Annotated in this window: 48 protein-coding genes and 5 tRNA genes (2 of these 53 running past the window's edge); 23 read left to right on the forward strand and 30 right to left on the reverse strand. The window is 65.3% G+C overall.

Annotated features, from left to right (window positions below):
* Both AvAM_RS19095 and AvAM_RS19100 read right to left on the reverse strand, forming a co-directional pair.
* Nucleotides 1-110 carry the beginning of an ABC transporter substrate-binding protein gene (locus tag AvAM_RS19095; RefSeq protein WP_137748522.1) on the reverse strand. It extends 1,111 nt beyond the left edge of the window, so 110 of the gene's 1,221 nt are visible here — the first part of the coding sequence; the start codon lies at nt 108-110; its stop codon lies off the left edge, out of view.
* 30 nt (nt 111-140) lie between these two features.
* Nucleotides 141-1,373 carry an amidohydrolase family protein gene (locus AvAM_RS19100; RefSeq protein WP_137748664.1) on the reverse strand — a complete coding sequence of 411 codons (1,233 nt, stop codon included), beginning with the start codon at nt 1,371-1,373 and terminating at the stop codon, nt 141-143.
* Nucleotides 1,374-1,599: 226 nt separating this feature from the next.
* On the opposite strand from AvAM_RS19100, the gene AvAM_RS19105 reads away from it, so the two are divergent.
* Nucleotides 1,600-2,559 carry a LysR substrate-binding domain-containing protein gene (locus tag AvAM_RS19105; RefSeq protein WP_137748523.1) on the forward strand — a complete coding sequence of 320 codons (960 nt, stop codon included), beginning with the start codon at nt 1,600-1,602 and terminating at the stop codon, nt 2,557-2,559.
* Nucleotides 2,560-2,617: 58 nt separating this feature from the next.
* Here AvAM_RS19105 and AvAM_RS19110 read toward each other — a convergent pair whose 3' ends face one another.
* From AvAM_RS19110 to AvAM_RS19140, 7 genes are all read right to left on the reverse strand, one after another.
* On the reverse strand, nt 2,618-4,171 hold the full coding sequence (locus AvAM_RS19110; RefSeq protein WP_137748524.1) for a malonyl-CoA synthase: 1,554 nt from the start codon (nt 4,169-4,171) through the stop codon (nt 2,618-2,620).
* 57 nt (nt 4,172-4,228) lie between these two features.
* Nucleotides 4,229-5,032 carry an enoyl-CoA hydratase/isomerase family protein gene (locus AvAM_RS19115; RefSeq protein WP_137748525.1) on the reverse strand — a complete coding sequence of 268 codons (804 nt, stop codon included), beginning with the start codon at nt 5,030-5,032 and terminating at the stop codon, nt 4,229-4,231.
* Nucleotides 5,033-5,040: 8 nt separating this feature from the next.
* A complete protein-coding gene (locus AvAM_RS19120; RefSeq protein WP_137748526.1) occupies nt 5,041-6,042 on the reverse strand; it encodes a tripartite tricarboxylate transporter substrate binding protein in 1,002 nt (333 codons plus the stop codon).
* Between the two features lie 173 nt (nt 6,043-6,215).
* The gene (locus AvAM_RS19125; protein WP_137748665.1) at nt 6,216-7,700 is read right to left on the reverse strand and encodes a malonyl-CoA decarboxylase; all 1,485 of its coding nucleotides are present in this window, start codon (nt 7,698-7,700) and stop codon (nt 6,216-6,218) included.
* Nucleotides 7,700-8,368, reverse strand: a complete 669-nt coding sequence (locus AvAM_RS19130; protein ID WP_063461815.1) for a GntR family transcriptional regulator — start codon at nt 8,366-8,368, stop codon at nt 7,700-7,702. The genes AvAM_RS19125 and AvAM_RS19130 overlap by 1 nt, the downstream gene beginning before the upstream one ends.
* A gap of 712 nt (nt 8,369-9,080) precedes the next feature.
* Nucleotides 9,081-9,470: a hypothetical protein gene (locus tag AvAM_RS19135; RefSeq protein ID WP_137748527.1), complete on the reverse strand. Its 390-nt coding sequence runs from the start codon at nt 9,468-9,470 to the stop codon at nt 9,081-9,083.
* 370 nt (nt 9,471-9,840) lie between these two features.
* Nucleotides 9,841-10,758, reverse strand: coding sequence for a LysR family transcriptional regulator (locus AvAM_RS19140; RefSeq protein WP_137748528.1), 918 nt, complete (start codon nt 10,756-10,758; stop codon nt 9,841-9,843).
* A 123-nt stretch (nt 10,759-10,881) separates the two neighbouring features.
* Between AvAM_RS19140 and AvAM_RS19145 the strand changes: the two genes are divergently transcribed.
* The gene (locus AvAM_RS19145) at nt 10,882-11,799 is read left to right on the forward strand and encodes a DMT family transporter (protein WP_137748529.1); all 918 of its coding nucleotides are present in this window, start codon (nt 10,882-10,884) and stop codon (nt 11,797-11,799) included.
* A gap of 15 nt (nt 11,800-11,814) precedes the next feature.
* Here AvAM_RS19145 and AvAM_RS19150 read toward each other — a convergent pair whose 3' ends face one another.
* Complete coding sequence (locus AvAM_RS19150; protein WP_137748530.1) at nt 11,815-13,311, reverse strand: M20 family peptidase; 1,497 nt, start codon at nt 13,309-13,311, stop codon at nt 11,815-11,817.
* 141 nt (nt 13,312-13,452) lie between these two features.
* On the opposite strand from AvAM_RS19150, the gene AvAM_RS19155 reads away from it, so the two are divergent.
* Entirely contained in the window at nt 13,453-14,373 is a 921-nt protein-coding gene (locus AvAM_RS19155; protein WP_137748531.1) for a LysR family transcriptional regulator, read from the forward strand.
* Nucleotides 14,374-14,391: 18 nt separating this feature from the next.
* Here the strand turns inward: AvAM_RS19155 and AvAM_RS19160 are convergent, their stop codons facing one another.
* Entirely contained in the window at nt 14,392-15,444 is a 1,053-nt protein-coding gene (locus AvAM_RS19160) for a serine hydrolase (RefSeq protein WP_171012334.1), read from the reverse strand.
* Between the two features lie 7 nt (nt 15,445-15,451).
* Complete coding sequence (gene lgt, locus AvAM_RS19165) at nt 15,452-16,291, reverse strand: prolipoprotein diacylglyceryl transferase (protein ID WP_137748533.1); 840 nt, start codon at nt 16,289-16,291, stop codon at nt 15,452-15,454.
* A gap of 162 nt (nt 16,292-16,453) precedes the next feature.
* Between lgt and bfr the strand changes: the two genes are divergently transcribed.
* Nucleotides 16,454-16,933, forward strand: a complete 480-nt coding sequence (gene bfr / locus AvAM_RS19170; RefSeq protein ID WP_137748534.1) for a bacterioferritin — start codon at nt 16,454-16,456, stop codon at nt 16,931-16,933.
* Between the two features lie 162 nt (nt 16,934-17,095).
* On the opposite strand, the gene ilvD (AvAM_RS19175) is transcribed toward bfr, so the two are convergent.
* Entirely contained in the window at nt 17,096-18,955 is a 1,860-nt protein-coding gene (gene ilvD / locus AvAM_RS19175) for a dihydroxy-acid dehydratase (RefSeq protein WP_137748535.1), read from the reverse strand.
* A gap of 247 nt (nt 18,956-19,202) precedes the next feature.
* Here ilvD (AvAM_RS19175) and ilvD (AvAM_RS19180) point away from each other — a divergent pair, with 247 nt between their 5' ends.
* Nucleotides 19,203-20,906, forward strand: coding sequence for a dihydroxy-acid dehydratase (gene ilvD, locus AvAM_RS19180; protein ID WP_137748536.1), 1,704 nt, complete (start codon nt 19,203-19,205; stop codon nt 20,904-20,906).
* A gap of 202 nt (nt 20,907-21,108) precedes the next feature.
* On the opposite strand, the gene AvAM_RS19185 is transcribed toward ilvD (AvAM_RS19180), so the two are convergent.
* A complete protein-coding gene (locus AvAM_RS19185; RefSeq protein WP_124512892.1) occupies nt 21,109-21,351 on the reverse strand; it encodes a TIGR04438 family Trp-rich protein in 243 nt (80 codons plus the stop codon).
* 115 nt (nt 21,352-21,466) lie between these two features.
* On the opposite strand from AvAM_RS19185, the gene AvAM_RS19190 reads away from it, so the two are divergent.
* A complete protein-coding gene (locus AvAM_RS19190; RefSeq protein WP_137748537.1) occupies nt 21,467-21,772 on the forward strand; it encodes a c-type cytochrome in 306 nt (101 codons plus the stop codon).
* A 262-nt stretch (nt 21,773-22,034) separates the two neighbouring features.
* Here AvAM_RS19190 and acs read toward each other — a convergent pair whose 3' ends face one another.
* The gene (gene acs / locus AvAM_RS19195; protein ID WP_137748538.1) at nt 22,035-24,029 is read right to left on the reverse strand and encodes an acetate--CoA ligase; all 1,995 of its coding nucleotides are present in this window, start codon (nt 24,027-24,029) and stop codon (nt 22,035-22,037) included.
* A gap of 187 nt (nt 24,030-24,216) precedes the next feature.
* On the opposite strand from acs, the gene AvAM_RS19200 reads away from it, so the two are divergent.
* The 6 genes from AvAM_RS19200 (at nt 24,217) to AvAM_RS19225 (ending at nt 29,641) form a co-directional block, all read left to right on the forward strand.
* Entirely contained in the window at nt 24,217-24,825 is a 609-nt protein-coding gene (locus AvAM_RS19200; RefSeq protein WP_137748539.1) for a TIGR00645 family protein, read from the forward strand.
* Nucleotides 24,826-25,143: 318 nt separating this feature from the next.
* On the forward strand, nt 25,144-26,028 hold the full coding sequence (locus AvAM_RS19205; RefSeq protein WP_137748540.1) for an intradiol ring-cleavage dioxygenase: 885 nt from the start codon (nt 25,144-25,146) through the stop codon (nt 26,026-26,028).
* 56 nt (nt 26,029-26,084) lie between these two features.
* A complete protein-coding gene (locus AvAM_RS19210; RefSeq protein WP_137748541.1) occupies nt 26,085-26,372 on the forward strand; it encodes a hypothetical protein in 288 nt (95 codons plus the stop codon).
* A 31-nt stretch (nt 26,373-26,403) separates the two neighbouring features.
* Nucleotides 26,404-27,963 carry an ATP-binding protein gene (locus AvAM_RS19215; RefSeq protein ID WP_137748542.1) on the forward strand — a complete coding sequence of 520 codons (1,560 nt, stop codon included), beginning with the start codon at nt 26,404-26,406 and terminating at the stop codon, nt 27,961-27,963.
* Nucleotides 27,960-28,658: a response regulator gene (locus AvAM_RS19220; protein WP_137748543.1), complete on the forward strand. Its 699-nt coding sequence runs from the start codon at nt 27,960-27,962 to the stop codon at nt 28,656-28,658. Before AvAM_RS19215 ends, AvAM_RS19220 begins: the two co-directional genes overlap by 4 nt.
* Before the next feature lie 164 nt (nt 28,659-28,822).
* Nucleotides 28,823-29,641, forward strand: coding sequence for a Crp/Fnr family transcriptional regulator (locus tag AvAM_RS19225; protein ID WP_137748544.1), 819 nt, complete (start codon nt 28,823-28,825; stop codon nt 29,639-29,641).
* A 174-nt stretch (nt 29,642-29,815) separates the two neighbouring features.
* Here AvAM_RS19225 and fumC read toward each other — a convergent pair whose 3' ends face one another.
* Nucleotides 29,816-31,225, reverse strand: coding sequence for a class II fumarate hydratase (fumC, locus tag AvAM_RS19230; RefSeq protein ID WP_137748545.1), 1,410 nt, complete (start codon nt 31,223-31,225; stop codon nt 29,816-29,818).
* Nucleotides 31,226-31,407: 182 nt separating this feature from the next.
* Between fumC and AvAM_RS19235 the strand changes: the two genes are divergently transcribed.
* A complete protein-coding gene (locus AvAM_RS19235; protein ID WP_137748546.1) occupies nt 31,408-32,964 on the forward strand; it encodes a fumarate hydratase in 1,557 nt (518 codons plus the stop codon).
* 168 nt (nt 32,965-33,132) lie between these two features.
* Nucleotides 33,133-34,011 carry a glutamate racemase gene (gene murI, locus AvAM_RS19240; RefSeq protein WP_137748547.1) on the forward strand — a complete coding sequence of 293 codons (879 nt, stop codon included), beginning with the start codon at nt 33,133-33,135 and terminating at the stop codon, nt 34,009-34,011.
* Between the two features lie 88 nt (nt 34,012-34,099).
* Here the strand turns inward: murI and AvAM_RS19245 are convergent, their stop codons facing one another.
* The 13 genes from AvAM_RS19245 to AvAM_RS19310 form a co-directional block, all read right to left on the reverse strand.
* The gene (locus tag AvAM_RS19245; protein WP_137748548.1) at nt 34,100-34,624 is read right to left on the reverse strand and encodes a M48 family metallopeptidase; all 525 of its coding nucleotides are present in this window, start codon (nt 34,622-34,624) and stop codon (nt 34,100-34,102) included.
* A 142-nt stretch (nt 34,625-34,766) separates the two neighbouring features.
* Nucleotides 34,767-35,396 carry a DUF6806 family protein gene (locus AvAM_RS19250; RefSeq protein WP_137748549.1) on the reverse strand — a complete coding sequence of 210 codons (630 nt, stop codon included), beginning with the start codon at nt 35,394-35,396 and terminating at the stop codon, nt 34,767-34,769.
* A gap of 284 nt (nt 35,397-35,680) precedes the next feature.
* Nucleotides 35,681-35,773: transfer RNA gene (locus AvAM_RS19260), tRNA-Leu, on the reverse strand.
* Between the two features lie 154 nt (nt 35,774-35,927).
* Nucleotides 35,928-36,003, reverse strand: a tRNA-Gly gene (locus AvAM_RS19265).
* A gap of 180 nt (nt 36,004-36,183) precedes the next feature.
* Nucleotides 36,184-36,257: transfer RNA gene (locus AvAM_RS19270), tRNA-Cys, on the reverse strand.
* 58 nt (nt 36,258-36,315) lie between these two features.
* Nucleotides 36,316-36,391, reverse strand: a tRNA-Gly gene (locus AvAM_RS19275).
* Between the two features lie 86 nt (nt 36,392-36,477).
* Complete coding sequence (gene lon / locus AvAM_RS19280; protein WP_137748550.1) at nt 36,478-38,910, reverse strand: endopeptidase La; 2,433 nt, start codon at nt 38,908-38,910, stop codon at nt 36,478-36,480.
* A 287-nt stretch (nt 38,911-39,197) separates the two neighbouring features.
* Nucleotides 39,198-40,463 (reverse strand): ATP-dependent Clp protease ATP-binding subunit ClpX, encoded by a 1,266-nt coding sequence (gene clpX, locus AvAM_RS19285; protein WP_124512862.1) that lies wholly within the window; start codon nt 40,461-40,463, stop codon nt 39,198-39,200.
* Nucleotides 40,464-40,565: 102 nt separating this feature from the next.
* Complete coding sequence (gene clpP, locus AvAM_RS19290) at nt 40,566-41,174, reverse strand: ATP-dependent Clp endopeptidase proteolytic subunit ClpP (RefSeq protein WP_063461792.1); 609 nt, start codon at nt 41,172-41,174, stop codon at nt 40,566-40,568.
* Between the two features lie 132 nt (nt 41,175-41,306).
* On the reverse strand, nt 41,307-42,623 hold the full coding sequence (gene tig, locus AvAM_RS19295; protein WP_137748551.1) for a trigger factor: 1,317 nt from the start codon (nt 42,621-42,623) through the stop codon (nt 41,307-41,309).
* A 75-nt stretch (nt 42,624-42,698) separates the two neighbouring features.
* Nucleotides 42,699-42,785 (reverse strand) — tRNA-Leu (locus AvAM_RS19300).
* A 94-nt stretch (nt 42,786-42,879) separates the two neighbouring features.
* Nucleotides 42,880-46,062, reverse strand: a complete 3,183-nt coding sequence (locus AvAM_RS19305; protein ID WP_137748552.1) for an efflux RND transporter permease subunit — start codon at nt 46,060-46,062, stop codon at nt 42,880-42,882.
* A 9-nt stretch (nt 46,063-46,071) separates the two neighbouring features.
* Nucleotides 46,072-47,247 (reverse strand): efflux RND transporter periplasmic adaptor subunit, encoded by a 1,176-nt coding sequence (locus AvAM_RS19310; protein WP_137748553.1) that lies wholly within the window; start codon nt 47,245-47,247, stop codon nt 46,072-46,074.
* A gap of 288 nt (nt 47,248-47,535) precedes the next feature.
* Between AvAM_RS19310 and hpnC the strand changes: the two genes are divergently transcribed.
* The 9 genes from hpnC to AvAM_RS19355 all read left to right on the forward strand — a co-directional run bounded on the left by hpnC (nt 47,536) and on the right by AvAM_RS19355 (nt 57,433).
* Nucleotides 47,536-48,405 carry a squalene synthase HpnC gene (gene hpnC / locus AvAM_RS19315; RefSeq protein ID WP_137748666.1) on the forward strand — a complete coding sequence of 290 codons (870 nt, stop codon included), beginning with the start codon at nt 47,536-47,538 and terminating at the stop codon, nt 48,403-48,405.
* 321 nt (nt 48,406-48,726) lie between these two features.
* On the forward strand, nt 48,727-49,467 hold the full coding sequence (locus AvAM_RS19320) for a hypothetical protein (RefSeq protein ID WP_137748554.1): 741 nt from the start codon (nt 48,727-48,729) through the stop codon (nt 49,465-49,467).
* A gap of 13 nt (nt 49,468-49,480) precedes the next feature.
* On the forward strand, nt 49,481-50,881 hold the full coding sequence (locus tag AvAM_RS19325) for an L-serine ammonia-lyase (RefSeq protein ID WP_137748555.1): 1,401 nt from the start codon (nt 49,481-49,483) through the stop codon (nt 50,879-50,881).
* Between the two features lie 152 nt (nt 50,882-51,033).
* Entirely contained in the window at nt 51,034-51,930 is an 897-nt protein-coding gene (locus AvAM_RS19330) for an amino acid ABC transporter substrate-binding protein (protein ID WP_249368231.1), read from the forward strand.
* A gap of 189 nt (nt 51,931-52,119) precedes the next feature.
* Nucleotides 52,120-52,575 (forward strand): TRAP transporter small permease subunit, encoded by a 456-nt coding sequence (locus AvAM_RS19335; RefSeq protein WP_249368232.1) that lies wholly within the window; start codon nt 52,120-52,122, stop codon nt 52,573-52,575.
* Complete coding sequence (locus AvAM_RS19340; protein ID WP_137748557.1) at nt 52,572-54,074, forward strand: TRAP transporter large permease subunit; 1,503 nt, start codon at nt 52,572-52,574, stop codon at nt 54,072-54,074. Before AvAM_RS19335 ends, AvAM_RS19340 begins: the two co-directional genes overlap by 4 nt.
* A 37-nt stretch (nt 54,075-54,111) precedes the next feature.
* Nucleotides 54,112-54,954: a presqualene diphosphate synthase HpnD gene (gene hpnD, locus AvAM_RS19345; RefSeq protein WP_137748558.1), complete on the forward strand. Its 843-nt coding sequence runs from the start codon at nt 54,112-54,114 to the stop codon at nt 54,952-54,954.
* A 16-nt stretch (nt 54,955-54,970) separates the two neighbouring features.
* Nucleotides 54,971-56,287: a hydroxysqualene dehydroxylase HpnE gene (gene hpnE / locus AvAM_RS19350; RefSeq protein WP_137748559.1), complete on the forward strand. Its 1,317-nt coding sequence runs from the start codon at nt 54,971-54,973 to the stop codon at nt 56,285-56,287.
* A gap of 120 nt (nt 56,288-56,407) precedes the next feature.
* Nucleotides 56,408-57,433 (forward strand): tripartite tricarboxylate transporter substrate binding protein, encoded by a 1,026-nt coding sequence (locus AvAM_RS19355; RefSeq protein ID WP_137748560.1) that lies wholly within the window; start codon nt 56,408-56,410, stop codon nt 57,431-57,433.
* 19 nt (nt 57,434-57,452) lie between these two features.
* On the opposite strand, the gene AvAM_RS19360 is transcribed toward AvAM_RS19355, so the two are convergent.
* A protein-coding gene (locus AvAM_RS19360) for a hypothetical protein (protein WP_137748561.1) crosses the window boundary here: on the reverse strand, nt 57,453-57,671 show its 3' end. It continues 219 nt past the right edge of the window; the window shows 219 of its 438 coding nt (coding positions 220-438); its start codon lies off the right edge, out of view; the stop codon is at nt 57,453-57,455.

The raw sequence follows: 57,671 nt of genomic DNA on the forward strand, positions 1-57,671 counted from the left end.
GTGAGCGAGCCGATGCGGAACACATCGCCCTGCTGGCTGAAGCCGATGGAGGGAAGGAGCTGCAGAGCCGCTGCGGCGCCGCCGAGCTTGACGAAATTTCTACGTTGCATGGTGATCTCCGGTCAGGTCAGGGTTGGAATTCAGAGGGTGTTCTTGACGAAGGCGCCGTCCTTGACGATGGCGCGGATGTGCTCGCCCTGGCCCAGCAAGCAGGCGATGTCGGTGAGTGGGTCACCATCGACCAGCAGCAGGTCGGCAATGGCACCCGCCGTGATCTCGCCCAGCTGGCCTTGCTGGCCCAGGATCTCCGCGCCAATCAGCGTGGCCTGCTGCAGCACCGGGCCGTTGCCCAGAATCTCAGCGCGCAGACGCAACTCGTCAGACTGCAGGTAATGCGTTTCGGCCAGCAGGTCGCTGCCCAGGCCCATCTTCACGCCCGCCTTGGCCAGGATCTCGATGGCCTGCTTGCCCTGGCTGCGCACCGAGTCGATCTTGGCGATAGACACCGCAGGCAGGCCATAACGCTCGCCCTCGTTGGCCAGGCCTTCGTAGGTGATGAGCGTGGGCACCATGAAAGCGCCCATCTCGGCCATGAATTCCGCCGTGGGCGCATCCACCAGGTTGCCGTGCTCGATGGTGCGCACGCCGCAGCGCACCGCACGGGCAATGGCGCGCGGTGTGTAGGCGTGGGCCATCACATAGGTGTTGGCGTTGGATGCCTCTTCGACAATGGCGTGCAGTTCGGCTTCGGAATAGCCCAGGTTGCCAATCGGGTCGTTGGGCGAGGCCACGCCGCCCGAAGCCATCACCTTGATCTGCGTAGCGCCCTTCAGGATTTCTTCACGCACCGCCAGGCGGCAGGCGTCCACCCCATCCACCACGCGGCCGATGTTTCCCAGCTTGTAGGCGCAGGAGCACACATCCAGGTCATCGTTGCGCTGGCGGAAATCCGCATGCCCACCGGTTTGCGACAGCGCCTTGCCCGCCGGGAAGATGCGCGGCCCCTGCACCAGCCCCGTGCGCACCGCTTCGGCCAGCGACCAGTCGGCGCCGCCCGCATCGCGCACGGTGGTGAAGCCCCGGTCCAGCATGCCTTTCATGATGGGCAGCGAGCGCATCATGGTGAACACATTGGGCATCTTGGCCACCGTGCCCAGGTTGAACGAAGACGCCACCACGTGCACGTGGCAGTCGATCAGGCCAGGCATCAGGGTCATGCCCCTGGCGTCCACCTTGGTGGCGCCCTCAGGCACCACCAGGTCGGCACCTACCGCCGCAATGCGGCCGTCCCGCACCAGAACGGACAGGCCGGTGCGCAGTGTGAGTGCGTGGACATCCAGCACACGGCTGTTTTTAATCAACAAAGAGGTCATGAGGTTCGTCAAAGTGGGCGCAATGGCTTCAAAATTACTCATGGCCCATCTTTTTTAGGCGCCATGATGACCATCAAGCATCCATCAGGTGCATTGCTGCATCTTCAGAGTGTGGCGCTTGACACGTTGCTGTCACAGGACGCATTTATCGGGCCAATCGCCCTTATCCGCAACGCCTAAAATCTCACCATCCCATGAGCCCTACTCATACCCCCTAGCCACATCCATGCGCCGCCTGTGTCCCACCATCTCCGAGCTGAACGCCTTTCACTCCGCCGCCAAGCACCAGGCCTTCACCATGGCTGCGCGCGAGTTGTGCGTGACGCAAAGCGCCATCAGCCGCCACATTGCCGCGCTGGAGGATTACCTGGGCCAGAAGCTGTTCATCCGCAAGGCCACGGGGCTGGAGCTGACCGAGGCTGGGGCCACCTACCTCAATGCCACCCGCCCCGCCATGGCTGCGCTCGAGTCGGCCACGGCGCAACTCATGTCGTACGGGGGCGATGGCGGCTCGCTCAACCTCTCGGTGCCGCCCACGTTTGCGGCGCAGTGGCTGTTTCCCCGCCTGGGGCACTTCAAGCGCACGCTGCCGCAGGTGTCGCTGAACTTTGTGCGCTACCAGCACGCACACGACTTTGCGACACCGCATGAATTCGACGCCGCCATCCAGTACGGCTACGGCAACTGGCCCAGCGCCAATGCGCGCTACCTGATAGGCAAGGAGACCAGCATCGTGTGCAGCCCGCAGCTGCAGGCCGCCCTGCCCCTGCGCACGCCGCAGGACCTGATGCGTGCCACGCTGCTGCAGCACATCGAAGTACCCCTGGCGTGGCAGGACTGGATGGAAGCCAACGGCCTAGACACCAGCGCCAGCCGGTTCGGTCCGGGCTTCAATCTGTACTCGCTGATCATCCGCGCCGCCGTCTCAGGCTTTGGCGTAGGCATCGTGCCCACCTGCCTGGTGGAGGACGAACTGGCGGCGGGCACGCTGGTGGAGCCCCTGAAAGACCGCTTTGACAGCCCGCTGGGCTACTACCTGTGCGCGCCTACCGCGCGCACCAACCTGTCGGTGTACCGGCTGGTAGCCGGGTGGCTGGAGCATTGCTGCAACCATGCCGAGGGCGCCGCAGCGCCAGCCGCAACCCCCTGCATTTTCTGCAGCCCCCAAGCCTCAACGACGGGTTAGATCACGGTATGGGTGGCCCCGCGCAGCCAGCGCAGGGCCCCACGCCAGCGGGCCCGCTTCAGGCAAACAGCGCCTTGTGCTGCTCGCGCAGCAGGTTCTTCTGCACCTTCCCCATCGTGTTGCGCGGCAGCTCGGGCACCACAAAACACTTCTTGGGAATCTTGAAGTTGGCCAGTTGCGACTTGAGCTGCGCCACGATGGCATCGGGGTTGAGCTGCGCACCGGGCTTGGCAATCACCACGGCCACGCCCACTTCGCCAAAGTCGGGGTGCGGCACGCCCACCAGAGCGCTTTCGGCCACGCCGGGCATCTCGTTGATGTAGCCCTCGATCTCGGCCGGGTAGACGTTGTAGCCGCCGCTGATGATCAGGTCCTTGCTGCGGCCCACGATGCTCACGTAGTCGCGCTGGTCCACCTTGCCCACGTCGCCGGTCTTGAACCAGCCATCGGCCGTGAATTCTTCGGCGGTCTTTTCGGGCATGCGCCAGTAGCCCTTGAACACGTTGGGGCCCTTGACCTGGATGCTGCCAATCTCGCCCACGGGCAGCGGCTTGTTGGCATCGTCCACCACGCGCAGGCCCACGCCGGGCAGCGGGAAGCCCACCGTGGCGCCGCGCCGCTCGCTCTGGCCGTTGTGGCGTGCATCGGCGGCATAGGGGTTGCTGGTGAGCATGATGGTCTCGCTCATGCCGTAGCGCTCCAGGATGGTGTGGCCGGTGCGCTGCTGCCATTCGGTGAAGGTCTCGATCAGCAGCGGGGCCGACCCGGCGATGAACAGGCGCATGTTCTTGGCGGCATCCTTGGTCAGGCCCGGCTCGGCCAGCAGGCGCACATACAGCGTGGGCACGCCCATGAACACGGTGGCGCGCGGCATGGCGGCCAGCACGGCCTTGGGGTCGAACTTGGCAAACCAGATCATCTTGCTGCCGTTGATGAGCGCGCCGTGGATGGCCACGAACAGGCCGTGCACGTGGAAGATGGGCAGTGCGTGGATCAGCACATCGCCATCCTTCCAGCCCCAGTAGTCCTTCAAGGTCACTGCATTGCTCAGCAGGTTGCCATGCGTGAGCATCGCGCCCTTGCTGCGGCCCGTGGTGCCGCTGGTGTAGAGGATGGCGGCCAGGTCGTCGGCCGACTTGTTCACCGGCTGGTGCACCTCGCTGTGGTGCGCGGCGCGCTCCAGCAGGCTGCCTGTGCGGTCATCGCCCAGCGTGAACACATGGCCCGTGCCCTGGGTGAATGCGATCTTGCTCACCCAGCCAAAGTTGCCGGGCGTACAGACCACCACGGCGGGCTCGGCGTTGCCGATGAAGTATTCGATTTCGGCGCTCTGGTAGGCGGTGTTGAGCGGCAAGAACACATAGCCTGCGCGCAGCGTGGCCAGGTACAGCACCATGGCTTCGACCGATTTTTCGACCTGCACGGCCACCCGGCTGCCTGCGGGCAACTTGAGAGATGTCAGCAGGTTGGCCATGCGGGCGCTCGCGCGGTCCAGGTCGCCCCAGGTGTAGAACAGCGGCGTGCCATCGGCCGCCGTGGTCTCCACAGCGGTACTCGACAGGTCGGCAGGGAAGGCAGCGCGCAAGGCGCTGAAGAGGTTGTGTTGGCTCATGGCTTGGGCTTTGCTTTTTTTGACAAGGAAGAAGACGGGAAGCGGGGGCCGCAGCGGTCAAAACACCGGCGGACGCTTGTCCAGGAAGGCGGTGATGCCCTCGCGGTGCTCGGCGCTGTTCGCATAGCCGTAGGGGTCGGACGCACCGTTTACTATGTTTTCTATAGCTGAAAACTCTTTACTGTCGCGCGCAGAAGGCATTTTTAATGCCCTTAATGTCTGTTTATTCAAACGCGCGGCCTGGGGGGCCAGCGCCGCCACCCGCTGTGCGCTGCCCAGGGCGTCGGTGGCCGCCATGTCGTCAGCCACCACCCGGCTCAGAAAGCCGCGCGCCAGCATGTCGGCCGCGCTGAAGGTGGCGGCCTCCAGCAGCATCTGGCGTGCCACCACCTCGCCCACCGCGCCCGCCACCAGCTGCGCCTCGCGCGGGGCCATCGGAAAGCCAAGCTTGGCGATGGGCGCACCGAACCGGGCGGTGTTGCCCGCGATGCGGATGTCGCAGCAACTCGCAATCTCGACCCCCGCGCCCATGCAGGCCCCGCTGATGCGGGCCACGATGGGCACGTCGCAGGCCAGCATGGCGTTCAGCCCGCCCCAGACGTCGTTTTCATGAAAGTCACGCAAGGCAGCGGCGTCGAAGCGGAAGGCGGGGTATTCAGAAATATCCCCGCCCGCGCAGAACGCGCCGCCATCGCCCTCGATAAGCACGCAGCGGGCATTCGGGTCACGCTGAATGCCCTCGAACACCACACGCAACTCGCGCCACATGGCACGCGACATGGCGTTGAGCCGCCCCTCGTGGCGCAGCACGACCCGCACCACGCCCCCCTCGCCCTGGCGGGCCGTGACATCACCTGGCATGGTGCCCCTCAGTCCAGCTTGACGTCGGCGGCCTTCACCACCTGCGCCCAGCGTTTGACCTCGCCACTGACCATCTTGCCGAAGTCCTGCGGGCTCAGCGTGCCGAACTCGGCGCCATTGCCAGCCCAGCTGGTCTTGATCTCTTCCGACTGGCCAAGCTTGCGTACCTCCTCGACGATGCGCGCCTGCACATCGGCGGGCGTGCCCTTGGGTGTCCACAGGCCATACCAGGTGGTGACCGTGTAGTCGGGCAAGCCCACTTCGGCGGCGCAAGGCACGTCGGGGAAGGCCGGATTGCGCTTGGCACCCGCCACCATCAGGGCCTTGATGCGTCCGCCTTTGATGTGCCCGGCGGACGAACCCAGGCCGTCAAACATCATGTCCACCTGCCCGCCCACCAGGTCTGCCAGCGCCGGGCCCGCCCCCCGGTAAGGGATGTGGGTGATGAAGGTCTTGGACTGGATCTTGAACAGCTCGCCCGCCAGGTGGTGCGAGCTGCCCGAGCCCGCCGAGCCATAGTTGAACTTGGCGGGGTTGGCACGCACCAGGGCCAGAAATTCGCGGAAGTCCTTGACCGGCATGTTCTTCGGGTTGACCACCAGCACCTGGGGCACGCTGGCCAGCAGGGCCAGTGGAATGAAGTCCTTCTCCAGGTCGTAGTCGAGCTTGGGATAGACCGAGGGCGCAATCACATGGTGCGCGCCGCCCATGAACAGCGTGTACCCGTCGCCCGGCGCCTTGGCGGCAAAACTGGCGCCCACGTTGCCGCCCGCACCACCACGGTTGTCGATCACCAGCGTCTTGCCGGTGGTCTTGGCAAACTGCGCCGCCAGCGGGCGTGCAAACGTATCGGTGCCGCCCCCGGCCGGAAACGGCACCACCAGGTTCACCGGCTTGGCGGGCCAGGCCGAGGCCTGCGCCCAGCTGCTGCCACTGGCCAGGCCGAGGCCCGCAGCCGCTGCGCCCAGCAGCACGTCCCGGCGTTGAATTCGCGATGGGTTCCTATTCATTCGCTTGTCTCCTGTCGTTGTAAAAATCACCTTCAGTAGCGCGGGCCGGGCACCTTGCGGCGCCCCCGTCACATCCAACCAATCCATCGACACATCGATCAATCGATCAGTCAGTCCTTACGTTCTTCAGTTTTTTGCTCTTAGGTCCGCCTGCACACCTGCCCGTCACAACATCAGTCGCGGCACAGGCTGTCGATGTCGCCCGACACCGGCACCTTGCCCTGCGCCAGCAGGCTGCGGTGCTTGTCGATGCGCTTGAGGTCATACAGGTAGTTCACCATCAGCCCGTACGACTGTTTTTGCCCCTTGGACGAAGGGTCGCCCGCCCAGTTCAGGCGTTCCACCCGCGCACCGTTGCCCAGGTGGAAACGGGCCACCGGGTCCACCGGTTTGCCCTCCTGCATTTCGCGGCCCAGATAGTACGCCGCGCACTCCAGCAGCATCTGCCGCACGGGCGATTTGGCATCCAGCTCCAGCGCCTTGTCGATGGCGCCCAGCAGGTGGGTGGCCTGCGGTGGTTCAAAGCCCACGGCGCGGCCCAGCTCGGTGCGGCGCTTGTCGTCCAGGCGCTCCAGCATCGCACCCGCATGCTTGCCCAGCCAGGCGCGGAAGCCCGGAATGGGCGACAGCGTGGCAAAGGTGCGCAGGCGCGGAAACTCGGCCGTGAGCGTCTCCACCACATGCTTGATGAGCGAGTCGCCAAAGCTCACGCCGCGCAGGCCCGTTTGTGTGTTGCTGATCGAGTAGAAGATGGCCGTGGTGGCGCGGGTAATGTCGGCGGGCGCGGCGGCTTCATCGAGCAGCGGCGTGATGCTGGACGAGATCTTGTCGAGCAGCGCCACCTCCACAAAAATCAGCGGCTCGCCCGGCAGGCGGGGGTGGAAGAAGCCGTAGCAGCGGCGGTCGCTGTCCAGGCGGTTCTTCAGGTCGGCCCAGCTGCGGATGTCGTGCACGGCCTCGTACTTGATGAGCTTTTCGAGCAGCGAGGCGGGCGAGTCCCACGACAGGCGGCGCAGCTCCAAAAAGGCCACATCGAACCAGGTCGAGAAGAGGTGCTCCAGCTCGGCATCGAGCGGCAGCAGGCGCTTGTCGGCCTTGAGCAGCGGCAGGATCTCGGCGCGCAAGTCCACCAGAAAACGCATGCCTTCGGGGAAAACCGAGAACCGCTGCAGCAGCCGCGTGCGCGGCGACACCAGCGCGCGGCGCAGGCTGATCTCGGCCTGGCCCTCTTCGGCCGTACCCGCCGCCGCCTCGTAGCGCTGGCGGGCCGACTTGAAGCGTGTGGCATCGGGCGCGAACTGCTCGCACATCAGCAACCACATGTCGCGCCGCTCCTCGGGCTCGGCCTTGGCATACCACTCGGCCACGGCCTGGGCGCGGCGCCCGCCTTCGATCTCGCTGACCTGCGGGGCCACCACCTCCTGCAGATCGGCCAACAGGCGGCGCAGCGCGCGGGGCGACAGTGCCTCGTTCCCCCGCCGCAAGGTGGCCTGCAGCCGCTCGTGGGTGGAGCGTGGCACAGCCACCTTGGCCACCACGTCGGTCACGGATTTGTCGAGGGCAGCCTTGGCCAGCTTGTCACCGCCCTTGTCGGCTGCGGGGGCGCTGGTGCGCAGGCGTGACACGCTGCGGGTGATCCATTCGGGGGTGCTGTTCATCATGGTGTCAACCTCGATTGCTGATTGCGGGCGATGTCGCGCAGCGCATCGCGCTGACGCAAGAGATGGGTGCGCATAGCCTCTTCGGCGGCTTCGCTGTCGCGCGCCTTGAGGGCGGCAAACACGGCCAGGTGCTCGGCCAGGCTTTGCTGCAGGCGGCCCGGGGCGTGCAGGGTCTGGTGGCGCGCCAGGCGCAGGATCTTGCGCAGGTCGCCAATCACCTGGGCCAGCCAGCGGTTGTCGGCCAGCGTGATGAAGGCCTCGTGGATGGCGTAGTTGGCTTCGTAGTAGTCGGTGATGCGCCCTTCGGCCGCGCACTGCTGCAGCCGCTGGTGCAACAGCTCCAGCGCCGCCACGTCGGCCCCGCTCGCCTTGTGCGTGGCCTCATGCGCCGCGCGGCCCTCCAGCAGCGCAATCACAGGGAACAGGTCATCCAGGTCTTTGTCGGTGATCTCGGCCACAAAACAGCCCCGGCGCGGCTCGTGGCGCAACAGGCCCTCGGCCACCAGCACCTTGAGCGCCTCACGCAGCGGCGTGCGCGAGATTTCGAGCCGCTCGCACAGCGCCGCCTCGTCCAGAAAGCTGCCGGGCCGCAGGTCGCCCGCAAAAATCTGGTCCCGCAGCCGCGAGGCGACTTCGTCGTGCAGGGAGTTCGGAACAGGACGCATGGTGGACAGGGCTCCAGGGTCATCGACCCGCTGGGGTACTTGTATCGGTCACTTGATTGCCAGGGCAAGCGCAGATCGGAAGGAGCCGCCGCAAACACCCAGCGACCGGCCTCGCCTTTTCTGCTCGCAACACACCGTTAAAAGCTGGCTACCGGGTGCATTGCTGCGCCATGTGCGTAATTTCTCATAATTATGCAAAATAACAAGTAAAAAATGCATGTTGAAGGGTTCGGTTACACAAAAGTGGGGGATTGCGGCGGCGGAGCAACGTGGGGGTCCTGGGAGGGCGGTGCTGGACGCTAAAAAGAACGCCACTCACCGCGTTCCGCCCCCGTGACAGGGCCGCCCCATCTCCATCCCGCCCCAGTCTGCTTACGGCAGACATCCTCCAGCGTTGCGCAAAAAAAATAGCCCGCACTAGGCGGGCTAAATCTTGCATATCTCGATGCTTCGTGGGATCGAACCGTCAGAATTAACGGCATCGAGATGGTATGGCCGCAATCGCCAGGCAACGAAGATCGCAGGATGCGAAACGTGACATATGCCTCACTTTGCCTCGTCCGTGCGACCCGGTGAGCTATGAGTCATCTTCCGGCAAGCTGACCAGTCAGTCCAGCACCATGAACACTGCGGTGGATATCCTCTTTTGCGCGGGGCCATCAACCAAGAACAGCCGTTGGCCTCGGTCACACGCAGTCACTCAACGCTGCAATTAAGACGAGAGCGGAGCCCGTACCCTTGAGTCCACCGCGATAGCGGGCTGCCTAGCTACATAAAGTGCGCTTGCTGCGTACATGCAGCCAAATACACCGCCAAATACGACAGCCCAGACCGGGACGGTGAATGATTCGCTTCCAGCACCAAGGAAAAAAGCGAGGAGCCAGCCTGATGCGTTGTAGGCAAAAAAGACTGAAGCCAAAACACGGGTGGCACGTTGTTTGACACGAATTAAGACAACCAGCGAAATTAAGGCCCAAAGAAACTCGAACGAGGCAAAAGTAAGTGTGGTGTTGGTAGCCGCCCCCCCGTTTAAAAACAAAACGAAGGCGTCAGCCACCTGGAGAACTCCTATTGCCACACTGCCGATCGGATACTTTTTCATAAATTTCTGCATAAGATGAGAGGCTAAGCCCGGCTTGGCGCCCCCTAGGCTGAAGGTGTAGGCCGCATTCGTTTCATGAAGCAAAAAGGCTGACTCCTACCGACCGCAGAATATCTTGCAGACGTAACAAACAAGCCCTTTTTTGCCCAACCAGCCCTATGGAGGCAACGGGTTGAACGGCCCATCGTCCCTTTGGATTGCGTGCCAAGCATTTGCTGAGCGATGCTGGCGGTCGAATCTTCTAGGGGCACTATAGCGCCCAATCTCGACGCCTATTGCTGCGCTTGGCAACTTGATCCCTGCACTGGAGCGCGCACAAGGCCTTCTCGCTAGGAGCCAAAACGAACTGGCAGCTCCCAACCCAAACCACCTACTCCACCCCAGCAAACCCCAGCACCAGGTGGTCAATCCACACCCGCAGCTTGGCAGGCAAAAACCGATTGGGTGGGTAGAGCAGCCAGGCCGTGCCCGCATACGAGGTCTTGTGCTGCCAGTCCGGCAGCACGGCCACAAGGTCGCCCCGCTGCAGCGCCGCACGCGCGGCAAAGCCCGGCAGGCTGGCAATGCCCAGGTGGCTCAGCGCGGCCTCCAGCCGCACCTCGCTGTGGTTGGCCACGTAGCGGCCGCGCACGGCCACGGTGGCAGATTCGCCTGCGCGTTCAAAGCGCCAGTGCCGGTCGCGCTCGTCCTCGCCCAGGGTGATGCAGGCGTGCCGCTCCAGGTCACGCGGGTGCTGAGGGTGGCCGCGCTCGGCCAGGTACTGGGGGCTGGCGCAGATGCAGTGGTGCAAAGTGGCCAGCGGCCGCCCTGCCAGGCCGGGGGGCGGGGTGTCGGTCACGCGCAGGGCCAGGTCGATGGACTCCTCGAACAGATCCACCGTGCGGTCGGTGATGAGCAGTTGCACATCCACCCCGGGGTATTTCTGCAAGAACGGCAGCACCAGCGGGTGCACCAGCTGGCGACCCACGGCCTTGGGCATGCTCATGCGCACCAAGCCCGAGGGCGCGGCAGAGTGGGTGTCGCTCAGCGCCCACACCTCGCGCGCGGCGGCCACCATGGTCTGGCAGCGGCTGTAGGCGGCGGCCCCGGCGTCGGTGAGCTTGAGCTTGCGGGTGGTGCGCTCCAGCAGGCGCACACGCAGCGTGCCTTCCAGCCGCGCCACCTGCCGGCTCACGGCCGAAGGCGTGATGCCCAGCTGCCGGGCGGCTGCAGAAAAACTGCCCGCGTCCACCACACGCGCAAACACCGCCATGTCGGGCAGGCTGTCGAGTGGTTGATTGATGCTCACGGCGCACAAGTGTAGTTCTTGAGATTCGATTATCGCCAAGAGTGAGCAAATCGATAATTTCAGTGCGCTGCAGCACAGCCACGGGCCCCCTCCTCCACCTACCCGCCAGATCACTTCACTCCCATGCACCCCACCCTGCCCCTTGCCCCCGCCTCCCCCCTGGCCCCGCGCCTGTCTGACCTGGCCTTGCTGCTGGTGGCCGTGGTGTGGGGCACGAGTTATGGCGTGGCCAAGGGGGCGCTGGTGTTCTACCCGGTGCTGGGTTTTCTGGCCGTGCGCTTTTTGTTGACCTTTGCCCTGCTGCTGCCTGCGCTGCTGCGGGCCACGGCGCCAGAGCGGCGCGATGCCCTGGCGGCGGGGCTGCCGCTGGGGGCGCTGATGCTGGGCATTTTTCTGTGCGAGACCTTTGGCCTGGCGCTCACGCAGGCCAGCAATGCAGCCTTTTTGATCAGCCTGTGTGTGGTGTTCACCCCGTTTGCCGAGTGGTGGCTGCTGCGCCAGCGGCCCGGCCGCGCGATGTTTGTGTTTGCGGCGGTTTCGCTGCTGGGGGCTGCGCTGCTCAGCGGTGGCTATTCAGGCGATTGGGGCTGGGGCGACGCGCTGATGCTGGCGGCCGCCGTGCTGCGCGCCATCACCGTGTGCCAGACCACCCGGCTCACCCGCCGCCGCAATGCGCCCGTGCTCGCACTCACGGCCGTACAGGCGGGCGTGATCGGCCTGGGTAGCCTGCTGCTGGCGCTGGCCCTGCCGGGTGCCCTGCCGCCCCTGCCCTCGCTCAGCAACGCCAGCGCCTTCTGGCTGGCCTGCATCTACCTGGTGCTGGGCTGCACGGTGTTTGCGTTTGTGGTGCAGAACTGGGCCCTGCGCCACAGCCCACCCACCCGCGTGGGCCTGCTGATGGGCAGCGAGCCCGCGTTTGGCGCGCTGTTTGCGGTGTTCTGGCTGGGCGAGCAGCTCAGCCCCACGGCCTGGCTGGGGGGCGCGCTCATTGTGGGAGCGGCGCTGTGGACCATGGCGCGGCGCGGCCCAAAGCCCGCCTGATTCCTTTTCGTCGCATCAGGGCTTGGTGGGCATCGCCGTCTGGCTGACCTTCCCGATCAGCCGGTGATAGAACCGGATCGCATCCGCATAGTTGGCAATCTCCAGCCGCTCGTCGGTGCCATGAAAACGCTTCAGGTCCTCCGAGTTGGCACGCACGGGCGAGAACTTGAAGATGTGGTCACTGATGGCGCCGTAGTGCTGCGAATCGGTGCCTGCCACCATCAGGCCCGGCGCCACCAGCACGTCGGGGAAAACCTCGCGGATCGTCTGGTTGAGCAGGCGGTACTGGGTGGAGTCGGTGGGTGCCACCTTGGACGCCTCCACCGCACCGGGCAGCGTGCTCAGCTCCACCTGCGTGGCGGGCGCGCTGATCTTGCTGCGCACATGGTCCATCACATGCTCCTGGGTGTCGCCAGGCAGCAGGCGGAAGTTGACGGTGGCCTCGGCGCGGCCGGGCACCACGTTGTCACGGTTGCCTGCGTTCACGATAGTCAACGCCGTGGTGGTGCGCAGCATGGCGTTGGTGCTGGCCGCACCTTCAAGCTGCTTTTGCACCACGGGGCGGAACAGCCACAGGTTGGACAGCACCACGCGGTTCACGCCGCCCATCTCGGGCGCCAGGGTGTCGAACAACTCACCCGCCACGCCCCGGATGCCACCGGGCATCTGCTCCTCGTCCAGGCGCTTGAGCGCGTCGCTCATCATGGCAATGGCGCTGCTGCCCTTGTGCGGCGGCATGGACGAGTGGCCGGGCGTGCCCGACAGCTTCATCACCACCGACATGTAACCCTTCTCGGCCACGCCAATGACGGCAGCGGGCTTGGACAAACCGGGCATCACGCCGTCCAGGATCAACAGGCCTTCGTCGATCACAAAATCCAGGCGCACCTTGCGCTCCTGCAACAGCGCAGCGATCTTGGCGGCGCCACGCAGGCCACCCACCTCCTCGTCGGCGCCAAAGGCCAGGTAGATGGTGCGCTGAGGCGTGAAACCGCTGGCCAGCAGCATCTCGACGGCTTCCAGCTGGCTCATGAGGTTGCCCTTGTCGTCCCACGAGCCCCGGCCCCAGACGTAGCCGCCCTGGATCGCGCCGGAGTACGGGGGCTGGGCCCAGTCGCCTTCGGTGCCGGGGGCCACGGGCACCACATCCTGGTGCGCCATCAGCATCACCGGCGCGGCGTTCGCATCGCTGCCGGGCCAGGTGTAGAGCAGGCTCAGGTCGCCCACCACCTCGCGCTTCAACTTCGCGTGCACCAGCGGAAAGCGCTGCTGCAGCAAAGCGTGGAACTGCATGAACTGACCGGTATTGGCGTTGGCATCGTCGCGCGAGGACTCGGTGCGCAGGCGCACGGCCTCGGCCAGGCGGCTGGCCACGGCGGCGTCATCCACGGGCAGTTTGGCAATCGGCGCCACCTCTAGCTGGCGCGAGCCCTTGCGCGCAGTGTTGATGCCCAAAGCCCCCGCCAGCATCACCACCAGGGCCAGCAGCCCCCACAGGATTTTCTTGATCATGGACGTCGCCGCTTTCTTGGGAAAAAGAAGGGCACCCGCAAGTCGTGCCCTCAGAGCCTGTTCAAAAAGAAAGCGGATGCTAATGCGGTAACCAAATGTTGGTCCAATGCATAATTTACGACCATTTGTTCGATTTTTTGCATGAGCACCACCATTGCCCAGCTGCGCCATTTCATCGCCTTGGCCGACAGCGGCAGCTTCACACGCGCGGCCGACAGCACGCGCCGCTCGCAAGCCGCGTTCAGCCGCAGCATCGCCATGCTGGAGGCACACCTGGGCGCGGCGCTGGTCGAGCGCAGTGGCCAGCGCAATGCGCTCACGCCCATAGGCCGCACGGTGCTGGAGCATGCGCGCCAGGTAGTGGCCCAGGCCGACGAGCTGCACCAGATGGTGCGCCACCATGTCAGCGGCGAAGCAGGCGCCGTGCGCCTGGGGATGACTGCCACGCCCCATGCCCTGCTTGGCCACCGCCTGCTGCACATGGCGGCCGGGCATGCCGGCCACATGCGCCTGCAATTGAGCGGTGGTGCCCAGGCCCAGCAGATCCAGGCCCTGCGGGACCGCACGCTGGATGCATTGGTGATGGACCAGCGCTCCATCCCCGGTGCCCATGCCGACCTGGAAGTGCACCGGCTGGCACAGCTGCCCACCGGCGTCATGGTGCGCCCCGGCCACCCGCTGACGCAGCGCCATCCGATCATGTTTGCCGACCTCACAGGGTTTCCCGTGGCGTGCACCGGCATGAGCGTGGCGATGGGCCGGCTGCTGGTGCAGCGCCTGGGCCTGCAGGCCCATCCAGACACATTGATCGCCCTGGGCAGTGAATCGGTGGCCGACCTGCTGGACGTGGCCTGCCACACCGATGCGGTCTACCTGGGCATCATGGCCCCCGCCGCGCGCCTGATCGCACAAGGTCAGCTGGTGGCACTGGACATTCCGACACAGGGCCTGGAATCGCACATTGCATGGGTGCAGCGCGTGGCACGCACCCCCAACCCGGTGCTCGACGGCATCCGCCACCAAGTGCAGGGCTGGCTGGACGAAGCAGGCCCGGCGGGCTGAGCAGCCCGCAGGCGGTGGTCAGCCCAGCAGGGGAGACTGGAACACCGGGTGCTCGCCGGGCAGCACCCGCTGCGCCAGCGGCGCAGCCAGGGCCATGCCCCGGTCGCTGTTGGTCAGCAGCACGAAGCCGTCACGGGTGGTGGGCGAGACCATCGCGAAATTGCGAAAGCCCGGGTTGTTGCCCCACTGCCAGAGCACGGGGCCTGCCTGCGTGCGCTCGATGCCCCAGCCGTAGCCCCATTCCAATGACAAATCCTTGTCGGCCACCACGGGGGCCGACAGGGCCAGCCCACACAGCTTCTCGTCAGACACGAAGGCCGCCAGCAGGCGCGCAAAGTCGCCCGCCGTGGTGTACAGGGATGCGGCGGCTACCGGCTGGCGCCATGTCACCCCACTGGCGCCGCCATGGGCGTGCACGGCCCGGCCTTCGTAGGCGCTTTTCCACACCAGGCTGGAGTCGCGCATGCCCAAAGGCGCAAAGACCTGCGCCTCCATCCACGGGGCAAAGGGCACGCCGGTGATGGCCTCCATCACGGTCTGCAGCAGCACATAACCTTCGCCGGAGTAACGCCAGCGCTGGCCGGGGTCAAAACCTGGAGCCAGCGCACCGCTGGTCCAGTTGGGCAGGCCCGAGGTGTGGTTGAGCAGGCTGGCCACCGAGATACGGGCCAGCGTGCTGGCAGGCACGGTGTCACGGGCATCGCCCGGAGCGCGCCGCAGCACATGCTGGTAGTGCACGTAGCCCTGCGGCAGGTAATGCGAGACAGGCGCCTGCAGGTCCAGTTGCCCCGCCAGCACCAGGCGCAGCGCCCCATAGGCCACAACGGGCTTGGTCAGGGAGGCGGCCTGGAACACGACATCCGGGGCTGCGCCACAGCTGCCGACCACCTCGATCGGCAGCACCTGGCCCGCACGCAACGTGGCGAAGGCAGCAGCACACACACCCAGGCGGGCCGCCACATCGGCCACAGGCTGCCCCTGGTAGCGCCTGAGGTCTGCCGCGCAGGAAACCAACAGCGGCGAGGCCGCAGCACCGGCCAGCAGGAGATGGCGACGGGTGAGAGGCCGCACGGCCGGGTCAGGACTTGGACGTTTTGAGCGCCGGTGCACCGCCATCGCGCTGGCCGGCCCACAGCCACATCACCACGCCGCCCACAATCATGGGCACACACAGCCACTGCCCCATGCTCATGCCCAGCGACAGGATGCCCAAGAAGGCATCGGGCTCGCGGAAGTATTCGGCGATGAAGCGGAACACACCATAGCCAAACAGGAAGGCGGCGGCCACCTGGCCCGGGCGGCGCTCCTTGCGTGCGTACAGCCACAGCAGGATGAACAGCAGCAGCCCTTCCATCAGGAACTGGTAGACCTGCGACGGGTGGCGCGGCTGCATCGAGCCGCTGTGCGCAAACACCATGCCCCAGGGCAGGTCGGGGCTGGCAAAGCGGCCCCACAGCTCTCCGTTGATGAAGTTGCCCACGCGCCCCGCCGCGAGACCGGTGGGCACGCAGGGCGCCACAAAATCGGCCACCTGCAGCCAGGGGCGCTGGCGCGAATGTGCAAACCACAGCATGGCCACGATCACGCCCAGCAAGCCGCCATGAAAGGCCATGCCGCCCTGCCACACCGCAAAAATCTCCAGCGGGTGGCTGAGGTAGTAACCGGGCTTGTAGAACAGGCAGTAGCCCAGCCGCCCACCGATCACCACACCGGCCACGCCCAGGAAGAGGATGTCCTCCACGTCCTTGCGCGTCCAGGCGCTTGGGCCGGTGATGGAGGCAAAGGGCTCGTGCCGCAGGCGGCGGAGGCCCAGCAACATGAACAGGCCAAAGGCCGCCAGGTAGGTGAGGCCGTACCAGTGAATGGCCAACGGGCCGATCTGCAGGGCAACGGGGTCGATGTGGGGGTAGGTCAGCATGGTGGGCGGTATTGTGCCCCCGCCTTGGATGCCCCTCGCACAACCCGCCCAATGCGAACGCTTCTGATCCCCGTACGCATGCAAAGCGCAGGTACAGGGACATTGGTTACAAATGCCCTCCGCCCACGCGATACTCCCCGGTCAAAAGCGAAGGACAACAACATGCAGGGAAACCCACAAGTCATCGAGTATTTCAAGGAACTGCTGCGCGGCGAGCTGGCTGCGCGCGACCAGTATTTCGTGCATTCGCGCACCTATGAGGACCTGGGCTTCGCCAAGCTCTATACGCGCCTCGACCACGAGATGCAGGAAGAAACCCAGCACGCCGACGCGCTGCTGCGCCGCATCCTCTTCCTGGGCGGCCGCCCCGACATGCGCCCCAACCCCTTCACCCCGGGCGAGACCGTGCCCGAGATGCTGAAGAAAGACCTGGCCACCGAATACGAGGTGCGTGCCGCCCTGCAAAAAGGCATGGCCCTGTGCGAAAGCGTGGGCGACTACGTGAGCCGCGACCTGCTGCTGACCCAGTTGCGCGATACCGAAGAAGACCACGCCTACTGGCTTGAAAAGCAGCTGGGCCTGATCGACAAGATCGGCCTGCCCAACTACCTACAGTCGCAGATGGGCAGCGCAGCCGCGTAGGCTATTTGCTTCAGAAATATCAAAAGAAAATCGGCTCTTCCGCGCGACCAGCATGACAAACATGCTATCAAAATAGAAGCATTCCGCAATAAAAAAGCCGCACCCTCGGGATGCGGCTTTTTTTTGTGGGCGGGGCATCGCCCCACCTTCATGCCGGTGGGCTCAGTCGTCCAGCAACGACAAATCGCGCACGGCGCCCTTGTCGGCCGACATCACCAGCTTGGCATAGGCCTTGAGCGCGGCCGACACCTTGCGCGGGCGGGGCTGCGCAGGCTTCCAGCCCTTGGCGTTCTGCGCTTCGCGGCGCTTGGCCAGTTCCTCCTCGCTCACCAGCACATTGATCGTGCGGTTGGGAATGTCGATGCGGATGCGGTCGCCGTTCTGCACGAGGCCGATAGCACCACCGGCAGCCGCTTCGGGCGAGCAGTGGCCAATCGACAGGCCGGAGGTGCCACCCGAGAAGCGGCCGTCCGTCAGCAGCGCACAGGCCTTGCCCAGGCCCTTGGATTTGATGTAGCTGGTGGGGTACAGCATCTCCTGCATGCCGGGGCCGCCCTTGGGGCCTTCGTAACGCACGATGACCACGTCACCGGCCTTGACCTTGTCGGCCAGGATATTGGCCACGGCTTCGTCCTGCGATTCGGTCACGTGGGCCGTGCCTTCAAACACCAGAATGCTTTCGTCCACACCGGCCGACTTGACCACGCAGCCGTCCACCGCGATGTTGCCGGTCAGCACGGCCAGGCCGCCTTCCTTGCTGAAGGCGTGGTCGTACGAGCGGATGCAACCCTCTGCGCGGTCCAGGTCCAGGCTGGGCCAGCGGGTGTTCTGGCTGAACGCCACCTGCGTAGGGATGCCTGCGGGGCCGGCCATGTAGAAGGTGCGCACGGCGTCGTCCTGCGTACGCACGATGTCCCACTGGTCCAGAGCGTCTTTGAGCGTGGGAGCGTGCACCGTTGGCACGTCGGTGTGCAATTTGCCCGCGCGGTCCAGCTCGCCCAGGATGGCCATGATGCCGCCGGCGCGGTGCACGTCTTCGATGTGGTACTTGTTGGTGTTGGGCGCCACCTTGCACAGCTGCGGCACGACGCGCGAGAGGCGGTCGATGTCGGCCATGGTGAAGGGGATCTCGGCCTCTTTGGCAATCGCTAGCAGGTGCAGGATGGTGTTGGTGGAGCCGCCCATGGCGATGTCCAGCGTCATGGCGTTTTCAAACGCCTTGAAGCCCACCGAGCGGGGCAGCACGCGTTCGTCGTCCTGCTCGTAATACTGCTTGGCCAGGTCCACGATGCGGCGGCCCGCGCGCTTGAAAAGCTGTTCGCGGTCGGCATGGGTGGCCACCACCGTGCCGTTGCCGGGCAGCGACAGGCCCAGCGCCTCGGTCAGGCAGTTCATGGAGTTGGCGGTGAACATGCCCGAGCACGAACCGCAAGTGGGGCAGGCCGAGCGCTCGACTTCGGCCACGTCGGCGTCGGAGTAGTTGGTATCGGCGGCAATGACCATCGCGTCCACCAGGTCGAGCTTCTTGAACTCCATGACCTTGGTGACCGGATTGGCCAGGCGGGTCTTGCCCGCTTCCATGGGGCCGCCCGAGACGAAGATCACCGGGATGTTCAGGCGCATCGCGGCCATCAGCATGCCGGGGGTGATCTTGTCGCAGTTGGAGATGCAGACCATGGCATCGGCGCAGTGCGCGTTGACCATGTATTCGACCGAGTCGGCAATGATGTCGCGGCTGGGCAGCGAATACAGCATGCCGTCGTGGCCCATGGCAATGCCGTCGTCCACGGCAATGGTGTTGAACTCCTTGGCCACACCGCCAGCGGCTTCGATCTCGCGGGCCACCAGCTGGCCCAGGTCCTTCAGGTGCACGTGGCCGGGCACGAACTGGGTGAACGAATTGACCACCGCGATGATCGGCTTGCTGAAGTCATCGTCTTTCATGCCGGTGGCGCGCCACAGGGAACGCGCGCCTGCCATGTTGCGACCGGCGGTGGAGGTTTTGGAACGGTAGATGGGCATCGTGCTGGCTTCTGGAAAATCGCTGAAAAGGAAGCGGGCCGCAGGAATAAAGGCCCCTCGCGCACCCGTGCAACCAACCTCTTGAGCCGTGCCGGGGGCAAACCCATTAATTATCGCCCAGCCCTCCGGGCCCGCCCGGGGCGTGGCGTTGAGGATTGCGGGGGCAGACCCCACGCACTGCGACGGCGCTGGCAGAATGATCCATTCCGCTCCAGCCTCCCCCAACCCGACACCAGGACGCCCCACGATGACCGACTCCAGCAAGCCCTCCGCGCCCATCAACCGCCGCAGCGCCAACATCACCCAGGGCAAGTCGCGCGCACCCAACCGCTCCATGTACTACGCCATGGGCTACGAGGAAGGCGACTTTGTGAAACCCATGGTGGGCGTGGCCAATGGTCACAGCACCATCACGCCCTGCAACAGCGGCCTGCAGAAGCTGGCCGACGCGGCCATCGCGGGCATTGAGGAAGCCGGGGGCAACGCCCAGGTGTTCGGCACCCCCACCATCAGCGACGGCATGGCCATGGGTACCGAAGGCATGAAGTACAGCCTGGTGAGCCGCGAAGTCATCAGCGACTGCATCGAGACCTGCGTGGGCGGCCAGTGGATGGACGGCGTGCTGGTGGTCGGCGGCTGCGACAAGAACATGCCCGGCGGCCTGATGGGCATGCTGCGCGCCAACGTGCCCGCCATCTATGTGTACGGCGGCACCATCCTGCCCGGCCACTACCAGGGCAAGGACCTGAACATCGTGAGCGTGTTCGAGGCCGTGGGCGAAAACGCGGCGGGCAAGCTCAGCGACTTCGACCTCAAGGAGATCGAAAAGCGCGCCATCCCGGGCACCGGCTCTTGCGGCGGCATGTACACCGCCAACACCATGAGCAGCGCCTTCGAGGCCCTGGGCATCAGCCTGCCCTATTCGTCCACCATGGCCAACCCGCACGACGAGAAGATGAACTCGGCCAAGGAATCTGCCAAGGTGCTGATCGAGGCCATCAAGAAGGACATCAAGCCGCGCGACATCGTGACCAAAAAGTCCATCGAGAACGCCGTGGCCGTGATCATGGCCACGGGCGGATCGACCAACGCGGTGCTGCACTTTCTGGCGATTGCCCATGCGGCGGGCGTGGAGTGGAGCATCGACGACTTCGAGCGCGTGCGCGTGAAGACCCCTGTGCTGTGCGACTTGAAGCCCAGCGGCAAGTACCTGGCCGTGGACCTGCACCGCGCAGGCGGCATCCCGCAGGTTATGAAAGTTTTGCTGAATGCAGGCTTGCTGCACGGCGACTGCCTCACCATCGAGGGCAAGACGATTGCCGAGGTGCTGCAGGACGTGCCTGACCAGCCGCGCGCCGACCAGGACGTGATCCGCCCCATCAGCAACCCCATGTACGCACAAGGCCACCTGGCCATCCTGAAGGGCAACCTGAGCCCCGAAGGCGCCGTGGCCAAGATCACGGGTCTGAAGAATCCTGTGATCACCGGCCCCGCCCGCGTGTTCGACGACGAGCAGTCGGCACTCGAAGCCATCCTGGCGGGCAAGATCAAGGCAGGCGACGTGATGGTGCTGCGCTACCTGGGCCCCAAGGGTGGCCCCGGCATGCCTGAAATGCTGGCCCCCACCGGCGCCCTCATCGGCGCCGGCCTGGGCGAGAGCGTGGGCCTGATCACGGATGGCCGCTTCTCGGGCGGCACCTGGGGCATGGTGGTGGGCCACGTGGCGCCCGAGGCGGCGGCGGGCGGCACCATTGCTTTTGTCAACGAAGGTGACAGCATCACCATCGATGCGCGCCAACTGCTGCTGGAGCTGAACGTGCCTGACGAAGAAATCGCAAAACGCCGCGCCACCTGGAAAGCGCCTGCGCCGCGCTACACGCGGGGTGTGCAGGCCAAGTTTGCGTTCAACGCCTCCAGCGCCAGCAAGGGCGCCGTGCTGGACGCGTTCTGACCGACAGCAGCGGGTGTTCTGGCGGCCCTGCTGCGCAGCGCACCGGCTGCCTGCAGCACGGGCCCGCCCCTAAAAACACAAAGAAAAAGCGCCCGGAGCTTCAGGCTCCGGGCGCTTTTTTTGATGTTGTTGTTACAGGCGGCGAAGCCAGCCCGCTCACCCGGTGTGGCGGCAGGCGCACACCTTGGCCTGGTGCGGACGCTCAGCGCGGCTTGCGTGGGCGGATGCCCAGGGCTTCCTTGTGTTTGTTGATGCGGTCCTGCTTGCGCTGGTCCATTTTTTCCATGGCCTTGCGCTTGGTGTAACCCGTGGAGTCGGCCCAGGCCCACCACAGCGCAGTGGCTGCAAAGGGCGCCAGCACCCACCACCAGGACCAGGTCGCCACGGGGCCGATTTCAAAATACTTCAGTGCCAGCATGAGGAGGGAAAGACCCAGCAGATACATCGCAATCTCCAGAAAATGCCATCACAGGCCTGATTGACGCGGGACAAGGGCTTGTCAACCCAAGTCACTACAATCCCATTAAAAGCACTGTAACTCAACCACAGGAAATCCCACCATGAAGCGTACCCTGATCACTCTTGCCATGACGCTGTCGGTTGCGGCACCCGCAATGGCCGACCTGGCCCTGGCGACATCGAAGAACTGCATGGCCTGCCATGCGGTGGACAAGAAACTGGTGGGCCCGTCGTACAAGGACGTGGCAGCCAAGTACGCAGGCCAGAAAGACGCCGTGGACAAGCTGGCCGCCAAGATCGTCAAGGGCGGCTCTGGCGTGTGGGGCCCCGTTCCCATGCCTGCCAATGCACAGGTCAACGACGCCGACGCCAAGAAGCTGGCTGCCTGGGTGCTGACACAGAAGTAAGCCGCCGTTCAAGCCACTGCGGTTCTGGGGCCTGGCGCCCCAAAGCCGCAACAAAAAAGCCGCGCCACAGGGAATGTGACGCGGCTTTTGTTTTGGGGGCATCTCAAGCGCAGTCTGCGCGACGCCTCCCTGAATCAGTGGGTCTGGGCCAACTGATCGAGAACTGCAGGGTTCTGTGGCCACGTCACATCGCTGCGCGATATGAGTGTTCACAAACCCCGCAAGCATTGCGCGCTGGCGCCGCTGCACGGCGCCTCCTGGATCAATTGGCCTTGGCCAATTGATCCAGGATTGCGGGGTTTTCCAGCGTCGAGGTGTCCTGCGTGATGGCCTCGCCCTTGGCAATGCTGCGCAGCAGTCGGCGCATGATCTTGCCGCTGCGGGTCTTGGGCAGGTTGTCGCCAAAGCGGATGTCCTTGGGCTTGGCAATCGGGCCGATTTCCTTGGCGACCCAGTTGCGCAGCTCATTCGCGATCTGCTTGGCTTCCTCGCCGGTGGGGCGGGCGCGCTTGAGCACCACGAAGGCGCAAATGGCCTCGCCCGTCACGTCGTCGGGGCGGCCCACCACTGCGGCCTCTGCCACCAGGTCGGTCTTGGAGACCAGCGCCGATTCGATTTCCATCGTGCCCATGCGGTGGCCCGAGACATTGAGCACGTCGTCGATGCGGCCCGTGATGCGGAAGTAGCCCCGGTCAGCGCTGCGCACGGCACCGTCGCCAGCCAGGTAGTAGCCCTTGAGCTCTTCGGGGAAGTAGGCCTTCTTGAAGCGCTCGGGGTCGTTCCAGATGGTGCGGATCATGCTGGGCCAGGGCTTCTTGATGACCAGGATGCCACCCGCGCCGTTGGCGACATCGTTACCAGTTTCGTCCACGATGGCGGCGGCAATGCCGGGCAGGGGCAGCGTGCAACTGCCGGGCACCAGCGGCGTGGCGCCGGGCAGCGGGGTGATGACGTGGCCGCCGGTCTCGGTCTGCCAGAAGGTGTCCACGATGGGGCAGCGCTCGCCGCCCACATTCTTGTGGTACCACATCCAGGCTTCGGGGTTGATGGGTTCGCCCACGCTGCCCAGGATGCGCAGGCTCGACAGGTCCGAGCGCGCGGGGTGCACGGCGGCGTCGCCTTCGGCGGCCTTGATGAGCGAGCGGATGGCGGTGGGCGCGGTGTAGAAGATCGAGACCTTGTGCTTCTCGATCATCTGCCAGAAGCGGCCAGCATTCGGGTACGTGGGCACGCCCTCGAACACCACCTGGGTGGCACCGGCCGCCAGCGGGCCATAGGCCACGTAGCTGTGGCCGGTGATCCAGCCGATGTCGGCCGTGCACCAGAACACATCGTCTGCACGCAGGTCGAAGGTCCAGTCCATGGTGAGCTTGGCCCACAGCAGGTAGCCGCCGGTGGCGTGCTGCACGCCCTTGGGCTTGCCGGTGGAGCCGCTGGTGTACAGGATGAACAGCGGGTGCTCGGCGCCGACGGCCACGGGGGCGCATTCGGTGCTCTGCCCGGCCAGCATCTCGCCAAAGGTCTTATCGCGCCCGGCCACCATGTTGCAGGCCGTGGGCGTGCGCTGGTAGACGAACACGTTGCGGATGGTGTCGCAGCCGCCCATGGCCAGGGCTTCATCGATGATGGCCTTGAGTGGCAGCTCCTTGCCGCCGCGCATCTGGTAGTTGGCGGTGATCACGGCCACGGCGCCTGCGTCGATGATGCGCTCCTGCACCGCCTTGGCGCTGAAGCCACCGAACACCACGCTGTGAGTGGCGCCAATGCGCGCGCAGGCCTGCATGGCGATCACGCCCTCGATGGTCATGGGCATGTAGATCAGCACGCGGTCGCCCTTGGCCACGCCGTGGGCCTTGAGCGCATTGGCAAACTGGCTCACGCGGGCCAGCAGTTCCTTGTAGGTGATCTTGGTGACCGTGCCATCGTCCGCCTCGAAGATGATGGCGGTCTTGTTTTCGGTGGGGGTGCCGATGTGGCGGTCCAGGCAGTTGGCGCTGGCGTTCAGTTCGCCGTCGTCAAACCACTTGAAGAAGGGGGCGTTGGAGGTGTCCAGCGTGCGGGTGAAGGGCTTGGTCCACTGCACGTTCTCGCGCGCCAGGCGGGCCCAGAAGCCTTCGAAGTCCTTGTCGGCCTCGGCGCACAGGGCGTCGTAGCCCGCCATGCCCGAGACGCGGGCGGCTTTGACGATGGCATCCGACGGCGGGAACACACGGTTCTCAACCAAAACGGACTCGATCGCGGATGTGGGCGCACTCATGGTGTTGTCTCCTGGGTCTGATGGAATTGGAATTGGGCGGTACTGTCGGGCGCAGCACTTACAAGCCACTGACTGGCGCGAAGCTTACAGAATCTGCACGCTGCACCGGGCCGGGATGGCCACCGGGTAGCAGGGCTGTCACGCCGCGCCCCTAAAATCGCGCGACCCTAGACCCTCCGACCTTTCCATGTCCCAGCCCAAAAACTCCGCCTCCCCCTCGCCGATGCGCCCCCTGCCCTCGCTGATTTTTGCCAGCCGCTGGCTGCAGTTGCCCCTGTACCTGGGCCTGATCCTGGCGCAGGCGGTGTATGTCTTCCACTTCTGGGTGGAGCTGGTGCACCTGATCGAGGCGGCGTTTGGCAACAGCGCTGCGCTCAAGAGCCTGGTCTCCAGCATCGGCTACAAGAGTGATTTCGAGGTCACTGCGCTCAATGAAACCATCATCATGCTGGTCGTGCTGGCGCTGATCGACGTGGTCATGATCTCCAACCTGCTGATCATGGTGATCGTGGGGGGCTATGAGACCTTCGTCTCGCGCCTGCACCTCGAAGACCACCCCGACCAGCCCGAGTGGCTGAGCCATGTGAACGCCTCGGTGCTCAAGGTCAAGCTGGCCACCGCCATCATCGGCATCAGCTCCATCCACCTGCTCAAGACCTTCATCAACGCTGCCAACTACGACCTGAAGGTGCTGATGTGGCAGACCATCATCCACGTGACCTTCCTGCTCAGCGCACTGGCCATCGCGTTGACCGACCGGCTGATGTCGCACACCCCGCCCCCGGCACGCCACTGATCCCCTGGCCGCGTGCGCCATGCAATGCCCACTCTGGGTAGCTGGCAGCACCCGGCTTCACACACCCACCGCAACACCCACCGCCCCGCGCACTGCAGGGCGCCGTGGCCAGTTCAGCGGCGCGGCGCCCGTTCCGCACCCGGCGGGCAGTGCACAGGTCAAAAATTCGAATAAAACCAGGGCTTACCGCGCAACAGCCATGCCCTGATAGCTATAAAAATAGTAGCACCCATACACAACCTCTCCCTCCCAGATTTCTCCCCAATCGGGCGGCACAGTGCAGGTCATCCCCACTGTTCCCACCTGCAGGAGAAATCCATGGACCCCACCCGCATCCCCACCACCCCCATCGCCACGGCCGCGCAGGCCTTGGCCAACCGCCGCCTGGCCCTGAGTGCCCTGGGCTCGCTGGGCGTAGCCACCCTGTGGGGCTGCGGAGGCGGTGGCAGCGACACCGCCGCCACGGACACCACCGACACCTCGGGCACTGGCAGCGGCACTGGAACGGGCTCCGGGACCGGCACAGGCACCGGTACTGGCACCGGAACGGGCACCACCACCTGCTCGGTGGTCCCAGAAGAAACCGCCGGCCCCTACCCCGCCGACGGCTCCACGGCCAGCAACAACACCTACAACGTGCTGGCGCTCAGCGGCATCGTGCGCTCGGACATCCGTAGCTCCATCGGTTCGTCCACCCAGGTCGGGGGCGTGCCGCTCACCATCACCATCACGCTGACCAACACCCAGGCCAGCTGCGCCCCGCTGGCGGGCTACGCCATCTACCTGTGGCACTGCACACAGGACGGCAACTACTCGGTCTACACCTCCAACAACATCGCCGACAACTACCTGCGCGGCGTGCAGGCCACCGATGCCAGCGGCACCGTCACCTTCACCACCATCGTGCCCGGCTGCTACGCAGGCCGCATGCCCCACATGCACCTGGAGGTCTACCCCAGCCTTGCTGCCGCCAGCAACGCGCGCAACAAGGTCAAGACCACGCAGCTCGCCTTCCCCACCGCCCTGCTCAGCAGCATCTACAGCAGCAACGCGGGCTACAGCGCCAGCGTGCGCAACCTGGCCTCCATCACCTTTGCCACCGACAACGTGTTCAGCGATGGCACCACGCTGGAGATGACCACCATGCAGGCCAACACGGGCGGTGGCTACGCCGCCAACATCACCATTTCCATCGCGGCCTGAGCCCCGCCTGACCAGCACCCACCGCCGTTTCTTCACGCACTCTGAAGCCACACACCATGCAAACCTTCCACACCTTCCACACCTTCCTCGCCAGCCTGGCCCTGGCATTCCTCGCCGCCGCCCCCAGCCACGCCCAGCCCGCCCGTGGCACGCCACCCGCCCCACCGCCCGAGGCCTATGCCGCCTGCAAGGGCAAAACCGAAGGCGCCAGCGTCACGCTGACCATGCCCGACGGCAAATCGCTGGCAGGCACTTGCCGCACAATGGACGGCACCCTGGTAGCCATGCCCGCAGGCGGGCCTGGCGGCCCCGGCGGCGCGGGTGGCCCGCCACCTGCCCGCTGATTGCCGAACCGCTGACCGCCACCGCAGCCCCATGCCCCACCTGACCCTGCACCGCAAAGCCTTCATCGCCCTGGCCGCACTGCTTTTGGCTTTGCTGCTGATCTTTGCGGGCTTCTCGCGCCTGGGGCTGCAGCGGGGCCTGGGGCCGTATGTGGCCGAAATCGAGCTGGCCCGCATGGACTGGCTGGCCGAGCGCCTGCAGGCCCACCACACCCAGGCGGGTGGGTGGGACAGCCTGCGCAACCAGTCCACGCTGTGGGGCCGCCTGGCCCACCCCGGCGGTGGCTCGCGCCGCCCGGGCGCACCGCCCCCTGGCGACCCCGGTGCCCCGCGCGATGCACGCCCCGGCCTGCCGCCCCCGGACCACATCGATTCATCCCCCCCGCCCCCACCACCCGACGACCAGCGCAGCCCGGACCGGGGCAGCATCACCCCGCCCCAGCGCCACCCCGACGACATCTACCCCCGCCTGGGCCTGCTGGATGCGCAAGAGCGTGTCGTCGTGGGCACCGCCCCGCAGTCTGGGGGCGCTCGGCTGGCACTGCGCAGTCCCGATGGCCAGACCATCGGCCATCTGGTGCTGGCCCCTCCCCAGGGCGTGCGCAGCGAGGCCGATCAGGCCTTCCTGGCCCAGCACCTGGGTTTTGTGGCGTGGACGGGCCTGGCCGGCCTGGCGCTGGCACTGCTGCTGTCGGGCTGGCTGGCACGGCGCTGGCTGGCCCCGGTCGAGGCCCTGGCCACCGGTGCACGCGGCATTGCGCAGGGCGCCCTGCACACCCGCGTGCCCGTGCACGGCAACGACGAACTGGCCCAGCTCGCCCGCACCTTCAACACCATGGCCGAACAACTGAGCAGCATCGAAGCCAGCCGCCGCCAGTGGCTGGGCGACGTGGCCCACGAACTGCGCACCCCCCTGGCGGCCATGCGCGCCGAGATCGAGGCCGTGCAGGACGGCATCCGCCCCTTTGACGACAAGACCGCGCTGCGCCTGCACCGGCAGGTGATGCGCCTGATACAACTGGTGGGCGACCTGCGCGCCAGCCTGGACGCAGCGGGCACCAGCGCGCCCTCGGCCCAGGTGCCCGTGCACCCGTTGTCGCTGCTGGCCGAAGCGCTGGCCTCGATGCGCCCGCGCCTGGCCCAGGCCGCCATCGACGTGGACACCACAGGCCTGGACGCGCTCGCCGCACGATCCCCCGCCCCGGTCGTGCAGGGCGACGCCCAGCAACTGCACCAAGTGTTCCTGAACCTGCTGGAGAACAGCCTGCGCTACACCGATGCGGGCGGCCGGCTGCAGATTTCGGCACGCGAAGTGGCGGCGCCCGGCGGCGCGGCCCACCCGCAGGTGCTGCAAGTGCAACTGGACGACAGCGCGCCGGGCGTGCCCACGCATGAGCTGCCGCGCATCTTCGAGCGCCTGTACCGCGCCGAAACCTCACGCAACCGCGACCACGGCGGCTCGGGCCTGGGCCTGGCCATCTGCCGCGCCATCGTGCTCGCGCATGGCGGCACGCTGACGGCCGACGCATCGCCCCTCGGCGGCCTGCGCATCACGCTGACCCTGCCCCTTCTGGACAACACCGCGCCATGAGCCCACGCATCCTCGTCGTCGAAGACGAACCCGACATCGCCGCCATCGTGGTGGACTACCTGCGCCACGCGGGCTACACCGTCGAACACCAGGCAGAGGGCCGCGCAGCCCTCGCCAGCATCGTGGCCGCGCCGCCGGACCTCACACTGCTGGACATCATGCTGCCCAGCATGGATGGCCTGGACATCCTGCGCCAGGCGCGGCGCCACACCGAGCACCCCATCATCATGCTCACGGCCCGCGTGGAAGAGGTGGACCGCCTCATCGGGCTGGAGCTGGGTGCGGACGACTACATCTGCAAGCCGTTTTCGCCGCGCGAGGTCGTGGCCCGCGTCAAGGCCGTGCTGCGCCGCGCAGCGCCCGGCGCGCCGCTGGCGGGCGTGGAAGGCGTGGCGACGGCCCTGGTGCTCAACGAAAACCTGTGGCAGGCCACACTGCACGGCACGCCGCTCAACCTCACGCGGCGCGAGTTCAAGCTGCTGCAGGTACTGGCGCGCCAGCGAGGCCGCATCTTCTCGCGCGCCCAGCTGCTGGACCAGGCCTACGACGACACGCTGGATGTGAACGAACGCGCCATCGACAGCCACATCAAGAACCTGCGCAAAAAGCTCAAGGCCGCCAGTGGCGACGACACCGACTGGATCCGTTCGGTGTATGGCGTGGGCTTTGCACTCGACCCGGGTGCATTGAACTGAGCCAGCGCGCCACATCAGCACGCGGCACTCGGCACTCGGCGGTGTCGCGCAGGTGCGGCCCTGCAGGGCAACCCGCCAGGGCCCGCCGCTAAACTGGCGCCTCCGCCCCCTGCCAGCCCAGCACAGCGCCGTGGACCATCGGCCCTGCGCCCAGAGAGCCGCCCATGCCCGCCACCACCCTGCCCGAGCCCACTGCCAGCCTTGAACACCACCTGCAGCGGCCCTTCTTGAGCCCGCCTGAGCGCGAGGCCATCAACCGGGGCCGCTGGTTTGCGGCGCTCACGCCCTCGCTGCGGCACGACATCTTCCGGCTGGGCCGCGTCACGCGCCATGCGCATGGCCAAATGATCGTGGAGCAGGGCGAGCTGGCCCAGGACTGGTTTGCCTGCGCCAGCGGCGCCATCCGCTTTCGGCGCACCACCCCTTCGGGCAAGCAAGTGACGCTGGCCTATGTGGAGCCCGGCATCTGGGTGGGCGAGGCCGAGGTGCTGCACCAGGGCCCCAACACCTATGACGCCCATGCCCACGGCCCCACCACGGTGCTGAGCGTGGCCGAAGGCGTGTTCCGCCAGCTGCTGCGCGCGCACCCCGAGTTTGGCGAGGCCCTGCTCACGCTGCAGGCGCGCCGCATGCGCTACCTGTACTGGATGATGGAAGACATGGCCACCCTGCCCCTGCGCGCGCGGCTGGCCAAGCAGCTGCTGCATGTGCTGCGCCGCTTTGGCGAACGCGCCGCCATGCCGGGCCAGCGCGGCGCCATCGGGTTGTCGCTGGTGCAGGACGAGCTGGCGCAGCTGCTGGGCGGCTCACGCCAGCGCATCAATGTGGAACTGAAGTGGATGGAGCGCGAAGGCATCATCGGCATCCACCAGCGCAGCATCGTGGTCTACCAGCAGGAGCAGCTCGAAGCACTGGCGCAGCAGGAGGTGTCGGATGCCCGGGCCGAGACGCAGGGTGGCAGCCAAGGTGGCTCGGCGCCTTGAGCCTGCGCAGAGGCGACCTCGCCCGTCAAAACAGCCCCTCGGCGCACATTGGCACAGCCAATGCATCAAATTTGATAGCAGCTATCGCTTGATGGGTGAGCGCAGACGCCCTTTTTTCTTCATAAATTCAGCGGCGCGCCGCAGACACAGGGGGCGCAGCACCCCAGGCTGGCATCAGCGCCCCACCATCTGCGCAGGCACCACCCACTGGTCAAACTGCTCGCCCGTCACATGGCCCGACGCGATGGCGGCGGCACGCAGGCTGGTGCCCTCCTTGTGCGCCTTCTTGGCAATGAAGGCCGCCTTGTCGTAGCCGATGTGCGGGTTCAGCGCTGTCACCAGCATCAGCGACTGCTCCACCAGGTCGTTGATGCGCGCCTGGTTCGGCTCGATGCCCACGGCGCAGTGCTCGTTGAAGCTGGCCATGCCATCGGCCAGCAGGCGCACGCTCTGCAGGAAGTTGTGAATCACCATCGGGCGGAACACGTTCAGCTCGAAGTTGCCCGAGGCTCCGCCGATGTTGATGGCAACGTCATTGCCCAGCACCTGCGCGCACAGCATGGTCAGCGCCTCGCACTGCGTGGGGTTGACCTTGCCCGGCATGATGGACGAGCCCGGCTCGTTCTCGGGGATGGTGATCTCGCCCAGCCCGCTGCGCGGGCCGCTGGCCAGCCAGCGCACATCGTTGGCAATCTTCATCAGGCTGGCCGCCAGGGTCTTGAGCGCGCCATGGGCATGCACCAGGGCATCGCAGCTGGCCAGGGCCTCGAACTTGTTGGGGGCGGTGACGAGTGGCAGGCCCGTCAGATCGGCCAGCTCCTTGGCCACGGCCTGGGCATAACCCGCAGGCGCATTGAGCCCCGTGCCCACGGCCGTGCCACCCAGGGCCAGCTCGCCCAGATGGGGCAGCGCGGCGCGCACATGCTGCTCACCGTGCTGCAGCTGCGCCAACCAGCCCGAGATCTCCTGGCCCAGCGTGAGCGGGGTGGCGTCCTGCAGGTGCGTACGGCCAATCTTCACGATGCCATCAAACGCCTTGGCCTTGGCCGCCAGCGTGGTGCGCAGGCCGTGCAGTGCGGGCAGCAGGCGGTGCATCAGCGCGTCCACCGCCGCCAGGTGCATGGCGGTGGGGAACACGTCGTTGCTCGACTGGCTCTTGTTCACCTCATCATTGGGATGCACCAGCCGCGCCTCGCCGCGCGGGCCACCCAGCAACTCGCTGGCGCGGTTGGCCAGCACCTCGTTCATGTTCATGTTGGTCTGGGTGCCCGAGCCGGTCTGCCACACCACCAGCGGAAACTCCTGCAGGTGGCCGCCGCCAATCACCTCGTCCGCCGCCGCCACAATGGCCGTGGTCTTGGCCGCATCCAGCAGGCCCAGCGCGTGGTTCACGTAGGCACTGGCCCGCTTGACCTGGGCCAGCGCGCGGGTCAGCTCGGGCGCCATGCGCTCGCCCGAGATCGCGAAGTGGTGCAACGAGCGCTGCGTCTGCGCGCCCCACAGCCGGTCGGCCGGGACATCGATGGGGCCGAAAGTGTCTTTTTCGGTGCGGACTGCGGTCGGGGCGGGGGTGGAGGTTTTCACGGGTGGGCCTTGCCGCTCTGCGAGCGAATGGGGGGTGGAACGAAACACCAGACCGCAGCATACCCACCCCGGGCCACGGCGCGCCAGCACCCTGCAGCCCCCCACCATGGCCCCTGACAGGACCACGCAAGCCCGGCGGGGGATAATTCGGGGTTCGCGTTTTCCCTAAAACCCCCACCGCCATGACCACGACGACCATTCGCCAAGAAGACCTGATCGAATCCATTGCCGGCGCGCTGCAGTACATCAGCTACTACCACCCCACCGACTACATCGCCCACCTGGCCCGCGCCTACGAGCGCGAAAAGAGCCCAGCGGCCAAGGATGCGATCGCCCAGATCCTCACCAACAGCAAGATGAGCGCCACCGGCCAGCGCCCCATCTGCCAGGACACCGGCATCGTCAATGTGTTCCTGAAGGTGGGCATGGACGTGCGCTGGGAAGGCTTCACCGGCAGCCTGGACGACGCCATCAACGAAGGCGTGCGCCGTGGCTACAACCACCCCGACAACACGCTGCGCGCCTCGGTCGTTGCAGACCCCCAGTTCGCCCGCAAGAACACCAAGGACAACACCCCGGCCGTGATCTTCACCGAGATCGTGCCCGGCAACACCGTGGACGTGACGGTGGCAGCCAAGGGCGGCGGCTCGGAGAACAAGTCCAAGATGTACATGCTCAACCCCGGCGACAACGTGGTGGACTGGGTGCTCAAGACCGTGCCCACCATGGGCGCTGGCTGGTGCCCGCCCGGCATGCTGGGCATCGGCATTGGCGGCACGGCCGAGAAGGCAGTGCTCATGGCCAAGGAAAGCCTGATGGACGACCTGGACATGTACGAGCTGCAGGCCAAGCAAGCCAGCGGGGCCGAACTCGACAATGTCGAAAAGCTGCGCCTGGAGCTGTTTGAAAAGGTCAACGCCCTGGGCATCGGCGCGCAGGGCCTGGGCGGTCTGACTACGGTGCTGGACGTCAAGATCAAGATGTACCCTACGCACGCGGCCAGCAAGCCGATTGCGATGATCCCCAACTGCGCCGCCACGCGCCACGCACACTTCGTGATGGACGGCTCGGGCCCCGTGTACCTCACGCCCCCCAGCCTGGACCTGTGGCCCAACGTGGACTGGGCGCCGGACTACAACAAGAGCAAGAAGGTCAACCTCGATACCCTGACCAAAGAAGAAGTCGCCAGCTGGAAGCCCGGCGACACCCTGCTGCTCAACGGCAAGATGCTGACGGGCCGCGACGCCGCGCACAAGCGCATCCAGGACATGCTGGCCAAGGGCGAGAAGCTGCCCGTGGACTTCACCAACCGCATCATTTACTACGTGGGCCCTGTGGACCCCGTGAAGGGCGAGGCCGTGGGCCCCGCAGGCCCGACCACTGCCACGCGCATGGACGGCTTTACCGAGATGATGCTGTCCCAGACTGGTCTGATCGCCATGGTGGGCAAGGCCGAGCGCGGCCCGGTCGCCATCGAGGCCATCAAGAAGCACCAGAGCGCCTACCTGATGGCCGTGGGCGGTGCGGCCTACCTGGTCTCCAAGGCCATCAAGACCGCCAAGGTCGTGGGCTTTGCCGACCTGGGCATGGAAGCCATCTACGAATTCGACGTGGTGGACATGCCCGTGACCGTGGCCGTGGACGCCGGTGGCACCAGCGCCCACATCACCGGCCCGGCCGAATGGCAAAAGCGCATCGCCTCGGGCGAGTTCAAGGGCATCGGCGTCGCTGCGGCCTGAGGTCCCATCCGGTCGCCCCGGCGCCAGCGCTCGGCTCTGGCGCCAGGGCAATGACTCTCCTAACCGCCTTCGGGCGGTTTTTCTTTTGGGTCCAACCCTCTGCGGCACGAAGGCTGCGTCTTTCCTACAATCCACGCTTTCGTCCAACTGCCAGAGCTTGGTTCCTCGATGCCGCAGGCCTCTTTTCCCATCGGTGTTTTTGACAGTGGCGTCGGTGGGCTGAGCGTGCTGCGCGCCCTGCTGGCCGCCATGCCCCACGAGCGTTTCGTGTACCTGGCAGACAGCGCCAACGCACCCTATGGCGAGCGCGGCGACGCCTTTGTGGCCGCCCGCACCCATGCCATCACGCAGTACCTGCGCGAGCAGCACCACATCAAGGCCTTGGTGGTGGCCTGCAACACCGCCACGGCGGCGGCCATCCACGAGGTGCGCAGCAGCCACCCGGACTTGCCCCTGGTGGGCCTGGAACCCGCCATCAAGCCTGCCCTCGCGGTGACGAAGACCGGCCACGTGGGCGTGATCGGCACCCGGGGCACGCTGACCAGTGCGAAGTTCAGCAAGCTCATGGCCTCGCTGCAGGAGCAGGCGCATTTTGTGGTGCAGCCCTGTGACGGCCTGGCCCATGCCATCGAGCGCAGCGTGGCGCTGCCCGTGGCCGCCCCAGGCAGCCCCGTCGATGCCACAGAGACCGGCGCACTGTGCGCGCGCTATGTCCAGGCCATGGGCAGCTTCGGCACCGCCCCGGGGCAGATGGACACCCTGGTGCTGGGCTGCACGCACTACATCTTTGTAGCCCACGAGCTGCGCGCACTGGTCGGGCCTGGCGTGCAGTTCATCGAGACCGGCGAACCCGTCGCACGCCAGACGCGGCGCCTGCTGGACACTGCGGGCCTGCTGCACCAGCCAATCCATGCAACGGCGGACGAAACTCCCGCCACGCCCAGCATCCAGCTACTGACCACCGGCCCCGTGGCCATGCTGGAGGCCGCTGCACAACGCTGGCTGGATCTGCCCGCCAGCTGCTGCCGGTCTGTGCAAGTGCCTTGATATATAAAAAAAATCGGCTCTACCGCCCGTCCATCAAGCACTTTAAGCTATTAATTTAATAGCAATCTACCTAACGGCCGCGTCACCCTCAGGACGGCTCCGTGCCCCACAGCCGGGTGCCTGCGTGCTCCACATGCGTGAGGTACAGCCGCAGGTCGAACTCGTACTGGTGGTACTGCGGCTCCATGTGGGTGCATAGCTGGTAGAAGGCTTTGTCGTGGTCCTTTTCGCGCAAGTGCGCCAGCTCATGGACCACGATCATGCGCAGGAACTCATCGGGCGCCTGCTTGAACATCGAGGCAATGCGGATCTCATGCTTGGCCGCCAGCCGGTTGCCCTGCACGCGCGACACCGCCGTGTGCAAACCCAGTGCGTGGCGCACGACATGGATCTTGTTGTCGAACAGCACCTTGTTGACCGTGCCCGCGTTGCGCAGATAACGCGCCTTCAGCTCCTGCGCGTAGTCATACAGCGCCTTGTCGCTGCGCACGGCATGCGCTTGCGGGTATTTGCGCTGCAGCACCGCCCCGAGCTTTCCCTGCGCCAGCAGATCACGTGCCTGGTCCTGCAGGGCCGCAGGGTAGGAGCGCAGATAGGGAAGGTCGGAGTGCATGGAAAGCGAGATAGTTGCTGCCACACGGGGCAAGAAGGCTCGGCGGACCGGCCAGGGCCGCTTGCTTCACCACCTGTGCAGCCCTCGATGCCCGCCTCACCCGCCTGCGTGGAATGTTGTGAGCCCCGGAAGGCTCGGAGGATCAGTGCAAGTGGCGCGGACGGCGGCCACCGCCACCGTGGCCGCTGGCTGGCCCCCCCGGGCCACGGGGTGGCTTGCCGATTTCCAGCGAGTTCACCAGGGCATCAAAACGCTGGCTGAACAGCTTGTCGATCTCGGCGACCACACCGCCCAGCTCGGCACCATCAAAGTGGCGCTCCATCATGTTCACCACGTCCTGCACCAGCAAATCCCGCTGCACCTGCATGATGGCGGCCGGTGTTGGGCCGACAAAGAGCATCACAAAGTCATCGCGCGACTCGGCGCCCTGCTCTTCCTCTTCTTCGTCAAAGTCGGCGTCGTAGAACGTGACTTCGATCGCAGCCCCTTGCTCGGCCAGCTCGTTGAGGCTCATGCACATTTCGTCCAGCGACTGGCGAAAGTCGTCATCGCCCCGCACCGTCCAGCACATCTGCAGCAGATGCTCCTGCGCATCAAACTTGATGCCGGGCTCCTCCTCATAGGCGCTGGCAGCACCATCGGCCAGCGAACGGGCTCCAGCGTACTTCCACAAAGGTTTGAGCGCCTCCTGGAGCTGGTCAAAACTCACATCAGCGCGCAAAGGGACCTGTCCGTGGACATGGATTTCGAAGGGAGCGTTGTAACTTGACATGATTGAATCCTAGAGCCTGTTCAATGTCTTTTTGGAGTCGCACAAGTCCCTTGCCGGGATGGGCTGCTAGGCGCGGTGCGCAGTGGATAGCCTAGCTATCCACAAGCACCGCAACACCGCAGACCGCCCGGCAAGGCACTTGCCCGAAGGGTTGGAGTGAAATCGGGCGATTGGACGCCCCGGCTGCTTGCATGGGCATGAGCCCATACTGCGCAGCCGGAGCATCCACTCATCCCGATTGCACTCCAATGCGATCTCCAAAAAGACATTGAACAGGCTCTTCGTGGTGCCCCGAGCCGGGGTCGAACCGGCACGCCCCTTTTCAGGAAAGCGGCGGATTTTAAGTCCGCAGTGTCTACCAATTTCACCATCGGGGCGCCGGCTGCTGAGCGCACACCTGCGTTGCAGCGTAACCCGGGCAGCACATGTGCGCAATGCCCTGTCGCATCCGTGACCACCAGCTGCTGCATGAAAACAGCACACCCGGCGCCACCAAGAAAAAAGGGAAGCCTAAGCTTCCCTTTTCAAAATTGGAGCGGGAAAAGAGTCTCGAACTCTCGACCTCAACCTTGGCAAGGTTGCGCTCTACCAACTGAGCTATTCCCGCATTTGCTTGCTTTGCTTGACGTTTCCATCAGAGCTTATCAGCAAGCCTCAAATTATATCGCTATTTTTGGCCTCATTCGATTGCTGACCAAAAATTTTCCAATTACCTACCAGCCTTGCCCATCTTCGCTGCAGCGCAGAATTCTAAAGATTCGGAGCTACCGACGGTACAGACCGTATCTGGAGGCGCGGTCCGGAGTCGAACCGGACTAACCGGATTTGCAATCCGGGGCATAACCGCTTTGCTACCGCGCCAGGAATTCACATTCCTCTGACAAAAAAGGGAAGCATTTGCTTCCCTTTTTGTGGAAATTGGAGCGGGAAAAGAGTCTCGAACTCTCGACCTCAACCTTGGCAAGGTTGCGCTCTACCAACTGAGCTATTCCCGCATTTACCGTAGCCTTACATTGTACAACGTTTGCTGCGATGGAGTGAATTGTAGCGCATTTTTTGGGGCTCCCCAAAAAATTTTGCGTCAATGTTTCAAGCCATCCGCAGCAGCCGACGACACGGCCGCTTTTTCGGCCGACGCCGGCGCAACCACGGCCACTTCCTCGTCCGTCAGCGGCACGGGTTTGCTTTCCAGTGCGACCTCCAGCACCTTGTCGATCCAACGCACCGGAACGATTTCCAGCCCGCTCTTCACGTTGTCAGGGATCTCCTGCAGATCCTTCACATTTTCCTCAGGGATCAACACGGTCTTGATGCCGCCACGCAAAGCAGCCAACAGCTTTTCCTTGAGCCCCCCGATGGCGGTGACTTCACCGCGCAGCGTGATTTCACCCGTCATGGCCACATCGCCGCGCACAGGGATGCCCGTGAGCGCCGACACAAACGCGGTGGTCATCGCAGCACCCGCACTCGGGCCGTCCTTGGGCGTGGCACCGTCTGGCACGTGGATGTGGATGTCGCGCTTCTCGAACGCTTCGTCCTTGATGCCCAGAATACGCGCGCGGCTACGCACCACCGTACGCGCCGCCTCCACGGATTCCTTCATCACATCGCCCAGCGAACCCGTGCGCGTGATCACCCCCTTGCCAGGCATGATGGCCGCTTCGATGGTCAGCAGGTCGCCACCCACTTCGGTCCATGCCAAGCCCACCACCTGGCCCACCTGGTTCTGCAACTCGGCACGGCCGTAGGTGTACTTGCGCACGCCCAGAAAGTCGGGCAGGTTGTCGGCCGTCACCACCACCTGGGGTTCCAGTTTCTTGAGCTGCAGGCCCTTGACCACCTTGCGGCAGATCTTGGACAGCTCACGCTCCAGCGAACGCACACCCGCTTCGCGCGTGTAGTAACGCACCATGTCGCGCACAGCGGGCTCGGTGATGAGCAGCTCTTCGTTCTTCACACCATTGTTCTTGAGCTGCTTGGGCAGCAGGTACTTCATGGCGATGCTGGTCTTCTCGTCTTCGGTGTAGCCCGACAGACGGATCACCTCCATCCGGTCCAGCAGGGCTGGCGGGATGTTCATGGAGTTGGAGGTCGCCACGAACATCACATCCGACAGGTCGAAATCGACCTCGACGTAGTGATCCCCGAAGGTATGGTTCTGCTCTGGATCCAGCACCTCCAGCAGCGCGCTCGACGGGTCTCCCCGGAAGTCCGTACCCAGCTTATCGATCTCATCGAGAAGGAACAGCGGATTGCGTGTACCCACTTTCGAAAGGCTCTGCAGCACCTTACCCGGCAGCGCGCCGATGTAGGTGCGGCGGTGCCCCCGGATCTCGGCTTCGTCGCGCATGCCGCCCAGGGCCATGCGCACATACTTGCGGCCGGTGGCCTTGGCGATGGACTGACCCAGCGAGGTCTTGCCCACGCCCGGGGGGCCCACCAGGCACAGGATGGGCGCCTTCACCTTGTCCACGCGCTGCTGCACTGCGAGGTATTCAAGGATGCGGTCCTTGACCTTGTCGAGGCCGTAGTGGTCTTCGTTGAGCACGCCCTCGGCATTCACCAGGTCGTGCTTGATCTTGGTCTTCTTGCTCCAGGGCAGCGCCGTGAGCACGTCGATGTAGTTGCGCACCACGGTGGCCTCGGCCGACATGGGCGACATCAGCTTGAGCTTCTTGAGTTCGGCGTCGGCCTTCTTGCGCGCTTCGGCGGGCATCTTCGCGAGCTTGATCTTTTTCTCGATCTCCTCGATGTCGGCGCCTTCGTCGCCTTCGCCCAGTTCCTTCTGGATGGCCTTGACCTGCTCGTTCAGATAGAAGTCGCGCTGGTTCTTCTCCATCTGGCGCTTCACACGGCCACGGATCTTCTTGTCCACGTTGAGGATGTCCACCTCGCGGTCGAGCTGCTCAAACAGGTTTTCGAGACGGGCCTTCACATCAGACAGGTCGAGCACCACCTGCTTGTTTTCGAGCTTGAGCGGCAGGTGGGCGGCGATGGTGTCGGCCAGGCGGCCCGGATCGTCGATGCTGGAGATCGAGGTCAGAATCTCGGGCGGAATCTTCTTGTTGAGTTTGACGTACTGGTCAAACTGCTGCATCACGGCACGGCGCAGAGCTTCGATCTCGCTGGGCTTGTTGGCCTCCGGCGTGGCCTCAACCGGTGTGACGGTCGCCATGAAATGCGTTTCTGTGTCCTCGATGGAGGCCACCAGCGCGCGCTGCTGTCCCTCGACCAGCACCTTCACCGTGCCGTCGGGCAGCTTGAGCATCTGCAGGATGGTGGAGACACAGCCGACGTCGAACATGTCCGACACCGAGGGCTCATCCTTGGCTGCCGCTTTCTGGGCCACCAGCATTATGCGGCGGTCGGCCTCCATGGCCATCTCAAGCGCCTTGATGCTCTTGGGGCGGCCCACGAAAAGCGGAATCACCATGTGGGGAAACACCACCACATCGCGCAATGGCAACAGGGGCAGGTCAATGGGGGTGGCTGGCAGGGGGGTATGTCCGGACATGGAAATCCTCAAAGTGCTCTGTGGAAGTGGTTCCACATGTGGGGATTTTCAACCCTTGCGCGCAGCCGTACTGGCGCAAGGGTTGATGGTTCAGGGGGCGACAACAGGGCGCCCGCTCCGGTCATTCAGAAGGTGCGAATGAGCCCGGCGTGACCGAGCGGGTCGCACAAACGTGCCCCACCAAGGCGTAAAGCGCAGCCATAGCTTGGGCTATGGCGAGCATTTGCAACGCAGAGGGGGCGCGTTTTTGCGGGACGAGCGGACATGGCGGGTTCGTTCACACCTTCTCAGGCCTTCTTGGCCGCTTCGCGGTAAACGAGCAGCGGCGGCTTGTTTTCTTCGATGGTGGATTCGTCCACCACCACCTTCTCGACGTTGCTGGTATTGGGCAGGTCGAACATGGTGCCGATCAGCGATTGCTCCAGGATGGAACGCAGTCCCCGGGCACCGGTCTTCCGGGCCAGGGCCTTGCGGGCAATGGCCTTCAGGGCCGCAGGGCGGATCTCCAGATCCACACCTTCCATCGACAACAGCTTGCTGTATTGCTTGACGAGCGCGTTCTTGGGCTCGGTCAGGATCTGCACCAGGGCGTCCTCGCTCAGTTCGGCCAGCGCCGTCACCACGGGCATGCGGCCCACCAGTTCGGGGATGAGGCCGAACTTGATCAGATCCTCGGGTTCAATCTCGGTGAACACTTCGGTCAGCGAGCGCTGCTTCTTGCTCTTGACCGATGCACCAAAGCCGATGCCCGACGCTTCGGTACGGTTCTCGATGACCTTTTCCAGGCCCGCAAACGCACCGCCGCAAATGAACAGGATGTTGGTCGTATCGATCTGCAAAAAGTCCTGGTTCGGATGCTTACGCCCACCCTGGGGCGGCACGCTGGCCATGGTGCCTTCGATGAGCTTGAGCAGCGCCTGCTGCACGCCCTCGCCCGACACGTCGCGCGTGATGCTCGGGTTGTCGGACTTGCGCGAGATCTTGTCGATTTCGTCGATGTAGACAATGCCGCGCTGGGCGCGCTCGACTTCGTAGTTACAGCTTTGCAGCAGCTTCTGGACGATGTTCTCCACGTCCTCGCCCACATAGCCCGCCTCCGTCAGCGTGGTGGCATCGGCCATCACGAAGGGCACGTCCAGCATGCGCGCCAGGGTCTGGGCCAACAGCGTCTTGCCCGAGCCCGTGGGGCCGATCAGCAGGATGTTGCTCTTGGACAGCTCCACGTCGTCCTTGTGGGCCTTGTCCTTGTGGCGCAGGCGCTTGTAGTGGTTGTACACCGCCACCGCCAGCGTGCGCTTGGCCACTTCCTGGCCAATCACATAGTTGTCGAGGTTGGTCTTGATCTCCACCGGCGTGGGCAGGTCGCTGCGGCCTTCGCGGGCCAGATCTCCGGCCGGAAGCTCGTCACGAATGATCTCGTTGCACAGGTCAATGCACTCGTCGCAGATAAAGACCGACGGGCCAGCGATCAGCTTCTTCACTTCGTGCTGGCTTTTGCCGCAAAAAGAGCAGTAGAGGGTTTTTTCGCTGGAAGAGCCTTTTTTCTCGGCCATGGGGGCAATGCCTTGTTACGTACGGAAAGTTGTCGGGATGATAACCAAATAAAAAACGGCGTCTTCCCCGAGGGAAAACGCCGCTGTGTGAGCCTGTGGCGATCAGGAGCGCTTGCTGATCACCTGGTCCACCAGGCCGTATTCCTTGGCCTCGTCCGCTGACAGGAAGTAGTCGCGTTCGGTGTCGCGCTGGATCTTCTCCAGCGATTGGCCCGTGCGCTCAGCCAGGATGTTGTTGAGCTGCTCGCGGGTCTTCAGGATTTCGCGCGCGTGGATCTCGATCTCGGTAGCCTGGCCTTGCATGCCGCCCAAGGGCTGGTGGATCATGACCTTGGAGTTGGGCAGCGCAAAACGCTTGCCCTTGGCGCCAGCCGCCAGCAGGAAGGCGCCCATGCTGGCCGCCATGCCCGTGCACAGCGTCGAGACATCGGGCTTGATGAAGTTCATGGTGTCAAAAATTGCCATGCCCGCACTCACCGAGCCACCGGGAGAGTTGATGTAGAACGAAATGTCCTTGTCGGGGTTTTCGCTCTCCAGAAACAGCAGCTGCGCCACCACCAGATTGGCGGTCTGGTCGTTGACCGGCCCGACCAGGAAAATCACGCGCTCCTTGAGCAGGCGCGAGTAGATGTCATAGGACCGTTCGCCACGGCCCGACTGCTCGATGACCATGGGGACCATGCCCAGGCCTTGTGTTTCCAATGCACTCATGTTTTCTCCAGTCAAGCAGGTACTGTACCCAGAAATGAATTGGGGCTTGTGCACAAAAGCACAAGCCCCCTGGTGTGACACTTCGATCACCAGACCAGCAGCCACGCCACCAGCCGGTGAGGCCAGGGCCTATCAGCCCTGCTGCTGCGCCATCAGGTCGTCGAACGAGACAGCCTTCTCGACCACCTTGGCCTTGCTCAGCACGAATTCAGTCACGTTGTTTTCAATCACAACGGCTTCGACTTCGGCCAGACGCTGACGGTCGCCGAAGTACCAGCGCACCACGTCTTCAGGCTTCTCGTAGCTGGCGGCCAGCTCGTCGATGTGGGCCTTGAGCTGCTCGGGCTTAGCCTGCAGTTCGTTGGCACGCACCAGTTCGGCCAGCACCAGGCCCAGACGCACGCGGCGCTCGGCCTGGGGACGGAACACGTCTTCAGGGATTTCAGCCTTGTCGGCGTCCTTGATGCCGCGTTGCTTCAGCTCGGCACGGGCGCCTTCCAGCAGGCGGGCAATTTCAGCCTGGATGCTGGCGTTGGGCAGGTCCAGCTCGGCCTTGGCCACCAGGGCGTCCATCACGGCTTGCTTGTTGCGGGCCAGCAGACGGAACTTGACTTCACGCTCCAGGTTCTTCTTGATGTCGGCGCGCAGGCCATCCACAGAACCGTCGGCGATGCCCAGCGACTTGGCCAGGGCGTCGTTCACTTCGGGAAGGTGGGCGGCTTCGATCTTCTTCACGGTCACGAGGAAGTCGGCGGTCTTGCCAGCCACGTCCTTGCCATGGTATTCGGCAGGGAACGCCAGAGGGAAGGTCTTACTTTCGCCCGACTTCATGCCGCGCACTGCGTCTTCGAATTCCTTGAGCATCTGGCCTTCGCCGACCAGGAACTGGAAGTCTTCGGCCTTGCCGCCGTCAAAGGGTTCACCGTCGATCTTGCCTTCGAAGTCCACGGTCACGCGGTCGCTGTCTTGCGCAGCGGCGTCGATGGCACGCTGGGCAAAGCTGCGGCGCTGCTTGCGCAGGATGTCGATGGTCTTGTCGATGGCGGAGTCGGTCACTTCGGACGACAGCTTCTCAACTTCGGCGTCCGACAGGTCGGCGATCTTGACTTCAGGGAACACTTCGAAGATGGCGTCGAACGTGACCTGGCCTTCAGGAGCGCCTTCCTTTTCGGTGATGCGGGGCTGGCCGGCAACACGCAGGTTGGCTTCGTTGGCAGCCACGGCAAAGGCTTCACCGACCTTGTCGTTGAGCACTTCGTACTGCACCGAGTAGCCATAACGCTGGGCCACCACGTTCATGGGGACCTTGCCTGGACGGAAGCCGTCCATCTTCACGGTGCGAGCCAGGCGCTTGAGGCGCGTATCGACTTCGGACTGGATCAGGGTGACGGGCACGCTCAGCGTGATCTTGCGCTCGAGCTTCTCAAGGGTTTCAACAGTAACGGCCATGGCTATTCCTCTTATGAATGTGGATCGTGCTGGCTGCAGCGCAGCAGCGCCGTGTTCCGCAAAGTCTCACATGGGTGGTGCGCGGGGGGGGACTCGAACCCCCACACCATTGCTGGCGTCAGGACCTAAACCTGGTGCGTCTACCAATTTCGCCACCCGCGCGGTTCTACAACAAACAAACAGGCGGCAACCTCAGCTGCCGCCTGCGTGAAATCGGTCAACCTTCTATTTTACCCTGATGCGGGCTGGGTGGGAATCAAACCCCTCCAAGAACCTCTGGCGCGGGCCGTTTGACCCGGAACCAGGCGGCATACATCGCAGGCAGCGCCAGCAGCGTGAGCACGGTAGCCACGATGAGCCCGCCCATGATGGCCACGGCCATCGGCCCCCAGAACACACTGCGCGACAGCGGGATCATGGCGAGCACCGCCGCAGCGGCCGTGAGCACGATGGGGCGCAGGCGGCGCACGGCCGATTCCACGATCGCATCCCAGGCCGGCACGCCGCGCGCACGGTCCTGCTCGATCTGGTCGATCAGGATCACGGAGTTGCGCTGGATCATGCCCATGAGCGCAATCACGCCAAGCAACGCCACAAACCCGAAGGGCCGGTTCAGCACCAGCAGCGCCGCCGCTACACCCGCCAGGCCCAGCGGCCCGGTCAGGAAGACGAGCATCGCGCGGCTGAAGCTGTGCAACTGAAGCATCAGCAGCGTGAAGGTGAGGAAGAGCATCACCGGGATACCCGCCGCAATCGACGCCGAGCCCTTGGAGCTTTCCTCAACGGCCCCCGCCACCTCGATGCGGTACGCCCCTTGGCCCGATGCACGCCATTTCGCCTCAATGTCCTTGAGCGCAGGCTGCAGTGCAGCCGTCACCGTGGCGCCCTGCAGGCCCTCGGTCACATCGCCCTGCACGGTGATCGCGTAGTCGCGGTTTTCGCGCCACATCACGCCAGGCTCCCACGTGAACACGGGTTTGGCGATCTGCGTGAGCGGGATCGACTTGCCCGAGGCCGTGGGCAGGTAGGCATTGGCGATGTCGGTGATGGCATTGCGCTCATCCAGCGGCTGGCGCAGCAGGATGTCGATGAGCTTGTCGCCCTCGCGGAACTGCCCCACCTGCGTGCCCGACAGGATGGTCTTGGACGCCTGGGCAATCGACTGGCTGGTGACGCCCAGTGCGCGCGCCTTGGCCTGGTCCACCTCCAGGCGCAGCACCTTCACGGACTCGTTCCAGTTGTCATTCACGCCGCGCATGTCGGGGTTCTGGCGCAACTGGGCCTTGACCTCGTCGGCACGCTCACGCAGCACCAGTGGGTCCGGCCCCACCACGCGGAACTGCACGGGGTACGGCACCGGTGGCCCGTTGGGCAGCAGCTTGACGCGGCCGCGCACCTCGGGGAACTCCTCGGCCAGCAAGCCGGGCAACTTCACGCGCAGCGATTCGCGCAGCTTCAGGTCCTGCGGCAACACGATGAACTGCGACACGTTGCTTTGCGGGAACACCTGGTCCAGCGGCAAATAGAAACGCGGCACACCCGAGCCCACCCACGTGCTCACGGCCGTCACACCGGGCTCGGCCAGCAGACGCTGCTCCACGCGCTTGGTGACTTCTTCGTTGCCCGCAAACGAGGTGCCCTCTGGGAACCAGATGTCCACCAGGATTTCAGGCCGGCTCGAATCCGGGAAGAACTGCTGCTGCACCTTGCCCATGCCCACAATGCCCAGCGCAAAGGTGAGGATGGTGGCGCCAATGGTGAGCCAGCGGTGCTGCACGCACCAGTCCACCAGACGGCGGAAGGTGCGGTAGAACGGGCTGTCGAACACCTCGTGCGGGTCGTCCGTCACGCCCTTGTTCGCCTGGGCCGCCAGCACATGCGGCGGCACCTTGAGCAGCAGCGTGCCCAGGTACGGCACGAAGTACACCGACACGATCCAGCTGAGCACCAGCGCGATCACCGTCACGGCAAAAATCGCAAAGGTGTACTCACCCGTGGTGGACTTGGCCAGGCCAATGGGCAAGAACCCGGCTGCCGTGATCAGCGTGCCCGTAAGCATGGGCATGGCCGTAAGTTCATAGGCAAAGGTGGCGGCGCGCACCTTGTCGTAGCCCTCTTCGAGCTTGAGCACCATCATCTCCACGGCAATGATGGCGTCGTCCACCAGCAGGCCCAGCGCGATGATGAGCGAGCCCAGCGAGATCTTGTGCAGGCCGATGCCCCAGTACCACATGGCCAGGAAGGTCACGGCCAGCACCATGGGGATGGTGATGCCCACCACCAGGCCGGGGCGCGGGTCGATGTACCAGCGCTTCCACAGCGGGTTCTTGCCCGGCCGCTTGTGAAAGCCCAGGCTGATGAAGCTCACCGCCAACACGATGACCACGGCCTCGATCAGCACCTTCACAAACTCGTTCACCGAGGTGGACACGGCCTTGGGCTGGTCCTGCACGTTGACGAGCTTCACGCCCGCTGGCAGCGTGCCGCCGATGCGGTCGGTGGCCGTGTGCAGCGCCTTGCCCAGCGCAATGATGTCGCCGCCTTTGGCCATGGACACGCCCAGCGCAATCACCTCACGGCCCTGGTGGCGCACCTTCACGGTGGCCGGGTCCACATAGCCGCGCTTGACTTCGGCAATATCGCCCAGGCGCAGCTGCGCCCCCGAGGGGCCCCGGATCGGCATGGCCGCCAGGTCTTCCACGGCGTTGAACTGGCCTTGCACGCGCACCTGCACCTGGTCTTGCGGCGTCTGGATGGCACCTGCGCTCTCCACAGCGTTCTGCTGGCCCAGCTGGGCCAGCACCTGGTTCATGTCCAGGCCCAACTGCGACAGGCGCTTTTGCGAGATTTCGATGAAGAGCTTTTCGTCCTGCACGCCAAACAGCTCGACCTTGGCCACATCGGGCACGCGCAGCAGCTGCTGGCGTGCGTCGTCGGCAAACTGCTTGAGTTCGGCGTAGCTGAAGCCTTCGGACTCCAGCGCATAGATCACGCCATACACATCGCCGAAGTCGTCGTTGAAGAACGGCCCCTGGATGCCCTGCGGCAAGGTGTAGCGCATGTCGCCCACCTTCTTGCGCACGGTGTACCAGACGTTGGCCACATCGCCGGGCTTGGACGAGTCCTTGATCTGGAAAATGATCTGCGACTCGCCGGGCTTGGAGTAGCTGCGGATCTTGTCGGCGTAGGGCACCTCTTGCAAGGTGCGCTCGATCTTGTCGGTGACCTGCTCAGCCACCTGCTGGGCCGTGGCGCCAGGCCAGTAGGTGCGCACCACCATCGCGCGGAAGGTGAACGGCGGGTCTTCGTCCTGCCCCAGCTGGAAGTAGGCCGCAAAGCCCAGCAGCATCAGCACCACCATCAGGTAGCGGGTGAGCGCCGGGTGGTCGAGCGCCCATTTGGAGAGGTTGAACCCCTCTTTGGGTTGTTGTTGTGACATGCGTGGCCCTCAGTTGGCAGCCGAGGCTGGTTTTGCTACCAATTCAGGAGCTGCTTTCGCTTTACCAGCAGGCGCAGAGGCCGTTTTTGGCTGATAAACCATCACCTTCTGCCCGGGCGAGAGCACATGCACGCCCGTCGCCACCACCTGCATGCCGGGCGTGAGGCCGGCTGCCACCACGGCTTCGTTGCCGTCGGCCGTGGCAATCTGCACGGGCTGCGACTTCACGGTGCTGCTGGCGGGGTCGTACACCCACACGGCGGTGGCCTGGCCCTCCTGGCGCAGCGCGCTGGTGGGCAGCTTGATGGCCGGAATGCCCGCATGGCTCAGCGCCTTGGGCGTGACGTACACGGTAGCGCCCAGCGCAGGGGCTTCTGCGCTGTCGATAGCCACCTTGATTTGGTAGGTGCGCGTGGCGGCATCGGCACTGGCCGCCACCTCGCGCACGCGGCCCGCCAGCGTGGCGCCGCCGGACCAGCCGCGCACCGCCACTTCCGAATCCGGCGCAATCTGCGCCACCTTGTCCTCGGGCACGGCAAACACCACATCGCGCGGGCCGTCCTGGGCGATGCGCACCACGGGAGTGCCCGCAGCCACCACCTGGCCGGGCTCGGCGTCGATGCCCGTGACCACGCCCGACACATCGGCCACCAGCGTGGTGTAGGCCGCCTGGTTGCCCTGCGACGAGAGCTGCGCACGCGCCTGGTCCAGCGTAGCCTGCGCGGCTTTCAGCGTGGCTTCGCGGCGCTCCAGCTCGGCGCCGCTGATGAAGTTCTGGTCTTTCAGGGTCTGGTAACGCTTGAGGTCCGCCGCCGCCAGGTCACGCTGCGTGGTGGCAGATGCCAGCTGCGCACGCGCTGCGTCGGTCGCGAGCTGGTAGTCCTTCGGGTCCAGCTGCGCAAGCACCTGGCCCGCCTTCACATGCTGGCCCAGCTCGGCCTGGCGCTTGACGATCTTGCCTGCCACCCGAAAGCCCAGGCGCGACTCGACCCGCGCTCGCACCTCGCCCGAATACTCCAGACTGGACTGCAGCGCGCCCACCCCCACCGTGAGCAGCTTGACGGAGCGCACAGGCTCCTCGGGCGGCGCGGGGCGCGAACAGGCGGCCAGCAAAGAAGCGGTGGCCAGCACCAGCAAGAACCGGGAGTGCCGTTGGAGGGGCCGCAAAGCGGAGGGTGTGCGCATGGGAAATCCGGTGAAAAAAAGGGCCACAAGGAAAGAGCGACGGAACCGCACGCACAGCACAGGCCTTGCGACCTGCGCTGCAACGGGGCGGGGGCCAGCCTCCTTGTCCCTGAATGGAATGGCTTTTTGATTACTGACTGACCGGTTAGTAATCTATGAGAAGCGCCCCCACCTTGTCAAGCGACAATCCGGGGTGTGAACGACCGCTCCAGCCCTCCCCCCTCGGCAGCTTCCCCTGCAGCTTCCCCTGCAGCCCCCCATGCAGCCGCCCCCGCAGCCACGGCTGCCATGGCCACCGCCGCGCCTGCACCCGCCGCAGCCCTGGCCGCGCCCGTGACGCACTACGAGAATTTCCCCGTGGCGTCCCTGCTGTGCCCGCCCCACCTGCGCCAGCCGATTGCCGCCATCTACGCCTTTGCCCGCACGGCCGACGACATCGCCGATGAAGGCGATGCCACACCCGCCGCCCGCCTGGCCGACCTGGCCGCCTACCTGGCCGACCTGCACGCGATTGCGCAGGGGCAGGCACCCTCGCCCCGCTGGGCGGATGTGTTCCTGCCGCTGCAAGGCGTGGTGCGCAGCCACCGTTTGCCGGTGCCGCTGCTCGAAGACCTGCTCAGCGCCTTCGCCCAGGATGTGGAAAAAACCCGCGATGCCGAAGGCTACGCCGACCGCGCTGAGCTGCTGGACTACTGCCGCCGCTCGGCCAACCCCGTGGGGCGCCTGCTGCTGCACCTGTATGGCGTGCACGACGCGCAGGCGCTGCAGCAAAGCGACGCGATCTGCACCGCACTGCAGCTCATCAACTTCTGGCAGGACCTGTCGGTGGACATCCCCCGCCACCGCCACTACCTGCCGCGCGCCGACTGCGCTGCCCATGGCGCCTGTCAGGCCGAACTGCTGGCCCTGCAAAGCACGCGCGAGAACGCACGCCTGATCGCCGATTGCGCCGACTGGGCTCGCACCACCATGGAGAGCGGCGCGCCCCTGGTGCACCGCCTGCCCGGCCGCGCGGGCTGGGAGCTGCGACTGGTGGTGCAGGGCGGCCTGCGCATCCTCGACAAGGTCGAGGCCCTCAAGGGCGGCAGCCTGCACACCCGCCCGCGCCTGCACACCTGGGACTGGCTCGTGATGCTGGGCCGCGCACTGGTGATGTAAGAAGAAAGATTCATGGGCCACAAGGCGCGCTGACATCGGCGCGCGCTCTGGCTGTGAACTTGAGGCAAAAATGGGCTTCTCCGCGCATCCATATTGCCTTAAAAGCTATCAATTTGTGAGCAATTGACTGTCTGCGCCGGATAGCGGGCAGCAGGCTGGCTACGGGCGGGGCAGGGATAGCGCGCATGGCGTCCTCTTTACAGCGCGCTAGTCTTGCGCCCCATGCGGCCAGCCGCCCGGGTCTTACCAGTTCCGGAACACAACAACAAAGACAACAATGTCCGCAAGCCAGTACCCGTGGCTTGCCAGGAGGGCCCGCCGTTGACTGCCAGACATCTCTTCAAGACCCTGCAGTGGGGGCTCATCCTTTTCTGCCTGGTGTTTTCCATCGTCGGGGGCGTGGCCGCAGAGCGGGTGCTGGATGTGCTCGCATGCCAGCCCCACACCAACCCGGCGCTGAGCACCTGCTCATCCCTCACCAACCCCATCGCGCTGCGGCTGGCCCCGTTTCTGTCGGCCGGCAGCATCGTGGACTACCCCTTTGTGCTGCTGCGCAACTTCTGGGCGCTGCTGCTGGTGTGGGGGCTGGCGCTGTATGCCGCGCGCTGGGCGGACCGCAACCCCACCGCCGCTGCGGCCCTGCTGCCACGCCCGGGCCGCGCCCACCCGGCAGATGTGCTGCGCTGGGGCGTGGGCGGCCTGTTCTGGCTGTTGCTGGCGGGCTTCATCGTGTTCATCTTTGCGCTGGGCCTGCCCATCGTGGGCAACCAGACCGCACGCACCATCCTTGAAAGCCTGGGCTGCTCGCCCGGCACCTTTGACCCCTTCTCATCGCCCTGCATGAGAGCCCCCGGATTCTGGACACCCCGCCTCTCCCTGTACGTCCTTCCCCTCGCAGGCCCCCTGCTGGCGCCCGTGTGGCTGGTCATGGGGTTCTGGGATGTCCTGCTGGGCTGGCTGGCACTGATCGTGGCCACCTACGCCCTGAAGTCGCACCTGTCGCAGCCTACCCGGCCGCCAGTCCGCCCCCACCCATCGGCCAAACCACTGCGCCGTTCCTGAGATCCTTTTCACCATGTCCGTCAGCGTTTTCGACCTCTTCAAGATCGGCATCGGCCCGTCCAGCTCCCACACCGTGGGGCCCATGATTGCGGCGCGGCAGTTTGCCTGCCATGTGCAGGGTACCCTGGGCCTGACCGCCGTGCACCACGTCACGGTGGAGCTTTTTGGCTCCCTGTCCGCCACGGGTGTGGGCCACGGCACCGACAAGGCCGTGCTGCTGGGCCTGGCCGGGCATGAGCCCGACCACATAGACCCCGACCAGATCCAGCCCGCCATTGCCGACATCCGCACCCGGCAAACACTGGCCCTGCTGGGCGAGCACCCGGTGCCGTTTGTCGAAAAGGAACACCTGCTGTTTCGCCGCAAAAGCCTGCCGCTGCACCCCAACGGCATGGCCTTCCATGCGTTTGACGCGCAGGGCACCGAGATCGCCACTCGCGAGTACTACTCGGTGGGCGGCGGTTTTGTGATCGATGCGGCGGGCGAGCGTGTGCTCAACAGCGCCGCCACCGCAGGGCCCGATGCTGCGGGCCACGGCCAGGGCCTGCCCCACCCCTTCCGCACCGGGGCCGAGCTGCTGGCCCAGTGCCAGGCCACCGGCCTGACCCCGGCCCAGCTCATGGCCGCCAACGAACAACACTGGCGCAGCAGCGCCGAGGTGCGCCGCCAGCTCATGGCCATCTGGAAAACCATGGCCGGAGCCGTGCAACGCGGCTGCGCCAGCACCGGCACCCTGCCCGGCCCCATGCATGTACGCCGCCGCGCGGCCGAGCTGCACCACAAGCTCAGCAGCGCCCCCGAGGCCGCGCTGCGCGACCCGCTCTCGATGCTGGACTGGGTGAACCTCTACGCCATGGCCGTCAACGAAGAAAACGCCGCTGGCGGCCGCGTGGTGACGGCGCCCACCAACGGCGCAGCGGGCGTGATCCCGGCAGTGCTGCATTACTACGTCAACTTTTTGCCCAGTGCGAACGAAGACGGCATTGCCACCTTTTTGCTCACCGCAGGCGCCATCGGCATCATTTACAAGGAAAACGCCTCGCTTTCGGGTGCCGAGGTGGGCTGCCAGGGCGAGGTGGGCGTGGCCTGCTCCATGGCGGCAGGCGCTCTGGCCGCCGTGATGGGCGGCAGCCCTGAGCAGATCGAGAACGCCGCCGAGATCGGCATGGAACACAACCTGGGCATGACCTGCGACCCCGTGGGCGGGCTGGTGCAGATCCCGTGCATCGAGCGCAACGCCATGGGCGCCATCAAGGCCATCAACGCCGCCCGCATGGCGCTGCGTGGCGACGGCCAGCATGTGGTCTCGCTCGACAAGGTCATCAAGACCATGATGCAGACCGGTGCCGACATGAAGATCAAATACAAAGAGACTTCGCGCGGCGGCCTGGCCGTGAATGTTGTGGAATGCTGACGCACCGCAGCATGCCTGCGTGGCAACCAGGCGGCATGGGTACACAATCCGCGCTCGGCTGGGCTGCCAGCCTGCTTGCAGGGCCCGTCTCCGGGCCGTTCTCCCCCGCGCCATGAGGCGCCCTGTTGTTCTTTTCCCTCTTTTTCTCTTTCATGAAAATTTCTTCGATGCTGCGCCCCTGGGCGCTGATGGCGGCCCTGGTTCTGACCAACGCCCCTGCGTGGGCAGAAGACACCCTGGCCCACATCGCCAGCACGGGCGAGCTGCGCCTGGGCCACCGCGAAAAGTCCCTGCCGTTTTCGTACAAGGACGCTACCAGTGGCAAGGTGCAGGGCTACACGGTCGATATCTGCCTGCAGATCCATGAAGAAATCAAGAAGGAACTCAAGCGCCCCGACCTGCGCCTGAAGTACCTGCTGGTCGATGGCAAGAACCGCATCTCCGACGTGAAGGGCAACGTGGTGGACCTGGAGTGCGGCGGCACAGCCAACACCGCTGCACGGCAAAAGGAGATTGCGTTCAGCCACCACATCTTTGTGGCCTCGTCCGCCTTCCTGGTGCGCAAAAGCGCGGGCATCAAGACACTGGACGACCTGCAGGGCAAAAAAATCGCCGTGCAGGCCAAGACCACCAACGAGAACCTGCTCAAGGCCAACGAACGCACCTTTGTGCGCAAGTTCAACTACGTGCCGGTGGACAGCACACTGGACGCCGTGAACGCGCTGGCCAAGGGCGAAGCCGACGCTGCGTTTGCCGACGATGCGGGCATCTGGATTCCGCTCACCCGCATGGGCAAGGCCATGGACGAATACCAGTTCCTCGAAAAGCGCCTCTCGGTCGAGCCCTACAGCATCGGCCTGCGCAAGGACGACCCCAAGTTCAAGGAACTGGTGGACCGCGTGACGCGCCGCATGATCCAGAACGGCGAGATGGCTGCGCTCTACAAGAAATGGTTCAGCTCCGACCAGGGCACGCTGCCCATGAGTGTGTTCATGAAAGAAGCCCTGCGCCGCCCGAGCGACATCGGCGTGGAACAGATCGCGTTCTAACCCACTGTTTTCTCCGAGCCGTACTTCGGAACCAGGCGTCCGTGCGCCAGATGGGGTGTGTTGGAATGCGATCTCCACGCCCGCCGCCACCCTTTGCCCATGCTCGATAACGCAGCGCCCCCTCCACCTCCAACCCCATGGGCCGCACGACGGCTGGAAGATGCGCTTGACTGGGTGGGCTCACTCTTCATGCCTCTGGCTCTGCTGATCGTCGTGCTGCTGTTTCTGCAGTGGCCTCTGAGAGACTGGCTCGGCGCAGGCTCCAGCAAGGCCAATGACCTGGCGCAGGCGATGTTTGCGCTGTATGTGGCAGTGGCTTTGCGGCATGCGGCCCGGCGCGATGCCCACTTGGTCAGCCGCCCCGACCTGACGCACGCTGGCGGCCGATGGCTGCGCACGCTGCGCGGCGTGGGTGCGCCGCTGGCCATATTGCCATGGGCGCTGTTCGTGTGCTGGCAGGGCACCCCCATGGTATGGCGCTCGGTGCGCGGGCTTGAAAGCTTTCCAGAAACCGCCAATCCTGGCTATTTTGTGGTGAAGGTAGCGCTGTTACTGCTGGCCGCTTTGCTCGCCCTGCAGTCACTGGTGGATCTGTGGCGCGCTGTGCGCCAGGCGGCCGCTAGCACGGGAGGGAACACCCCATGAGCCTGCTCGGGCTTCTGCTGCTGGTGCTGGCCCTGGTACTGATGATGACCACGGGCTGGGCCACCTATGCCGTGTTGCTGGCAGTGAGCACCCTGGGTGCGGTGCTGGGCCTGGCAGTGGGCGCATTCGATGCAGGCGTACTGCGTGCCCTGCCCGAGCGCATGGTGGGACTGCTGGAGCATGACCTGTTGCAGGCCCTGGTGCTGTATGCAATGGTGGGCGCCTTGCTCAATCACCTGGCCTTGATCAATGGTCTGTATGGAGGGCTCAGCAAAACGCTGGCGCGGCTCACGGGGCGGCGGGCTGCCTCTGAATTGGCAGGGCTGGGCGTGGGCATGCTCATGGCGCCCATGAATGGGTCGGTGGGGGCCAGCCTGGTCACCCTGTCGCGCACCGCCGGGCGGGCCTGGGCCGCCGAAGGTCTACCGCCCGAACGGCGTGTCACCCTGGTGGCCGTGGCCAGCACACTGGGTGTCATCGTTCCACCCTCGCTGGTGCTGCTTCTGCTGGGGGATGCAATGCTGCGTGCCCACACAGAAGGCCTGACCCTGTCCCGGCAGTTGGGTTTGCCTGCGGCACAGGCTGGAACCCGCATCATCAACACACAGGATGTGCTGCAGGCCGCACTGGCCCCTGGCGCCCTGCTGCTGCTCGTCTGGCTGGGCATCACCTGGTGGGTGGCACGGCGCCACGACCGTGCAGAGCCACCCACCACGACTGCCCGCCCTTCAGCGATGGCCCGCAGCGAGGGCTGGACGCTGTGCATCGTGCCCACGTTCATCATTGCGCTGCTGGCATTGGTGGCCACGGGCCGCATCCGTGCCGTGGAGGCCGCCGCTGCCGCTGGTGTGACATTGTTGGTGTGGGGCCTGGTATCGCGCCAACTCACCCGGCCCGTGCTGGCCCGCGTGCTGGACGATGCCCTGGCCCTCACCGGCGCGCTGTTCGCACTGCTGGTGGCCGCCGTTACCTTTTCACTGCTGCTGCGGGCCTTTGGCACCGATGTGCTGGTGACCGAATGGATGCGCACCCTGCAGGGCCAGCCCGCGCTGGCCATGGCTGCAGTGCTGCTGGTACTGCTGGCGTCGGCCTTTGTGCTGGACGCTTTTGAGCTGATCTTTCTGGTCATACCCATCGTGATGCCCCCGCTGTTGGCCCTGGGAGGGGACGCTGCATGGGTCGCAGCCTTGGCCCTGCTGGTGCTACAGGCCGGTTTTTTGCTGCCACCGCTGGGCTACGCCCTGGTGCTTTCCATGGGGCAGGTGGAACCACGCCCCTCCCAGCGCGCTGTGGTGCTCGCTCTGGCCCCCTATCTCCTCACGCTGGCTGGCGTGGTGGGTTTGGTGCTTGCAGCGCCCGAAACCACTCACTGGCTGCGCACCACGCCCGCAACGGTTCCCCAAATGACCATCGAGGGCGATGACCTGGATGCGCTGATGCGCGAGATGTCTGCCCCACCGGTTGAAACACCAAACGCTGGCGACACCGTGGCAAAGTGAGGCGATGGCGCCCCGGTGCATGGGACAATCGCGCCCCATGACCCCACAGCAATACGTACAGCAAAAAGCCGTGGCCTCGGGCAGCAGCTTCTATTACGCCTTCCTGTTCCTGCCGGCCCCGCGCCGCGCCGCGATCACCGCGTTTTACGCCTTCTGCCGCGAAGTGGATGATGTGGTGGACGAAGTCTCTGACCCCGGCGTGGCCCGCACCAAGCTGGCCTGGTGGCAGGCCGAGGTGGCCAAGGCCTACGCAGGCCAGCCCACCCACCCCGTGATGCTGGCGCTGATGCCGCTGGCCGCCGACTACGGCATTGAACAACGCCACCTGCAGGCCGTGATCGACGGCTGCCAGATGGACCTGGAGCAAACCCGCTACCTCGACTTTGCCGGCCTCAAGGGCTACTGCCACCTGGTGGCGGGCATTGTGGGCGAAGTTGCCGCACGCATCTTTGGCCAGACCGACCCACGCACCACCGAATACGCCCACAAGCTGGGCCTGGCTTTCCAGCTCACCAACATCATCCGCGACGTGGGCGAAGACGCCATGCTGGGCCGCATCTACCTGCCGGTGAACGAGCTGCAGCAGTTTGACGTGAAGGCACACGAGATCCTCAAGCGCACCTACTCCGACCGCTTCACGGCGCTCATGCGTTTTCAGGCCGAGCGCGCGCACCGCCTGTACGACGAGGCCCTGGCCTTGCTGCCCGATGCCGACCGCCGCGCGCAAAAGCCCGGCCTGATGATGGCCAACATCTACCGCACCCTGCTGCGCGAGATCGAGCACGAGAACTTCCAGGTGCTGCACCAGCGCATCCGCCTCACGCCGCTGCGCAAGTTCTGGCTGGCGTGGAAGGTACAGGCCTTGGGCCGGATGTCATAGCCGTGGGCCCGCGTCCATGAAGGTCGCCGCGAACGTGGCAGTGGTGGGCGCAGGCTGGGCGGGCATGGCCGCCGCCATCGCCCACACCCAAGCCGGCCGCCAGGTCACGGTGTTCGAAGCCGCGCGCACCGTCGGCGGCCGGGCGCGCGCCGTGCCGGGCGCACTGCCCGATGGCACGCCCGCCACCCTCGACAACGGCCAGCACATCCTGATTGGCGCCTACGCCGAAAGCCTGCGCCTGATGCGATTGGTGGGCGTGGACATCGACACCGCCCTGCTGCGCCTGCCGCTCACGCTGCAGTTCCCCGACGGCCAGGGCCTGCAGCTGCCCGACCTGCCGCCGCCGCTCGATGCCCTGCTGGGCATTGCCCGCGCCAAGGGCTGGGACTGGCGGGACAAGCTGGCGCTGCTGCGCACGGCCACGGCCTGGCAGATGCGCGGATTCCGCTGCGCGCCTGCGACCTCGGTGGCCGACCTGTGCGCGCCGCTCACGCCCCGGCTCATGACCGAGTTCATCGACCCGCTGTGTGTATCGGCCCTCAACACCCCGGCGCGCGAGGCCAGCGGCCAGGTGTTTCTGCGCGTGCTGCAGGACAGCCTGTTCAGCGGGCGTGGCGGCTCCAACCTGCTGCTGCCGCGTGCAGACCTGGGCACCCTCTTCCCCGAAGCTGCCGTGCGTTGGCTGCAGCAGCAGGGCGGCCAGGTCATCACCGGCCAGCGCATCCAGCGCCTGGTGCCGCGGCCCGGCGGGCGCTGGCAACCGGTCATCGCAGCCAACGGTGCAGAAGACCCCGAGGCGTTCGACCACATCACCCTGGCCTGCCCGTCGTGGGAGGCGAGCCGCCTGGTCGAAAGCCTGGCGGGCACGGCGGGCCTGGCCAGTGCGGCCCGCTGGAGCACCACCACCAGCGCCCTGCGGTTCGAGGCCATCACCACCGTCTATGCCCACTCACCGGGCGCCCACCTGCCCCAGCCCATGCTGGCGCTGCGCAACACCGCCGCCCACCCGGCGCAGTTTGTGTTTGACCGGGGCCAGCTCGACGGCCAGCACGGACTGCTGGCCTTTGTGGTGAGCGCGAGCGACGGCGACCGGGCCTTGATCGAGCAGCAGGTGCTGCAGCAGGCCGCCGCACAACTGGGCCTGCCGGGCCTGCAGCCCGTGCAAACCGTGGTGGAAAAACGTGCCACCTTTGCCTGCACCCCCGGCCTGCAGCGGCCCGGCATGCAGGTGCTGCCCGGGCTGACCGCCTGCGGCGACTATGTGGACGGCCCCTACCCCGCCACGCTGGAAGGCGCGGTGCTCAGCGGCACCGCAGTGGCTGCGCTGGCGTAACGCGCGCCCTGGTATCCCAGGCACCCCCGGGGAAACCCCAATCCGCTTGACAGCATTCCGAAAGCACGCGGCGCACACCATACGCCCTGCAACGCCTTGATGGCTTTCACGGAGACACCCATGCTGTTCGACAACGACATTTACCCCACCTTCCACCCCGCCTTCCAACCCACCCGCCGCCACCTGCTGGGCGCAGGCAGTGCCCTGGCCCTGGGCGGCCTGCTGCCCACCGCCGCATCGGCGCAGGCCGCGTGGCCCGCCAAGTCGATCCGCTTTGTCGTGCCTTTTGCCCCCGGTGGCAGCTCTGAGATCGTGGCGCGCTCCACGGCGGCCGAGCTGAGCAAGACCCTGGGCCAGAGCGTGTTTGTGGACAACAAGCCCGGCGCAGCAGGCAATATCGCCATGTCGGAAGTGGCCCGCGCAGACGACCAGCACACGCTGATCCTGGGCCACATCGGCACCCTGGCCGTGAACCCCTACATCTTCGACAAGCTGCCCTACGACGCCAACAAGGACTTCAAGCCCGTGAGCCTGCTGGCCAAGGTGCCCAGCCTGTACGTGGTGCACCCCGACGTGCCCGCCAAGAACCTCAAGGAATTCATCGCCTATGCGAAAAAGAACCCGGGCAAGCTGAGCTACGGCTCGGCGGGCAACGGCAGTGCGGGCCACCTCGCGTTTGAGTACCTCAAGATGACCGCCGAGATCTTCATGCTGCACGTGCCCTACCGCGGCACCGGCCCCATGATGACCGACCTGCTCTCGGGCCGCCTTGACGCCGCCTCGGTGGGCGCCGCTGCCCTGCTGCCGTTCATCAAGTCCGGCAAGGTGCGCTGCATCGCCACGGGCTCCACGCAGCGCCTGCCCCAGTTGCCCGATGTGCCCACCGTGGCCGAACAGGGCTTCCCCGGCTTCGAGATGACGCAGTGGTACGGCATGCTGGCCCCCGCGAGCCTGCCCAAGGAACACCTGGACAAGCTGGCCGCCGAAACCATGAAGGCCGTGAAGGCACCAGAAGCCCTCAAGCGCCTGAACGGCGACGCCGCCGAAGCCATTGGCGGCACACCCGCGCAGTTTGCGCAGTTCATTGCGGCGGAGCAGGCGCGCTGGCAGAAGGTGATCAAGCGCGCGCAGATCAAGCCAGATTGAGACAGAGGGTCGTTGCGTTTCAGCGCAACAACCCCCATCCTATGGAGAGCCCCAGCACATAGAGGGCTCCCACGATAAAGCAGGCCCTCAACCAGCCTTCACGGGAAGGGGTGTCCGCAATGTCCTCTCCGCCCAAAGCGGAGAGCAGTCCTGCAAGGAAGTACCCCAACCCTGTGATGGCATGCAGCAGGACGTTGGGCGTCAGCGCACCACACGCTGCGCCCGACATTGCGCCGGC

Origin of the sequence: Acidovorax sp. NB1 (assembly GCF_005405905.1) — a bacterium.
Taxonomy (GTDB): Bacteria; Pseudomonadota; Gammaproteobacteria; order Burkholderiales; family Burkholderiaceae_C; genus Acidovorax.

Coding starts and splice junctions, on each gene's coding strand:
- hpnE (WP_137748559.1), top strand. CDS start 54,971: ATGAAGGTCGCCGCGAACGTGGCAGTGGTGGGCGCAGGCTGGGCGGGC.
- AvAM_RS19305 (WP_137748552.1), bottom strand. CDS start 46,062: ATGTCACAACAACAACCCAAAGAGGGGTTCAACCTCTCCAAATGGGCG.
- AvAM_RS19335 (WP_249368232.1), top strand. CDS start 52,120: ATGCCTCTGGCTCTGCTGATCGTCGTGCTGCTGTTTCTGCAGTGGCCT.
- acs (WP_137748538.1), bottom strand. CDS start 24,029: ATGAGTGCGCCCACATCCGCGATCGAGTCCGTTTTGGTTGAGAACCGT.
- AvAM_RS19325 (WP_137748555.1), top strand. CDS start 49,481: ATGTCCGTCAGCGTTTTCGACCTCTTCAAGATCGGCATCGGCCCGTCC.
- ilvD (WP_137748536.1), top strand. CDS start 19,203: ATGACCGACTCCAGCAAGCCCTCCGCGCCCATCAACCGCCGCAGCGCC.
- AvAM_RS19220 (WP_137748543.1), top strand. CDS start 27,960: ATGAGCCCACGCATCCTCGTCGTCGAAGACGAACCCGACATCGCCGCC.
- AvAM_RS19120 (WP_137748526.1), bottom strand. CDS start 6,042: ATGAATAGGAACCCATCGCGAATTCAACGCCGGGACGTGCTGCTGGGC.
- bfr (WP_137748534.1), top strand. CDS start 16,454: ATGCAGGGAAACCCACAAGTCATCGAGTATTTCAAGGAACTGCTGCGC.
- AvAM_RS19150 (WP_137748530.1), bottom strand. CDS start 13,311: ATGATCAAGAAAATCCTGTGGGGGCTGCTGGCCCTGGTGGTGATGCTG.
- AvAM_RS19210 (WP_137748541.1), top strand. CDS start 26,085: ATGCAAACCTTCCACACCTTCCACACCTTCCTCGCCAGCCTGGCCCTG.
- murI (WP_137748547.1), top strand. CDS start 33,133: ATGCCGCAGGCCTCTTTTCCCATCGGTGTTTTTGACAGTGGCGTCGGT.
- AvAM_RS19125 (WP_137748665.1), bottom strand. CDS start 7,700: ATGAACAGCACCCCCGAATGGATCACCCGCAGCGTGTCACGCCTGCGC.
- AvAM_RS19200 (WP_137748539.1), top strand. CDS start 24,217: ATGTCCCAGCCCAAAAACTCCGCCTCCCCCTCGCCGATGCGCCCCCTG.
- AvAM_RS19250 (WP_137748549.1), bottom strand. CDS start 35,396: ATGTCAAGTTACAACGCTCCCTTCGAAATCCATGTCCACGGACAGGTC.
- AvAM_RS19215 (WP_137748542.1), top strand. CDS start 26,404: ATGCCCCACCTGACCCTGCACCGCAAAGCCTTCATCGCCCTGGCCGCA.
- AvAM_RS19355 (WP_137748560.1), top strand. CDS start 56,408: ATGCTGTTCGACAACGACATTTACCCCACCTTCCACCCCGCCTTCCAA.
- lon (WP_137748550.1), bottom strand. CDS start 38,910: ATGTCCGGACATACCCCCCTGCCAGCCACCCCCATTGACCTGCCCCTG.
- clpP (WP_063461792.1), bottom strand. CDS start 41,174: ATGAGTGCATTGGAAACACAAGGCCTGGGCATGGTCCCCATGGTCATC.
- AvAM_RS19155 (WP_137748531.1), top strand. CDS start 13,453: ATGAGCACCACCATTGCCCAGCTGCGCCATTTCATCGCCTTGGCCGAC.
- AvAM_RS19135 (WP_137748527.1), bottom strand. CDS start 9,470: ATGAAAAAGTATCCGATCGGCAGTGTGGCAATAGGAGTTCTCCAGGTG.
- ilvD (WP_137748535.1), bottom strand. CDS start 18,955: ATGCCCATCTACCGTTCCAAAACCTCCACCGCCGGTCGCAACATGGCA.
- AvAM_RS19245 (WP_137748548.1), bottom strand. CDS start 34,624: ATGCACTCCGACCTTCCCTATCTGCGCTCCTACCCTGCGGCCCTGCAG.
- AvAM_RS19225 (WP_137748544.1), top strand. CDS start 28,823: ATGCCCGCCACCACCCTGCCCGAGCCCACTGCCAGCCTTGAACACCAC.
- AvAM_RS19330 (WP_249368231.1), top strand. CDS start 51,034: ATGAAAATTTCTTCGATGCTGCGCCCCTGGGCGCTGATGGCGGCCCTG.
- AvAM_RS19205 (WP_137748540.1), top strand. CDS start 25,144: ATGGACCCCACCCGCATCCCCACCACCCCCATCGCCACGGCCGCGCAG.
- tig (WP_137748551.1), bottom strand. CDS start 42,623: ATGGCCGTTACTGTTGAAACCCTTGAGAAGCTCGAGCGCAAGATCACG.
- AvAM_RS19100 (WP_137748664.1), bottom strand. CDS start 1,373: ATGACCTCTTTGTTGATTAAAAACAGCCGTGTGCTGGATGTCCACGCA.
- AvAM_RS19145 (WP_137748529.1), top strand. CDS start 10,882: ATGCACCCCACCCTGCCCCTTGCCCCCGCCTCCCCCCTGGCCCCGCGC.
- AvAM_RS19130 (WP_063461815.1), bottom strand. CDS start 8,368: ATGCGTCCTGTTCCGAACTCCCTGCACGACGAAGTCGCCTCGCGGCTG.
- AvAM_RS19235 (WP_137748546.1), top strand. CDS start 31,408: ATGACCACGACGACCATTCGCCAAGAAGACCTGATCGAATCCATTGCC.
- AvAM_RS19185 (WP_124512892.1), bottom strand. CDS start 21,351: ATGTATCTGCTGGGTCTTTCCCTCCTCATGCTGGCACTGAAGTATTTT.
- AvAM_RS19105 (WP_137748523.1), top strand. CDS start 1,600: ATGCGCCGCCTGTGTCCCACCATCTCCGAGCTGAACGCCTTTCACTCC.
- clpX (WP_124512862.1), bottom strand. CDS start 40,463: ATGGCCGAGAAAAAAGGCTCTTCCAGCGAAAAAACCCTCTACTGCTCT.
- hpnC (WP_137748666.1), top strand. CDS start 47,536: ATGGCCACCGCCGCGCCTGCACCCGCCGCAGCCCTGGCCGCGCCCGTG.
- AvAM_RS19190 (WP_137748537.1), top strand. CDS start 21,467: ATGAAGCGTACCCTGATCACTCTTGCCATGACGCTGTCGGTTGCGGCA.
- hpnD (WP_137748558.1), top strand. CDS start 54,112: ATGACCCCACAGCAATACGTACAGCAAAAAGCCGTGGCCTCGGGCAGC.
- lgt (WP_137748533.1), bottom strand. CDS start 16,291: ATGCTGACCTACCCCCACATCGACCCCGTTGCCCTGCAGATCGGCCCG.
- AvAM_RS19310 (WP_137748553.1), bottom strand. CDS start 47,247: ATGCGCACACCCTCCGCTTTGCGGCCCCTCCAACGGCACTCCCGGTTC.
- AvAM_RS19340 (WP_137748557.1), top strand. CDS start 52,572: ATGAGCCTGCTCGGGCTTCTGCTGCTGGTGCTGGCCCTGGTACTGATG.
- AvAM_RS19110 (WP_137748524.1), bottom strand. CDS start 4,171: ATGAGCCAACACAACCTCTTCAGCGCCTTGCGCGCTGCCTTCCCTGCC.
- AvAM_RS19115 (WP_137748525.1), bottom strand. CDS start 5,032: ATGCCAGGTGATGTCACGGCCCGCCAGGGCGAGGGGGGCGTGGTGCGG.